Below are 55,258 nucleotides of genomic sequence, written 5' to 3' on the forward strand. Positions count from 1 at the left end.
CACCGGTAGCCATATCGCTGTTTTTGTTTTTTTCGTCACGCGCACGCACGGTGCCGGTGATCTGAATACAGAATTCATTACGCAGCTCGGAAGCCTGGCGGAACGCGTCCTGACGATCCGGGTCGAAGAACACCTGCACGATGCCTTCACGGTCACGCATATCAATAAAGATCAGGCTACCCAGATCGCGGCGGCGATTAACCCAACCGCACAGTGTCACCTGCTGCCCTACATGAGACAGGTTGATCTGTCCACAATACTTAGTACGCATAACGATATCCTTTTAACTTCACCGCTGCGGGCGCGGCATTTTAAAGAAAACCCGGCCCGGAGGGGGCTGCTGCCGCGAAAAATGGCGGCCATTATAATGGAAAACGGCGCACAGGATAAGTGCTGTCGAGAGGGCAAAGCGGCAGAAAATCGGCAAGATGCGTTCATCCCGGCTTTAGCGGTCAACAAAACAACGGTCACCGTGTTTAGACGAAGAATCTTCGTGCTGAAATATCGGCAGTCGCCTCAGTCGATGACATACACGTTAACAAATTCCCCCGCGCTCCCCACACAGTTATAGTCGCGTCACAGGGACATTGCTTTGTATTCTCTCTGGTTTCCCCCACTCTTCCGGAGAATTACGATGTTTAAACTTAACCCACAGACTACCGCGCTGGTACTTATCGATCTTCAGGAAGGCATTCTGCCCTTCGCCGGAGGCCCGCATACTGCCGGTAATGTGGTGAAAAAAGCCGCCGTGCTGGCTGAAAAGTTCCGCGTGCTGAACGCACCGGTCGTGCTGGTGCGCGTTGGCTGGTCGGCCGATTTTGCCGAAGCGCTGAAGCAGCCGGTGGATGCCGCTCACCCAGGCGGTGCGCTGCCGGAAAACTGGTGGACCTTCCCGTCTGAGCTGGGCGCACAGCCTGATGACATCCAGGTGACCAAACGCCAGTGGGGCGCATTCTACGGCACCGATCTTGAACTCCAGCTGCGTCGTCGCGGTATCGACACCATCGTGCTGGGCGGTATTTCCACCAATATCGGCGTGGAATCTACCGCGCGTAACGCCTGGGAGCTGGGCTTCAATCTGGTGATCGCTGAAGACATTTGTAGCGCAGGCAGCAGCGAGCAGCACCGCAGCAGCGTTGAGTGGATCTTCCCGCGCATCGCCCGTGTACGCCAGTCTGATGAAGTGATCGCCGCACTGTAAAAAAATCAAGACCGGAGGGACCCGGTCCTGCCAGATTTGCACTACGCCCGCCGCACCGCTACAGTCGCTCAATCAAAATGTAACAGGATTTATGATGACGCCGCTCTATCTTGGGCTGCCGCAGTGGCAGCATCCGCAGTGGAAAAAGCTGGGTATGTCTACGCTGGAAGATTACGCCCGCTATTTTAACTGCGTGGAGGGAAACACCACGCTGTACGCCCTGCCGCGCCCGGAGGTGGTTCAACGCTGGCGCGCAATGACCCATGATGATTTCCGCTTCTGTTTTAAGTTTCCCGCCACCATCAGCCATCAGGCGGCGCTCAGGCAGTGCGGTGACCTGACCGCGGAATTCTTTGCGCTGATGGAACCGCTGGCCGGCCGCCTGGGCCAGTACTGGCTACAGCTGCCCGCCGCCTTCTCGCCTGCCGATTTGCCCGCACTGTGGGCCTTCCTGGATTCGCTGCCTACGGAGTTTCATTACGGCGTTGAGGTGCGGCATGCGGAATTTTTTGCCAAAGGTGACGCTGAACGTGCGCTAAATCGGGGGCTGCATCAGCGCGGCGTCAACCGGGTGATTCTGGATACTCGTGCGGTGCATGCGGCGAAGCCTACAACCCCAGCTATCGTTGACGCACAGCGGAAAAAACCGAAGCTCCCGGTTCACGCGGTGATCACCGCCAGCGAGCCCATGATCCGCTTTATCGGCGGCGACAATCCGGAGGCGAATCTGCACGACTTCCGCGCCTGGCTTTCCCGCCTGCCCGAATGGTGCCAAACCACCCGTCCGTGGCTGTTTATTCACACTCCGGATATTGCCTTCGCCCCGGAACTGGTGCGCTATCTCTGGCCCGATCTACAAAAAGCGCTGCCGCAGCTGGGGGATGTCCCCGACTGGCCGCAGCAGGAAACGTTATTCTGAGCAATCGGATAGCGGACGAGAAGACAGTCTTAAGATTGCCCGCTATGATAGCCGCAAGATAATTCTTACATCATGGAGTGAGTCATGGTCAGCGCTCTCTACGTCGTTTTTGGCGCGTTGTTGATTATTAAATTTTCACTGGATGTGGTGCGATTGCGCAGGCAATACCGCATTTCGATTGGCGACGGCGGAGTCTCGGATTTACAGCTGGCTATTCGCATCCACGGTAATGCCGTTGAATATATTCCGCTGGCGACGCTGCTGCTGGTCGTGATGGAGATGAACGGCGCTGATATCTGGTTGATCCATCTGCTGGGGCTGTTTTTCTTCTTTGGCCGCCTGCTGCATGCCTGGGGACTACGCAGCCGTACGATGCTGTGGCGCCGCAACGGCATGATCCTGACCTTGCTGACTCTACTGGGGATGATTATCGTCAATCTGATCTTCCTGCCATGGGATCTGGTACTGACTCTGCATTAACGATTTAACACGCCGCTGGCAGAAAAGATGCAGCCCGCATCGCTTTCTGCCAGAATATGCGCTTTCCGTTAGCTTCCTCCGGACTTACCACTATGACTAACCGCGATACGCTGTTCTCAGCGCCCGTTGCCAAACTCGGCGACTGGACCTTTGACGAACGCGTTGCTGAAGTCTTTCCAGACATGATTCAGCGTTCCGTTCCCGGCTACTCCAACATTATTTCGATGATTGGCATGTTGGCCGAGCGATTTGTTCAGCCCGACTCCCACGTCTACGATCTGGGCTGCTCGCTGGGCGCTGCCACGCTGTCCGTACGGCGTAATATTCAGGTTCCCGGCTGCAAAATTATTGCCGTCGACAACTCCCCGGCGATGGTTGAGCGCTGCCGCCGCCATATCGATGCTTTCCGCGCCGATACGCCGGTTGAGGTGATTGAAGCCGATATCCGCCAGATCCCGTTAGAAAATGCCTCGCTGGTGGTGCTGAATTTCACCCTGCAGTTCCTGGCACCGGAAGAGCGCCAGCAGCTGTTAAACACTATTTATCAGGGGCTGAAACCCGGCGGCGCGCTGGTGCTGTCGGAGAAATTCAGCTTTGAAGATGCCGACGTCGGCGAACTGCTGTTCAACATGCATCACGACTTCAAACGCGCCAACGGCTACAGCGAACTGGAAATCAGCCAGAAGCGCAGCATGCTGGAAAACGTCATGCTGACCGACAGCGTGGAAACCCATAAGGCGCGCCTCCGTCAGGCCGGTTTCCAGCACGCCGAAGTCTGGTTCCAGTGCTTTAACTTTGGCTCGCTGGTCGCACTGAAGGCGGGTGATGCCTGATGGATTTCGGAAATTTTTATCAGCTTATCGCTAAAGGTCCGCTGGCACCGTGGCTGGAAACCCTGCCCGCGCAGATCGCCTCCTGGCAACGCGAGTCGCTGCACGGCCACTTTAAAAACTGGGATCGCTCGGTTGAGTATCTGCCATCGCTGACGCCGGAAACGCTGGATCTGTTGCACAGCGTCACCGCCGACAGCAGTCAGTTGACCGAGCGCCAGCGCGGTGGAATTGAAAAGCTGCTGCGCAATCTGATGCCGTGGCGCAAAGGCCCGTACTCGCTGTACGGCGTGAATATTGATACCGAATGGCGTTCGGACTGGAAGTGGGAGCGCGTATTGCCGCATATTTCCCCACTGGCCGGGCGCACGGTGCTCGATGTCGGCTGCGGCAGCGGCTACCACATGTGGCGCATGATTGGTGCTGGCGCGCATCTGGTGGTCGGCATCGACCCGATGCAGCTGTTCCTGTGCCAGTTCGAGGCGGTGCGCAAACTGCTTGGCGGCGATCAGCGCGCCCACCTGCTGCCGCTGGGGATTGAGCAGCTCCCCGAGCTTAAAGCGTTTGATACCGTGTTTTCGATGGGCGTGCTCTACCACCGCCGATCTCCACTCGATCATCTCTATCAGCTTAAAAACCAGCTGGTCAGCGGCGGCGAACTGGTGCTGGAAACACTGGTAATTGAAGGCGATGACCAGCAGGTTCTGGTTCCCGGTGAACGCTATGCTCAGATGCGTAACGTCTACTTCATTCCGACCACCGGCGCGTTGAAAAACTGGCTGGAAAAGTGCGGTTTTACTGACGTGCGGATTGCCGATTATTCGGTAACCAGCACTGACGAACAGCGCCGCACCAGCTGGATGACCAGCGAATCGCTGGCCGAGTTCCTCGACCCCAACGATCCCACCAAAACCGTTGAAGGCTATCCGGCTCCGCTGCGCGCGGTGCTGGTGGCGACTAAGCCCTGATTAGCGGTTAGCAGACAGGCCCTCGGGCCTGTCTCAGCACGCAGCATCGTTTCCGGCAATCCCTTCCCGCATTTACTCTGATCTGGCTCAATGCGAATGAGAACTTTCTCGGAAAGCACATTTTTCAATAACATTCTAATTGCCAAAACGTTACGGTAGTGGACAGAAACAATTTCATTCACCTGAACGGAGTATCTGGTATGAGTAAATTTGTTTTTTCTTCCCCGCGTAAATATATCCAGGGCGCAGGCATGATTACCCAGCTGGGTGAGAACCTCGCCGACCTCGGCAGCAGCGCGTTTATCGTCGCCGACAAGATTGTCTGGGGGCTGATTGGCAAGCAGGTTCGGGAATCCCTGACCGCCAGCCATGTGGAGTTTCACTATGAAGAGTTCAACGGTGAAGCCTCCAGCAACGAAATCACCCGTCTCGCCAAACTGGCGAAAAGCAGCGGCACCGCCGTGGTCGTCGGTCTTGGCGGTGGTAAAACCCTCGATACAGTGAAAGCCGTCGCTGATGAGTTGAAACAGCCCGTCGCCATTGTGCCCACCGTCGCCTCTACCGATGCCCCGTGCAGCGCGCTGTCGGTCATCTACTCCGACAGCGGCGTATTCGAAAGCTACCGTTTCTACAGTAAAAACCCGGATCTGGTGCTGATAGATACCCAGGTGTGCGCACGTGCGCCGGTACGCCTGTTCGCATCCGGTATTGCGGATGGTCTGGCCACCTGGGTTGAAGCTCAGGCAGTAAAACGCTCACACAGCAAATCCATGGTGAACGGCGACCCGACCATTGCCGGCCTGGCGATTGCGGAAGCCTGTGAGAAAACGCTGCTGACCTACGGCCTGAGCGCCTATGAAGCGGTAGCGAAACAGCTGGTGACGCCTGCCGTGGAAGCGGTGGTAGAAGCCAACACTCTGCTGTCCGGTCTGGGCTTTGAAAATGCGGGCCTGGCGGGGGCGCATGCCATTCACAACGGCTTCACCGCCGTTGACGGTGATATTCACCATCTGACGCACGGTGAAAAAGTCGCCTACGGCACGCTGACCCAGATGGTGCTGGAACAGCGCCCTGATGAAGAGATTGCGCGCTACGTGCGCTTCTATCGCGCCATTAAAATGCCGACGACGCTAAAAGAGCTGCATCTGGAAAATGCCAGCTGGGAAAGCCTGTTAAAAATCGGTGAACTGGCCAACAGCGACGGCGATACGCTGAAAAATCTTAACCCGAATCTGAGCGCCGAAGATATCGCCAACGCCATCCTGGCCGTTGATACGTTCAGCCAGTCGGTGAAATAATCCCGCCCGGGACCGGCCCTACGGCTGGTCCCAGTATTCATAACGGCTGGCGGCGGCAATATTGCGCCGGAACATGCCCACCGCCGACACTTCCATCTCCCGTGAATAGCTCAACGTGCAGTTTCCACGCTCGTCCCACAGCTGGCATTCGTCCTGCGTTGTCGTGGCGCTGAACGGGTTATATTCGCGGATATTGACCCCCAGCTCACGGCCCTGCTTATCATAATTCCACTGAATCGTGCTGCGCTCCGATCCTGAGGACAGCAGCTGGTTTTTATCATTCCAGCGATAGAAATATTCGCCGTTGCTGGTGTTGTCTGAGCCACGGGCAACGCTGCGGATCAGCCGATTGCGGCGGTCGTAATCGTTCACGGTCTCCGTGAAGCCCTCCTCCCCCTGCATAACAAACTGCTCGGATGCGCTGGTAATACTGCCGTTACGCCCGGCAAAATAGAGCGTGGTGCCCTGTTTATGGTGCAGTACCGCTTCGGCATCATCACGCAGTGCGAAAACGGTAATTTCGTAGCGCGCCTGCCAGCCAACGCTGACCCGTTCAATTTTCATGTCGAGCTTAAATCGGGTCTTGGCGTCCTGCTTGTCGTAGCTGATATCGGCCTGAGTCAGCACGCCGCAGCGATCAAACTTTCCCAGCATGCGCTTTTGCTGATCGACATCTTTACCGAACTCACCAACAATAAACTGCTTCATCGGCCCTTTTGCAGTACCGCCCAGCAGCAGCAGATTATTGTTATCGTTGATCTGCTGCTGATTAACCGCGCAGCGGGGAGGCTGAACTTTCGCTTTGTTTGTCGCCGCAGCGGCCGTTTGAATAACCAGTAAACCTGACATTAAGACCAGGACACAGCTCGTTTTCCTCGTTCTCATCACGACTCTCGCAACAGTCTGAAAATCCATAGGGATAAGTGTATAAGCAACCGCCTTATGTCGGCATTGCCATGATGCTTAAACGGCAAAAAAAACCCCAACAAATCATGCTGGGGTCTGGTACTTGCAAACATCACGTCAGGGTTCGGCGTGCTGCGCGGCAAAATCTTTTCTCATCAGGCGACTCGTATTGGTGAACCCAGAGTAATAACGCTTTTCATGGCTTCCACCACGTCCCCGTCAACCACGCTACGGCTAAACTCATCGTTTTCAGCCTCGGAACACATGGAGACTCCGGCCTTACGGTAGCGCATTGGAGATGAAATTCGCTGGCTTGCGGAGCTGTGCAATTCCGTAATACCCGCATCAATAAACTTCTGGAGATTGCTTAAGCGCACCCCCGCACCCGCCATAATTTTTGGACCGCGAGTAATACGAGTTAGTTCCCTTAATAACGGTAATCCACTTTCGGCACTCTGCTGCTGACCAGAAGTCAGTATCCTCGCCACACCCAAATCCGTTAGCTGTTCCAGCGCCATCAGCGGGCTGTGGCAGAGATCGAATGCCCTATGGAAGGTCACCTCCATGCCGGCGCATAAAGGCATTAATTGCAACATACGCGGCAGATCGATATGGCCATCCAGGTCTAAAAGGCCAACCACTACGCCGGGGAATCCCAGCTCACGAACAAAAGCGATATCCGACTTGATTTGCTCAAATTCGGTGACGCTGTAACAAAAATCCCCACTCCGCGGACGGACGATCGGATGAACCGGTATGGACACGTGCTCTCTGGCGGCCATCAGTGTTCCCGCAGACGGCGTTAATCCGCCTTCAGCAGGTGAGGCGCAAAGCTCAATTCGATCGGCACCGGCTTGCTCCGCCACCCGTGCGCAATCCACCCCATAGCAGCATACTTCCAGTTTTTGCATTCCATTCTCCTGTTAATTACTGCTGGCTGGTTGTTTATTCACAGACAGATCTCTAGTCTGATTAGTGATAAAAATGAGCACACCTTAACAACCCGTCAACCCGCTACAATAGCCAGCCTGCGAAATGTAAGCGCCACTCCTTCAACCATTTTATGACGTTTTGTGTCAGCCCTCTGGCACAAATTTGTCACACCTCGGCCCAACTCACACTTCATGTTAGTTAATGCTTATGAAACTCGAAGGTAGTCACATCGTTGAACGAAAAAGCTCACGACCTCTAAAACTTCTGCTGCCTTGTGTAGGTGCTCAAAGTGCTGAACCTTGGGGCCAGGCTTTGTATTGAACTTTGACACCAAGGACTGAAGTTGTTCATGCATACCTGCTAGCAGGTCATATAGTTTTGAAATGAACTGCAAGTATGCGCCATTTGCTGGCTCAAGCCGGCCATCATGAGCGTATCAACCATCATAAGAGATTGTCGGATCAAGCTCGGCACGATTTCCACGGTTGACACAGGGGTTTGGTAAATTGTAAAACATTAATACCAGTTATTTCTGGCACTTATCTACGCTTACAAAAAAAACAACAAAATCAGTATTTTCATGTAGTTAAGTAAAGCAAACAAATCAGCATCAGGGCTGATAAAACTGGAGCATTCACAACAGGGATGTTCAATTCATAAGCATAGTTGGTGAAAAAATGGATCTTTATGACTGGCTTTACGCGATAGGTGTGACTTTGTTAAGTATCTGTTGCATAGGAATTTATGCAAGATTTGATAGAGTTTTTTACAAGGGTAAATCGAAAAAGAGATAGCTATGAAAATTGGATACTTATTTCCTGCTGCTTGTGGGATTGCCGGGATAATTCTTCTTATTTGGTTTATAGCCAGCGGAGCCTGGATGCCTGGTGCTTAGTGAAAGACAGCCAAAGACTAAATTGAATTTCATTAAATATTTTTATAAATCCACTGTGCCATCAGGCTGATGTGGATGTATGATGCCATCTCAGCTTTTAGCTGATATGGACCCCTTATTTTTTTATTGTCAAATTTATGCCCGAGTAACGCGGGCTTTTTTGTAAAAAAATTGATTGAAATAATTGATGTTATCGATTTAATTTTTTCTTGCCAGATTATTACACATTTATTGATTTATACTATTCTTTAATTTGACGCCATGCGTCACTCTCCTCTAATTCCTTTGCTTTATTAGCCTTTTACTGCCCGTACTTATGCGGGCTTTTTTTTATGGAAATTAGTAGGCTCAGTTGAGAGTGAATCAAAGAACGCAGGGGGGGAGAATTCAAAGGGGAACTGAATGCTATCAAGGAGTTTATTGAAAATAATATGCATAAGCCCAGGTTCACGACAACTTATGCAAAAACATCTTAAGTTAATTCGCGACGTAGGAAAGTGGCCTGTACAACACGTCTCAGGCCAAGAAGATCAACGAGAAGTTGATGTGGTGGTAGTTGTGGAAGTACCGGTATTAGAACCATTACCACCGCTACCAGCAGCGCCAATAGCAATACCAGCCAGTGCAGCTACAGCACCAACACCGATCGCATCAGTAGCACCTTGTGAGAGTCCGAAAGCACCCTCACCAGCTGCCCCACCTTCTACCGGTGCAGCTTGCACACCAGCAGCAAGTGAAGACAGTACCAAAAATACTGCAATTTTTGCCTTCATGAATCTGCCTCTCAATTACTCAATACTTAAAGACCAAACATTCCATCCAGGAAAGTGCAAAGATAATTTAGCACATGAATTTTATATTTCAATGGTATTTTTTTGGATAGCACAACATTCGTATTTTTGGAGTTGGAATTGCGTTTTAATGTATCACGTCGCGACTAAACCACCTCTTCGTAAAAACCCATGATTTCATTAGTGTTATTGAAATGATTTTTTGCGGTTACTTCCAAACTTGCTTAACATTATCAACAGCCTTTGAAAACAAAAAACCAGAAACTCTTAATCAATAAAATTCTATAATTTCCAGTAAAGTCCAATTATCATCGAAACCTTTAGCTAAGAAAATGAATTATAAATTAATATTTTGCCAATAAACAATAGTTAATGCTCTACACAGTGACTTGATTTGGCTAGTTATGTTAGTAATTTATTTTCAGATATTTATGACCATTCGCGAGAAGGGTGAGTAATAAAGTTCGAACCAACATCACTAATCTTTCATTTAACCTTAAAAACTGGGCCCGACCTGCCCTATAAAATAGGTTAGTGCGAAAGTGGGCACCTGGCTCAGGAAGGATGATGTTTCTGAATGCGATGAGTATTCCGTAGTAGCGGCCCATGGTGCCCTCCCGTTAGATCTTGACTGTATATGAATACAGTGCTTATCAATCCGGGAGGGATCAACACTTACGACAAAGCGGAGAACTGGCTGACCATTTCCGTATCACTCAGCGCTTTGTCAAAAAACGCCAGTTTCGAAATAAAACCGCCCCAGTGCCCTGCAGGTGTGGGAGTCGAACCTGTCAGCCCCCGCCCAAGGAGTATGCGTTCAAAACCTTTTGTTGCAGATGAAATCAGGGTTTGTACCCGGTATTCATCACCGGTGCAGATAACTTTCACAACACCTGCTTTTACCGTAAGCATCAGCCCCCATGCCCTGTACTGGCCATAACCCGACCCTGTGATGCCAACAGCCCCACCACCACCAATATTATGTGTTGCCACAGGTGAGTACGGGTATCCGCCGTTACGCCAGCCCTGCCCCAGGCAGATATATTCGTTTGCCGTTTCGTTATACAGAGTGACAAGGTTGTTACCGCTCAGATCCCCGCGAGGAGACCCCGGCAAAATACCTGATATAAACAGTGAAAAGTCCTGCCTGCTGGCGATGGGAATATCAGGAAGCAGCGTATTACGGTCTGCTGAACGACTCTTCACAGCAACGGTAACCGGGCTTGTCGGCGCGACAAATGAACGCTCTGCCTGAGCAACAGCGGCCATCAGTGTGCGGCCTGTTCCCGGGTATGATGGTGTCATCGCATCACTATTGCTGCTGATAAATCCGATGCGGATATCACCGACAGCCGCTGATGGCGAATTGAGTGCCAGAGAGCAACGCCAGCTGCCGTCAAATCCGGGTTCAATATTAGCCGTTGCGACACCGCCCCCCATTTTCAGGAGTACGCCATTAGCTACATCAAAATTAGCATAGCAGTCAGCTCCACCTGCACTGACGGCGAGCTGAACGGTTGTTGCCGTCCCTGGTTTAATATAAACGCTGATGACATTAGCATCAGATGTCGTCAGCGTGGTTGTGGTATCCCGGATGAAGTGACCGGAAGACGCTGCGCTCTCTGTCAGGATGTACCAGTAACCGGCATTCAGGGCTGCATTAATCCCGGTTTTCGCCCATGCCGCCTGCGTGAAATCCAGAGGGGCTGTAAGATAGTTGATGCTGGCACGTTCTACCCGCATCCCCAGTTTTTTCAGCGTATGCGGGTGACGGTCAATAATGCCGACATTAGCAGAAGCCTCAGTCAGCACACCGCTTTCGTCAATAAAGTTAGCCGGTGTTGATCGCGCAGCATCCACGCGGGTCGTCAGGTCAGTGGTCCGGTTAACCTGCCCATTGAGAGTGTCGATGAAAAGACCATTAATGAAATCGGCATAAATAACCGCGTTTGCAGGCATTGGCGCGGAGGGTGTTGGCAGGGATGATATATCACCTTTAAAGGTCTGGTTCGAAATAAGTGTAATGGCCATAAATTAAAACCCCGGGTTGCGTCCGTAAGTAACGTTATTTTGAATGCCGGTCAGGTCCACCGGCTTAATGGATGTTCCGATATACTGATTTTCAGCTATATCAATTTTATTCAGCGCACCTGGCCCACTGATTGCCGGAGCGGCATTCTTTGAACGCAATTTATTTCCGCCGATCGAAGCGTCGGCAATGTCCCCGTCCACCCTGATATTTCCGCCATTTCTGAGCGCGCGGTTTCCGGTGATATCGAGGTCTGTCCATGCCCCCGATGCAACAGCAATCGCATGACCGGTATTTTCTTTCATCGTATTGTCGGCAATATTCATGTCAGGGATCGTATAGTCTGATTTCGCTTCCAGATTGACGCCGTTACCTGCATTTCCTGATATATGGTTACCAGTGAATGAGTATCCTCCTGCCGTCATGGTACGAAGCGCTGAATAGTTTATACCGTGACTTCCGTTTCGTAGTATCTGGCAGTTTGCAATAATCCCGTCGTTACCCGGCTGAGGTCGCCCGTCATTAACCGTCAGCGTTCCTGATGACATCAGTACGCCCTCATTGAGATTGTCGTTTATCTGGCAGCCTGTCAGCGTCAGCCCGCCAATTCCGCAATCTCCGAACCCCATGCCGTTCCCTGTCATGATGCTCTCAGAGACAATAATCTGGCGTGACTGATACTGCGCAGCGTCATCGTGCTGTTGTTCGAAGAAAATGCCGAAATTCTTGTTTCTCCTGTTGATTGTCCGGCTGATGATGAGTGGTTCGTTCTGAAGGACGCCGGTACCAATGCCGATACCCGATGAACCCGCACGGCCCAGCGTAGCCAGTCGCCCGCAGTTTTCGGTCACCAGGTCGAGGATGAATGAGCCGTCCGGGAAGTCGATGCCAACTCCTGTGGCGGAGGTGTCATGCACATAGCCACGCAGCCACAGGCAGTGCCTGAAATACTGGATGTAGTATCCTTTGATGGCATGGCTGTAAACACTGTGTTCTGAACCGTCTATCTCCACGTCTATGAAATGCGCATTCTCAATATAGCTTTTGTCTCCCCAGGGTTTTGTGAAGCCTCCCGCCTTATTTATGGGCAGAAAGCGCGCACCTGAATGCGGCATGATGATGGTGACATTGCTTTTCGGCACCAGGTCTTTGTGGAGGCGATACACTCCTCTGGGGAAATAAATGGACCCACCACCCGGAAGGGATGAGACAAAGTTAATTGCGGCCTGCGCTGCTGGCTGACAGTCAACAAGGCCATTATTATCAATGGCAAAATCTGTTACAGCGTTGTAGGCATGGCGTGATCGGTACATGCGGTCAACACGCTTACGCGTGTCCTGAACATATTTCTGCAGAGTCTCGTTACCCATACCTGGCAGATGGTAGCCACCAGCGTCGTCCATAAACCCCATGAGCCCGTTTTGAGCATCATTTAGCGAAAGTATTGCCGGTGCATCATTACCGTTAATCACTTTTTTTACGTTATCAACATCACCCTTCAGTGACTGCACTGGCTTATTATCAAAACCGGGAAGAAAGAACTGACCGGCTGAGTCCATAAACGCAACTAAATTTTCCTGCTCTTTGTCATACCACTCGTACAGATTACCGCTGCCGTTCTGAGAGAAGTATTTCTCGAAGATTTGATAATACGCGCTGACGATATCCAGACTTTCCTGCGAGGGCATCTTGCGCCCCGTTGGTTTTAACGTACCGCCATCGTTGATGTACTCAAGCGCCAGCGCTGTATCGTCCGGGCTTCTGACAAATGTGGTTGAACCTGCAGGGATACTGGCGATATCCGCCTGCGCAGCCGCCAGCGTCATATACTGACGGCTGAGAGGGATAAGATTCTGACGGGTATTTTCGACTATCCGATCATTCTCTTTCTGAATACCCGCCTGGGTTTTTCTCACTCGCCCTTTTCGATCTGCATACGTCTCGGCATCTGACGTATTAAATTCATCTAACTTTCCGGCATTGAACTTTAGATCAGCAGGTGATTCGCTTGGAACCGGGTTATTAGTCGGGATGGTCGCCATAATTATTCCAATAAAAAACCCGGCGCGGTGGCCGGGTTGTTGGTAGATGAAAGCTGTTAGGGATAAATCAGATCGCTGTACTCGGACAGCGTGAAAGCGGTCGTTCCGTCTCTGTTTGGCTTCTTCTCATCGACACGCCACAGAGTGGCGTCCATTTCCTCCTGAGTGGCGATGACATAGCGCGACGGCGACTGAACCTCGTATCCGTCCCAGATATTCAGTGCGATGGCCGGCAGAGCCGCGGTGAAGCCGAAACGCGTATCCGCCCGAGACGTTACCGGGTAGCGCGCTGAAGTCCTTCCCAGGCTGTCGGTGACCGTGACAAACATCGCGCCGGCGAAGTCGATAGCCTCGCTGGTATCGAAGTTATTGCCGGTGCGCTTCACGATGTATCCGGACTGCTGATTGACGTCGTACGTGTCCGGCACCTGCACAACATCACCGACAGAAACATACTGCCCGTCGGCCAGAGTGGTGCAGGTCATCTTCCCGCGGGAGTAGACGAGCCGGTTCACTTCCAGCAGCGCCCTGTCGCGCGCCTGGTACTCATTACGGCAGCCAAGCAGCTTAATCTTCAGCGGCGAATCAGCGGCCTGCTCAGTAATGCCGGTAGCGGTGATCCGGTAGCGGATATACGTCTTTTTGTTCGTTACCGGGCTGACATACTCAATTTCCACGCCGTCATAGCCGCCGGGCATGGTCATTTCGTACGTGATTTTGTACTCGTCTGAGGTCATGTTCGATCGGTTGAATGTCGTGGCCGGATAAAGCACGCGCTCATCGCGCACGAACGACAACACGCCATCTTCCCAGAACGCGATGATTCTGGCCGCATCACAGATGCTCTGCGCCCTGCTGCCCAGCGAAAGATCCTCGTCGTCAAAGGTGTAATCGAAATAACCCAGGCGCTGATCCGGAAGGCTGGCGGCTATTTCATAAAGTCCGTAAAGATCGATAGTGCCGGGTGACTCTTTGCCGATCACCAGCCACTCGTGCGCCAGCGCATCGGCAAACGAGCGGGACGGTCGCAGCGTGTAATCAACCTGCCGCGTGTCCATGTTGTAGCTGATGGTGTGACGTGTGATCAGCGCGTTGTATTTGCGTTCGCGAACGCCGGTAGCCTGCTCTGTCGCCCGGATAGTGACGCGCACCAGGGTATCGTCCGGATGAACCTCATTGGTTCTGATGCGTACAGAGTGGACCTCAGACAGCTGCAGCACGCTTGTGTCGTTGCTGTTGTTCGTGCGGACAATCTGCACCGCATAGCGGCCATAACCCGCTACCGGCGTTATTTTGTCGGTGCGGTACAACGTGTCGCTGCCGCCGCTGCTGTTCGACAGGCCGCCGCTGAAGGTCTGAACGGTGCCGGGTATCTGGTTATTGTCATCGTCAATTTTCCAGATGGTGCCGGTATAGTTCGCCCAGTTGTCATTGCCGAGCTGGGCCTGAAAATGCACCCACAACTGATCGCCCTCGAGCGGCGCGAAGAACGGGCCGATAACCAGCGGCTGGTTGTCGTTCAGAACAAATTTCGTGGTGTTGATCGTCGCATCAGCCGGGATATCCTGCGCATCTCCACCGCTGAGCGCGTCGAAATAGAAGGTGTAATAGCGCTCCGGATCCACAAACTCGCCGTCGTCGGTCAGCGTCGCGTTGAACAGGTTAGCATTCAGCGTCACATCCCTCGTCACGCTGCCGCTGGCCGTGTTGTAGGTCACGTTGAGGAAGAACGTCACCGCATGCGGGAATGCCAAGCTGTAGAAGTAATCGAATTCGTCCTGTTTGAGGATCCGCATCGCAATCTCACCACCAGCCAGCTCGCCGGAGATAACGGTCGTAGCGGTGGCGGTGTAAGCCGGAAAATCCTCGCTCTCATTCGGTCCGGGAAGCTCCTGCCCGTCCACGTCGTCGAACTCGAACCCCTCGTAAATAACCGGTATCACCTGGCCCGGCTGAAACACCTGGTAGCTGGCACCGGCCAGCGAACCGAGGTTCGACTCGGAGTAGCGCACGCTGTCCACGGTGTAACGCCCGATCCCGAAATTCATCCATTCGGTGACGTATTTCACGTTGTCGATAAACTCGAACATCGATTCCTGAATCAGGTCCGGGTACGAACGCACCTGGCCGTAAACGTCTGGCCGCGCCTGGTACGTGCGCGCCACGTTAGTCTGTCCGGTCAGCTTATTGTTCGGGCTTTCCTTCGCGTTGTTATCAGCGACCGAAAACGATGACTTCGGCGCGAGAAAGGAGAAGATTTTGGAGATGACCTTAAACACCGGGCTGAGCACTTTCCCGATCACGCCCTTTGGCTGATCGAACACCTGCACCCGATCGCTATCTACCAGCGCAAATCCCACCTCATCGTCCAGCTCCAGTTCGCGGCCATTCACCACGACCACCACATCCGCGTGAATGTCGGCACTCAGCAGCCAGTCGGCCAGCTCGGTACCGGCGGGAACGTCGATCCGCTCCTTCGGTGTGCCAGGTACCCGCTGCAGTTCAATTACCGGCATAAATCATGTACTCCAGTTTCGTGAAAACCTTCTCGACAGCGGAAAGACGATCGCTGCGCACTGCGCCATTTTCACCGCGGCTGTGCAGCGCCCTACCATCGATGATTAAACCGACGTGCGCCTGCTGATTGCCGTCGTAGCCGATGAATATGCCGCCCTCCTGCGGCGCCGGTACCGGCTGCCAGAACACCACCTCATCAGCGAAACAACTGATAAATTCGCTGGCCGCTTCGTAGCCCGGCGAGTGGTGAATCTCCACACCGGCCACATGCCGGTAGTACAGCACCACCAGCCCCCAGCAGTCGCACGCCTGCAATGAGCACGCCCGGTTAGCCCAGGGCACACCGATCATCGACCGGGCGAAGTCACTACCCGTTAACCAATCCGGGCCATTCAGCTGGGTCATAGAGAAGCCCTACGTTTTTGTTGAGAGGGTTGGTCATCGACAGAGACACGTTCACATCAGACTCATCAAGATTGCAGTCACTCACGTAAAGCACCCACGATTTCAGCAGCGTCACCTGATCCGCGTCGTACAGCGCAAACGTGGCGGTTATCGGCATGATGCGGGAATAGCCGCGCCACGCTTTGAGCTTCTGCTTAAAGTCGCTGGCCAGCCGACTAAATTTCAGGGTGCTGTCGATTACGGGGGTATTGCTCTGCTGGCTTTCCGTCAGCTCGAACCGACATGGCTCGAACGTGGTGCCGCCCAGTTGCTTGGCGAAAATCTGGTTATTGACCAGGCGCACATACCCGAACGTTGAGTGATGAAAGGTGATGGTTTCGTACTGAATGCGATTGGGCCTCTGCGCTCTGATTTCGCGCAGTGTTGGCATTATGCCTCCGGGATTATTTCGGTAATGACTTCGTCCAGAATGCTGCCCCACGGTGGCGGCAGCTCGATCATCAGGTCGCCGTAGTCGTCGTCGGCGTTCGGCAACTGCCGGCAGATAACGTCACCGGACCAGGTGTACACCGAGCCGCTCTGGCTCCACGCCGGATACGCGGTGAAATGCAGCTCCAGCACCTCAATCCCGGCGTCTCCCGTTCCGGTACCAACTCGCATCGTGAACCACTGGTTGCCGTTGTCGAGATAGTCCGGGCGGCGCAGCCACTGCATGAACACCCGGTGCTGGTACTCGGTGAAAATCCACGTCAGGGAGAACGAGGTTTTCAGATCGTCGGTCAGCTTCTGAAAGATTGGCGCGCCGACCTGCGGCTGATCGGTGCGAAATCCGGTGTCCGTCTTCGGGTTTTTGTTGGACTTCTGCGCCAGCGGCAGCCAGTCGGGGTATGGAATAGCCATATCATCCTCGAGCCCTGCGCGGGGCGTTGTGGTAATTAGAGATGGCCTGGCCTATCTGGCCGCCGTTTGCGATGTCGGTGACAATAGTCTGGATGGTTACGTTGCCGTTACCGTCGCTGCTGGCCTGAGTATCCACCATCGCGCCGCTGGAGTAGTTCTCAATCTGGTTGATGATGGTGATCCCCCCGCCACCGCTGATGTCCTTATTGCTGAGCACCTTCCCGTTATCGCCGGGGATCATGTACTGGCTGCCGTTGCTGGCCTGGTAGATTTCAGGCCTGCCGCCTTCGCCTACCTGATACAGACCACCAGCTGATACCGGACCGCCGTTTTTGCGCGCACCCAAAACGCTCATTGCCAGCCCGGCAGTCTGCGCCGTCTGATAAGCGGTCAAGCCTGTTGCTGATGCTGTACCTGCGGTTGCGATAGATGCTGCGATCGCTGCAGGAGTCCAGGCCGCAAGCGCGGCAGCCCCGCCAGCAACTGCAGCCGCAGCATTAGCTGCTTGCGTGGCCGCGCCGAGCGTTTGAGAAATGATGAAGTTTTTCAGCATTTCGACGCCGGTTTGCACGATAGAGTTGAGCACGCTGTTGAGAATGGTGTTGCCGAGAGAGCGCATAGCTTCCTGCGCAGACATGGTGCCGGTTAGCAGGCCCGTCAGTGCATTCGATGCGTTGCCGGCGAAAGAGTCCACCGCGCTCGTCAGCATGTTGTAGCCTAACCCCTGCTGACTGAGCAGCTCCCACTGCGCTGCGGTCATCTGCTGATTAAACTGGGCCTCCTGAGCTGTGCGCAGCGCCAGATACTGAGCATCGGTATCTGATTTTGCAGCAATGAACTGGTCGTAAGTAATTTTACCCTGCTGATAACTCTGCTGGAGCATCGCCTGCTCCTGCTGCTGATACTGCTGCATGAGGGCAAGTTTCTGGTTGTTCTGGTTCGCCAGCGCCTGAACCGGATCAATTTCTCCCCGCGCCTCTGCTATCGGGTTGGCACTCACCTGTTGAGCCCGGATTTTCGACAGGCGTACCTGGTGCTCCTGCTCCAGTTGTTCAGAAGCGGCGCTGTACTGCTCCTGACTGATGAGCAGTTTGCCGTTGGCATCCGTGGCACTCTTCAGCATCTCCAGCTGCGATTTCTGCGCGGTATAGTCGGCGTTTTCTTTAAGCTCAGGAATGGCATTGCGCGCCTTGATGGCAGCTGCTGTATCCCAGATGGCGGCAGCGTAGTCCTGCGCCTGCTTAACCTGCTCCGACGTTGCTGTTTTTCCCAGTGACTCGCCAGCGCGCTGGATGGCCTGTGCACGGGTAAGCTCCTGCGTTGAATCAGCGGTCAGAGCTGCTTGCTGCTGCAGGCTGGCCAGTTTCTGCGCCACCGACTCAGCTGACGATACGGATTTTTTGTCCTGCTGCTCACCTCTCTTCTGCTCTTTGCGCCTTTCTTCCTCTGCCTTTTTAAGGTCAAAGTTTTCTCCAGCAAGCCTTTGTGCATCTGCGATCTGATTTGAGTTGCTGGTTGTTTTTTCGGCTTCAAGCTTGGCTTGTGTCACTGCCCTTTGGCGCTCATCCTGAATCTTCAGAAGCTTGTTTTGCTCTTCCAGGTGCTCTATGTATTTGGCCCCTTCTTTTGTGGCCGGAGATATCTGCAAGGATGTCGGTTTGAAGTTCTGCCCAGCTTGATTGGCTCGGTTAATTTCGTCAGCGGTCAAGCCGAATGCCTTGGCTACAGCGCCTTGCACGCGCTCAAGGGTAGTTCCTTTTTCGATTAATCCATCATGCATACCCATGGAAGCCTGCATATTGTTGGTAAGCAATCGGTTAGCTTCTGCCTGTGTATTTTCTGTTCTGGCCAGCTTTTCACGTGCTTCAGCCAAATCGCGAGTTTTTTTATTCAGATTGTCAGTTACTTCAGCTGAAGTCCGTAGATAAGTTTCTAAATTTCCGAATCTTCTCGCTGCTTCTTCGGCCTCCGGCCCTATTTTTTCATAGCGTGACTGTAGATCAGCAATATCTTTTTCAAGGCTTCCGATCTCTTCTTTTTGAGCGCGAATAGACTCATTTGAATCGGCAATCGTCCCTCGTAGCTGAGTGTTACTCATGGATTTCATTGCGTCGTTTAGTCGATCTAAACCTTCAGCGAAATCTAATGCTTCTTGTTTTGCTTGCTGTGCTTTTTGATAAAAATAAAATGTTGCAGCAGCGGCTAAAGTTAGCGCACCTACCAACCCACCCAGTGGGGCTGTTAATAAGTTTAAGGCTTTCCAAGCATTAACCCAGGTTAGGCCCGTTGCCGCTACTCTCGCTTGGGATGCAGCAAGCGCATTGTTTGCCACCGCAGCCTCTGCTGCGGAGGCTACATAGATGCCTCGAAGACGAATAACGTTAGCCAAAGCTGTAGACTCTGCATTCGTTCCGCGAGCCACGACCAATTCGGCCTGTGCAAAGCGCAGGGCCGAATCTGCGGCATCTCTATCCAACTTTGCTTTCGTTGCTGTAATTTTTGCTGCCGCTGCTTCCTCCCTGGCAGAGGCACGTGTCGCCAACATAGCGGAAAAAGTGTCTCTTGCTTTCTTAGCTTGAGCAGTGCCTGCCATAGTTAATGCGGCTACGTAGCGACTTCCCATGATGGCAACCACCGCAGTTAAAACACCACCCAGAACTCCGATGTTTTCGCTGGCGGTAACGACTGCATCATTGAAAATACCCGCGCTGGTCTTTACGGTGGAATTTTCACCAAAGAATTTAGTGACATTGTTACCAGCGACTTGAAGCGCCTGGCTGATGGTAGTGGTGGTATTGGCGAACTCTTTGCCGATCACCGCCCCCTGCGAAAGGAGGCCATTCACCACCACATCTGTCGTCAGCTTGCCCTGCGCAGCCATATTACGCATTTCACCAATACTGACTCCCATGGAGTCTGCAAGCGCTACTATCAGGCGGTTACCCTGCTCATTTACTGAGTTAAATTCCTCACCGCGCAGAGCGCCGGACGCCAGGCCTTGAGACAGCTGAATTATTGCGTTTTCCGCCTCTTGCGCCGTTGCCCCTGAAACCACAAAGCCCTGATTGATGATCGTCGTCAGCTTGCTCAGGTCGCCGGCACTTGTTCCATACTGCCGGGTAGCCCTTTCCAGGCGTGCATACAGTGAAGCGGTGGCATCTAAACTACCGCGCGTCTGCTGTGTAATGTTAAATACGCGCTCAGTCACTTCCGCGAGCTGTTCATTCGGACGCAGCGAGTTGGCTAATTTGTTATTTACGGTAGCCCAAGCATCAGCGTATTCAGAAACCTGCCTAACAGAGAGCGCGGCGGACAATGCTACGGCAACGCCTGTCAGACTGGTCATTGACCGCTCTGTATCATTTACAGCTCGTGTGGTACTGTCGAAGCCGCGCTCCATCAGATCAAGCCGCTGATTGACACGTTGTTGTGCAGTCAGTAATCCGCGCACATCCATTTCGATGTCATAATATATTCCGCCTGCGTTCTCTGGCATTTACTTTTCTCCGGGCATAAAAAAACCCCGCAGGAGCGAGGTTGATTTTTAATATTGTGTAGTTATTTGCAAGCTTCTAAGCCTACATAATACGCTATCGAATTGGGCTGTATAGGCGACATTTTAGGGTCTGGATTGGATAATTTCAGCTCAGCGAGCGAATCTCCCGTACCTAAGTATCTAACCTCGGATGCTGAACAGTCGTACATTCTTTTCGAATAACTAACACCAGAGGTTCCCTCTCTTTTAGTCACAATTATTTTAAAGTGATTGTCCTCGTACTTATCCAGAATCAAATAAGTTGCCTTGCTATCTGATGGTACATCCATAAACTTTGGAGTAAATTTTTCTTGCGCCATTGCAGGAAACGCATGCAAGGCACCCGCAGCCAAAATTAAAAGTAAAGCCCTCTTCACATCCCTATCCCCATTAGTAACAAGTCACTAAATCGTAGCGGGGAACCGGCGCAATGGGAAGCATGCTCATTTCCGAGCACCTGAACAAATCATCAAATTGCTAGCGTACAACAGCTCGCGAACTAATCACTGTTTCACCAGAAATTTCTTCGATTCCACCATCCACAACACCATATATTTCTACAATACCACCTCTGTTAGTAATCCCATTCAAAGCTGAGCCATTAAGTAAAAGTCTTCCTCCAGACTCAACAAAGATTCTTCCGGCTACAATCCCACTAACAAGTGCTGTACAACCATAAGAGACTATAAGATCACCCGATAGTAGACCGGCCATCTCAAGATCGGTTGAGAGCATCAGGTTCCCGTAGTGTTTATTGGTGATTTTCAAAAAAAATCTCCGAAAATTATCAGAAAAACCAAAGAAAAAGCAACCAATTCCTTATAATTCTCAGTTAAATCATATCTAAATGTGATTTTTTTTTGGAACCCTTTAGGAATCATTGGAGATTAACTGACGTCATCACTATTCGCTAGCTGTATTTTTTTCACTTGTTTTCGCTCTCATTTTCGATTTGCGAGCAAAAATATCATCCGACGTCAGCCCTGTTCCTGCGCCATCATTGCCTGCCAGCGGCGATCGTCTTCATTCATGACCTCGTCGTACTCTTCCCGGGTAAAACCTTTCTGGTTCGGGTATTTGACGTTAATCATCATGGCAAACTCAGTCATCGTCAGGTTTTCCGCCTCTTCCCTGCTGATGCCAAAATGGTTACGGGCCGCCATGATGTAGTCGGCTGCGCGGAATTCAGACGTAGTCTCGTTCGATTCATGGCGCTGTAATTTGCGCACCTTCGCTTTGCCGACGACGCCGTGCATCATCAGGTTTTGCGCCACGATTACCATGTTCTCTGGTGGCATGCTGCCGGGGCGCCAGACAAAACCGCGTTTACGGGTTTTTCCCGGCTTCATCCATCCAATCAGCTCCCCGATATCATCGTCGCAGCATGCAGTAAGCACTGTATGCGCTGCCATGATGGCCTTACGGGTTAGTAACCCGCTCTGGATATAACGCAGCACGTAGTCAGGCAGGCGGCTGTAATCGTCGCGGATATAGGTCTGGGCGGCACGATGAAGTAATGGCGTGACCTCATCGTTGCACAGATCATAGAACACCTGAACGATTTCAGCAGGTTCACCGATACGCGCCATATTGAGGAATGATGGCCGGAAAAAGAATTCCCGATCATCGGTACCGATAACGCATTCACCTAATTCTTTAATGGGGGTCATAGTTGCTCCATAAACAGTATCAAGGGCGCCGGAACGCCCTTTGTACTGCTCACGCGGTATCGGGCCGTTAGCTGATGGTGACAGTGCACGCAGCTGAAGTGATTTTTACCGTTGAAGCTGAAGAGTCGGTGACTTCGCAGGTGTAAACGCCGGCATCGCCAGACACAGCACTGGCCTTGTTAAACGTGGCCGTCGTTTGTCCGCTGATAACCGCTCCGTCTTTCTTCCAGACGTAAGTATAAGGCGCCGTACCGCCCGCCACCGCCACTGGCATATTCAGAGCCGATCCGGCCGCAACGCTTTTGGTTGCCGTCAGGTTCGTGGTGAACGCCAGCGCCGGGCCTGCCACCTCAAACACGACGGTGTCCGCATCGGCAACTTTCCACTCACCGGAGAAGGTTGAAATGTCGGATGTTCCGAAGTCACCAGACCATGAGGTGGTGTTGAAATAACCCATGATGTAGGTGCCGGCTTCTTCACCAACAAAGTCGAAACGGACCCAGAGGGTCGGCTGTCGGCCAGCCTGCACTTCATCGAAAATGTATTTCGACATAGCGATGGCACCAACTTCGGTTCCTTTGTCCTTCTTGCGGAACTCACCTTCACCAGAAATAGTGAAGTCCATATTGTTGACCAGGTTCTCAACCAGACCTTTCGTATCGTCAGCCTCAGAGGTGACGGTATTCATGGAGTAGTCAAAACCTTTCGTGGTTAGCGCGCCCAGGCGCTTCCATTCGGAAAGAGCCGGAACAGTATCAGCACAGCCATAAGCCATGCGGAGTACCGCTGTTTTCCCGATCAGCTTACCGGTGTCATTCTGGCAGCCCTGCATGTGTACCTCTCAAATAAAAAAGGCCGCCAGATGGCAGCCTGATGGGTGATTCTGGCGATTATTCGCCGTATGTGCATGAGACGAGCAGCCGGGTAACTAACCGGCCCTCCTCAGTGGGTATTGCTGACGGGATACTGCCAACGAGACTGAGCGCACCGACACACTCGTCGGCTTCAGCCTGTGTGCTGATATAGGCGACAATGGCGTTAACCGCTGAATCTGCGGCGTCAGGATTCGATTTGGACGCGATAACATCAACCATCACATACCAGTCGCCGCCGAGGTCGTAGGCAATATCGGTACCGCCCGATGGCCGGAATACGATGAACTGATCGGCATCTTTGCCTGAGTCCCGCCATTGTCGCCATTGCACCTTAAAGCCGGCAGTGAGCCCTTCGGCGACAAACAGGTCTTTCAGGCGCATATACATCGCCGGTGTCATAGCTTCAGCTCCTTCTTAACCGCCGCGTCGATCAGGCTGCGGGTGTCTTCGAAGCCTTTCTTTAAGAACTCTTTCTGCGCGGTCGAGCGCCTGAAGTTCTGTTTCACTTCCGGATCGTGAACAAAGACTGCATAAGACGCCGTATAACCAACACGACCGGTCACTCTGAAGCCGTTAGCAGTGATTTCCCGGAACTGGCTGTTGATGAGCGTTGATGTGTCAATCGGCGTATAAAGCGCCGCCTGTGAGCTGCCAATGAGCATCGCTGACTGCAGCGCACGCACCACCTTGCGCCCCTGCACGTCCTTGATGATGCGGTCGAGGTTAGCTTTAGCCTCGCGAATGCCGCGAACTTTAGCGCCCATAATCAGACTCCGGTAATCAGTGCAAAATCGTCAGCCAGTCGCTCGAACGTATCAGCGAAGCGAATCACCTGCCGTATCTCGTCGGCCTCTTCAGGCGGTTCTGATGCTGATGATGCCCCGATCAGGATGTAATCACCCTGTCTGGCCTCTGAGTACTCCGTCCAAATCGTATTCTTGACCACAATTTCCCGGCCAATATCACCGATCTTCGCAGAGAGCCCGCCCTGGTAGTCACAGATAATAGCAATCGGCGTTTCCCATCCGTACGGCTGACCTCCGCCGTCGGTATCGCTACCGTCAGCATCGCGTATGCGCCGCCAGATTGTCGCGGTCGCGGTGTAGCTCCAGTTGGCTGCGCTGCTCACAATGGATACTCCAGATGCTGATCCGGGCAGCCGGGGCAGTCCGGACATTTCTCGCAGTCCGGCTTATCTTCAGGCTCGTCTTTTGATTCGGACATCTCACCCCCCCACCACATCGAAAAAGCCAACGCTGCTGCCAACGTCGATCGGCAGACCCGACGTGCAGCCGGTCTTATCGAGCGCGGCCAGCGTATTGCGCATGGTTTTGATGTCGCCGCTGTAGTCGAACGAACGCGACGCACCGGATGGTGCCGATTGAGACTTGATGCGCTGACCAAACGCGGTTAGCGCCATCAGGGTGACGGCGTACACACGGATCAGCATCAGGTCGCAATCGTCGTAACCAGCGGCCTCCAGGCACGCGTTGATACCCTCGAGCTTGCACAGGTAGGCATCAATCATGAAGTCCGGGACTGTATAACCCAGCGCAGATAACTGCTGTTTTACCTGCGCCGCCTTTATCTGCTCTGCCATGGTTATTTCGCCTTTTTGGTTGCTTCCGCCAGCGCCGCTTCAGCTGCGTCAGCGCGCTGCTTCTCGGCATCCAGAGCTTCAGCGTGGGCGGTGGCCGTGGTTTCAGCGGCATCCTTCAGCCCCTGCACTTCCGCCAGCGCCGCTTCGAGTTGCGTTTGCAGGGCTGATGAATCAGCGGAAACCAGCGCAGATGGCGTTGCGACCTCAAAGGCAAGTTTTTCGCCTTTCTTCTCGCTGGTCTTCTCAGCCTTGCCCTGCGCAATCCACTTTTCGGCGATCGCATCGTCAACGTCATACACCACGCCAGCCTCCAGTCTCTGGAAACTGGCACCCGCGAACAGATTCGCAGAGAGAATTTTCACAAGTGCCATGGTGACCTCTTAGCTGGATGCGTAAATGACAGAGAATTTGCCGTTGATGTCCTGCTTGACCATCAGACCGGCAGCACCCCAGGTGCGCCACACGTAATCGCTGTTGTAGAACTGACGCGGATCGGCCACGGTACCGAACGCCTGGCCGACGATTGGCGCGATGACGCCCGCCTGTAGCGGCACAATCAGGATCTGGTTGCCGGTAAGTTTGGAGTCTTCTTTGATCGCCGAGATACCCGACAGCTTCAGCAACTCTTCCAGCACGGTGCGGGTTTTGTTGGTGGTGTCGTAGTACTGCTCCAGGTTGGACATAATTTCCGCCGAGACATACCAGGTCTGCTGGCCGTACTGGAAGTTCTGCACCTTCAGCACGTCACGCAGTGCGATGGCGGCTTTGCGCATCGCTTCCGGATCGGTACTGGTGGCAAAGTTGATGGTCAGCGTCACGTGAGCAACGCGCTCATCGCCGCGCACCCCCTTCCAGGTGTAGTTGTCGAACTTAATGAAGTTGCCTTCACTGTCGCGGAAACCGTCCCAGATGTAGTCAACGTACTGGCGGCGCACGTCGTTCACAGAGCCGGACTGAGCGTCAGCCAAAGAGGAAAGCGCTGATCCCTTGTTAAACACCGGGTCGCGCCAGTTGAACTTAAAGCCGCTGTCGTGAATTGGCACCATGGTGCCGTCGAAGGTATAGCTCTTCGCGTCCAGCGCTGCGCCGATCTGGCCTGACATGGAGGTGTGCGCCCAGCCACGACCGCCGGTGCGGGCGTATTCGTACACCGACTCTTCCAGGCGAACTGATCGGGACAACGGCATCAGGTCGTTAAGAAGGGTGAATTCGGTGTTTGGCTCGAACTGCGCCAGCACCGTCTGATCGTAAGAGCGATACAGGCGGCGGATATCGTCGACTGCGTTGGTGGCATCCAGTGCAGGTGCGTTAGCTGCGTCACCACGCACTCGGGTGCGCGCAATGAAGTCGGCAACGGCCTGCGAGCTGGCGTTACGCGCTAACTGAAGTTCCTGGAACTGAGCCGTATTAACCTCAAGGTTATTGGTTTCAGTTGCCCGGCGAGTTGAGAATACAAACATTGTCGCTCCTTACTTGAACACGACTCGAACCAGATCGCCAGCTGCAGCGGTCAGGTCTTTATCTTCTTCGACGTAGGCGAACACGGTGTCTGGCGTGTCGCCGGTGGTGGTGGCCGGCTTGATGCGGCCGTTGGCGATGGCTACCGGGTCGCCTTTCCCGTAGGTGCCGGCAGCAGCACGCAGGTTGAGGAAAACGCCCGGGGTCGGATGGAAGCCGACCACCCAGTCATCAGCGGCGATCGCATCGTCGACTGTTTTGCAGCGCAGATAGTCATAGTTGGCGACGTAATGGATGGCTGAGGCCTTTCCATCGACTGCCGCGGTGAACTTACCGTTAACGAAGGTACCCACCGTGCCGGGCAGCATGCTGGCCGCCGCCGCACCTTCGCGGTGGAGTTGCGGGTTAGCGAAGATGCCACCCGCGTGAATTACGTGCTTACCGTCTTTAGCCATGACTTACTCCGGCATGTCGCTGAATGAGTTGGTGGCGGACTGCTGGCGGTGTGCACCATTCAGGCCGAACGAAGTCGGGCACTGCGCATACAGGCCATCGAGGGCAGCGCCGTCGAGTGCGTTAACGGCCAGATCGTCGAGGCCAAACTTAGCCTTAACGGCGGCGCGTTTTACGCCATTTTCTTTGTCGGCATTAACCGCCAGGCCACTTTCAATGGTGGTCAGTTTGTCGGCAAAGGGTTTAAACCAAGCAGGAGGTTCGGCGCTGTTATTCGCTCGATCGCGTTCTTCCTTCTCAGCCTTTTCACGGGCGGCCTTTTGTTCAGGGGTTTCGGATTTGTCAGCGGCCTTTTCGGCTTGCAGCTGGTTATATGCGTCCATCAGCTCAGCGTCGGATTTGCCTTCAGTCGGCTTACCAGCGGCTTGTAGCGCGTTTACGATCAGGTCTTTCATCGGATTCTCTTCTCCGTTGGTTTTAACTTCGTACTCAGTGGGTTTGCGCACGACTTCTACAGGCTCACCGACGAAAACAGCCTTGCCGTCATCGCCGATCAGATACTTTTGTTTGAAATAGCGGGCTGCATCGCGATAGATGAAGTTGTCTGGCCAGACGCTTTCAGGCCAAAGCCAGTTATCGTCTGAGCGGCCTTCGCGCAACTTGTCGCTGATGGCGCGCTGGATATCATCGAATGAAAAATTGGACGCGTTGGTGAAGAAGAATTTCGTTTTGTTCAGCAGGCCATCGCGGGTGCAGTTAGCAGAATCAGCCAGGCGAACAACCTCGATTTCCTGTTCCTCTCCATCGGCGTTCACAAAAATACCAACGCCCTCGTCCGGCGTGCCGGCACCAGGCTCATCCAGCAGCACGGCTACGTGGTCGAATACCATGTTTGTGGCGATTTCGTTGTACTTTTTGCCCTTCGATTCACCGTTCGCGGCGATGCCTGAATAGAGCAGGCCGGTGGAGATGTGGATCGGCTCCACGTTGGTACCGGCAGCCATCTCATCAAGACGGTTCACCAGGCGCTTACCCTTCTCGCTGCCCTCGGCGTACTGGCGATCGACGTACATGTCGCCCGACACCTTCCCGCCGTTGTGGGTCACGTTCTGGAACCATGCGCCGACGTGGTAGTTATTGACAGCCCGGACATCGCGCGCAGAAACGTGCTTACCGTCGACTTTCGGGTGACCGAACGGCATCGGGTTACGCTCGAGCGTGTTGTAGGCTTTTGCTATTTCGGCTGCCGGGTACAACTTCCGGTTCATCACGATATCGTCGACAACGGGCGTGATGCCGCGAACCACAATATGTGGCTTGCAGTCGATGGTTTCAGTGGTGATGTTTGAAGCGGAGTTAACGACCGACAGCACGTTAACGCGGTTGCGTTTCATGCTGTGTCCTCAATGGCGGATATAAGGCATTAAAAAAACCGGCTATTGCCGGTTTGGGGTTTAGTTTCGCTTTAATTCTATCAAGCTATTAAAATCTTCTGTACGTATCTCAGTAGCTATATCTCGAATGCTTCCAATATTTAATGTGAATGGCTTGTTAGCTAAGTTATCTCTTAATAGACATAACCTGAATTCTGATTGGTGGGAATACTTACTTTGCTTATAAAAAGGCGCTTCTATGTCATTCTTTAAGGTTAGGCTGGTTTTGTTTTCATCATAATAAATGACCTGTTTTGCTTGGTAAGCAAGCACCTCATTTCTTTCAATATGCCCCTGAACAGCCAATCGAACTCTTTCTAAAAAAGCTGCAGGATTTACAATAATCACAAGATATGCACCAAGATTTTTGCTTTCTTCGGGTAATGTGAAATATTGCTTTAGGCGCCGCAGTTCCTCCTCTCCTTTCACACGCGACATATCTATATCATGTGAGTGCAGTTGAGTCATGCAGTACACATTTGCATGGTCATGTTTTTTCATGCTTATCGTTGCTGGTCCAGCCATATCATTAGGATTTAGGGTAAACTTTTCGCCATTAGCTTCAATGGTTAGCATGATATCATGTGGTTGGAGCCATCCTGTAAGCGCCTCGAATTTGTCTGCAATATTTCCATCCAACTCTTCTTCGTATTTCCGGAAGTAATCAATCGTGTTCATATATAAATGACCATCAAGGAACCCTTCCTTGAAATCTTCTCTGGAAAATACCTTGAATAGAACTCCAATTTTCTTTGCCATTGCGATTTTCTCGATAAATGTTTCCATCTACTGATACCAGTTCGCTTTCTCTTTGGCTAACTTTTCAGATAATCCTTTGTTAAAAATGCTGCCATCGTCGTTGAGCAACACCGGAATCTGGCTGCAATAGCAGTTATACCGGTTCCCATTTTCGGCGTAAAAGTCACGCACCTCTTCGGTGGTGAAGACCTTTCCATGCCGGCTGGCGTGCCAGCTGCGGGTCGTAGCCTTCAACGCTGACAGCCACAAAAGCCGGGTGTTGAGCCCGAGGCGATCTCTGGCCCAGTCTGATTCGAGCCACTGAGCTTTACGCAGCGCGCCAACCTGTTCTGTCTGAGCGATGTTTTTAGCCTGCGACATCGACACATCAAGCCGCTTACTGATGATGCTGGCCGTTTCCCGCGGATTGATGCCCCATCCGATAGAATTTGAGATCACGTTTGCCAAGTCGGCACGCGCCGCATCGCTGATGCCTTTCCATTCGCTGTAAGTAGCAACGTATGCTGCAGCAATCTGGTTCTGATATGCAGGTGCAGAGAGCAGTTGTGCAAGTGTGGTTTGCTGGGCATAGACCTGAGACTGCACGGACAGATTAGTAAAGGCCTGGTGCGTGCCGCGCTCATACTCGGCGGCCACATATTCCAGCGACCACAGATTCTGGCTTCCTCCCTCCAGCAGCGCATCATCGAGAATGGTCTGCACAATCTGCAGCAAGTCGGCCAGCTGCGCCGCGCTCATATCGTAGATGAACGTTCCGGCGTTAACCTGGTAGAGCGTGTCCGGTCCATCGGCATTGTTGCAGACCATGAAGCCCTGCTGGATATTAACCGCACTTGCCACACCCGTCAGGCGCTCGTCAAACAGCGCCTTGAGCCTCCGCTTGATGGTCAGATACCGCTCATCGATATCACGGAACATTCGGCCAACCTGCCGTGCTGACTGCGTGGGGTCGGCTTTGTTACGCGGTACGATTGGCGTCCCGATCCGGGTTATCGCTGTCGTTGTCATCTGTCAGCGGGTCCTTATCGGGTTTGTCGTTGGGGTCAGGCGGTTCGGGTTCTTTCAGCGGCTCCAGCTCGCCCACGGCACGTACTTCGTTCGGCTCTATGGCAGCCGTGCCGTAAGCCTGCTGGGTTTTCTGTGCCACATCGGCCATTGCCTGCATGTTGGCGATTTTCTCTTTCTCGCTCGGGGCGAGTAAGTCGGACCAGGCCAGCGTGACTTCGCCGGAATCAGGTGGCTCAATGGCCCCCATAGTCCAGAAGCGCTCGATTACGGCTGTGATAACCGCGGACATAAATCCCCAGCGGCGACCATTACAGCGTTTCGCCCAGTCCGTCTTGTCCTCGTCGGATGCCAGGCGGCCGGTCTGCTGGCCGAACAGAATAGTGAACGGGCACTGAATAGAGGCCGCGAACTCGTTAGCGTTGACCGTCCATGTTGGGTCAGGATCCGCTGCAGCTACCGACAGAACCGAAGGTTCGCCAGCCTGCATGACCAGGGCAGCATCAGTGCCGCGGTTCATTCTGCCAACTTTATCGTTAAGAGCATCGCCGAGGTCTTTAAATCCGGCCTCTTTTGCCTGAGACGACAGTGTCGCTATATCGGTATCTTTATCGAACGCTATACCCAGCTGACGGCTAGCATTTTTCAGGAAGCCCTCCGCACTGCCTCCGGATACCTTCTCCAGATCGAGCAACTTGTTATAGCCGGCGCGCAGGAACGGCACGCCAGACAGCATATTCTCGTCTTCTGAGCCTTCGCTGAGAATTATGATGCGGTCTGGATGTACAGTTACGCCTCGCACCGGTCCGTAAGTACCATCGTCACCCACTGGCTGCTCGTTGAAGTTGTAGCTCACTGGTTGGCCATAGGTCTCCGACATCGTATCGGTGTCGAAGTTACCCGGTTTAACCTGCGATTCCCATGCAGGTATAAGCCTGACTATTGCAGCCTCTTTCAGGCGGCCTACCAGGACGCGGTCAACCGGCAAATGCCACTCGCGTCCATCTTTGAACTGGATCAGAAGCGCCGAGTACCGGCCAATCAGGTTTCGCCTATCGGCATCTTTAATTTTTGGCCAGTGCTTCTTCAGCAGTTTGGTTACCTGCTTCTCCCACTGTGTAGTTTTGGTCGCCTCTCTGGCCTCGTCACCGTCAATGATCGTCGGATTATCTGCCCAGCAATTGTCCAGCAACTTATGAACGCCAGCATGAGCAACAGGGTTACGCTCATAGGCCCGGTAATACTGCTCGAAGCCGACCTGATCCGGATAGCCGAACTCGTCCCACAGCTTCGTGCGCTTCGTGTTGCCATTTACCCCGGCATACATCGATCGCAGGCGGCCGACGGTAGCAGCCAGCGCATTAACGAGAAAATTTTCCCGAGGTTGTAGATTCACTGGTGCTCCTTAGAAGAAGATGGCGCCGACTTTCTTATGATTGTTCTTCGCTACGGCAAAGTAGCGGAACCCGTCGGCACCGTGAGATGTTGCGTCGTGAAGAGGCTTGTCTTTCCAGCAGCCGCGCTTGTCGTCCCACTCTTTGCGGTAACCCTCCAGGTGGATGATGCCCTCGCTGCATTTTTCTTCGTCAAAGACGCACTTCGGCAACAACTCGCGCACTGACTCAATGCCTGTGTCGATGCCAGTTTTCGGTACCACCTTGAAGGTCATGGAATACTTTTGACCGTCGATTTCGTACCCTTCCCGCGCCAGTTCCTTACGGGATTTGGCATCAGAGCCGAACTCGCGGTTTTCGATATCATGCGGCCCCCAGTGCTCGCCATACTCATAGCCGCGATCCTTTAGAACTTTCATGTAGTGCCGCAGGCCTTCGCCTGAGTTTTCGTAGTAGTCGATAACGTGAAACTCTTCGCCGACTTCACGCACGAACCAGATGGCCGTGGAGTCACCCACACCGATATCCCAAAAGGTGTGTACCGGCAGGTGTGAGTTATCGGGCAGCGCGCCGATCCGCTTATTGGTGTAGAGCCAGCGGAACTGTTTGGCATAGTATGCACCCTCGACAGACTGTTGGAACGCCTCCGCCGGAATGGTCGGATACTCACGCTTCATGTCGTCGCCGAGCGTCTTCTCTTTGGCGAAGTACCAGGCCTTCTGGCGCTCGTCCAGCACGACGCCGTGCTTTGCCTCCATTTCGGCAAAGTAATCAACCAGGCGCTGCGGGAGTGGCTCTACCGGGTCGATTGCGTACTGCGGATTCTTCCACCAGGAGAAGAAGAAAAACTTCCAGTCCAGTGGCGAAAGTTGCTTACCCTGCAGCTGGGCTTTTTCAGCGATCTGGCAATAGTCGAAGAAGTAGCCTGCCCGCCCCTCTGCCGTGCTTTCGATCGTGGCAAAGCAGCCGGTAGACACCGCCTCAAACGCACCAGTGACGATTTCCCGGGCTTTCTCCGGGTACTTGGCGCATATCTTGCCGAATTCGGAAACGTGCAGGTAACGCAGCGTACCGCCACGAAACGACGTGCTGACGTAAAGCGAGCCACCCTTTTTGAAAACCAGTTCTCCGGCGGAGTCATTGCTGGCCGGATTGGCCGCCTTAATCTCGTCCGGCAGGTTGTCGTAGGCGAATTTCACCTTCTCGCGGAACAGGCGTTTGGCGTCGTTCAGCGTGTGGGCGATCAGCGCGCACTTGGCGGATTCGAACAACGCGGCGTCCAGCTGGATGATGCACACCTCGGTGGTAAAACCGAGCTGCCGGGCCTTCAGAATGATGTTGCGAGTGTGGATGCCCTCGAAGTATTCCCGCTGCTCAGGCGTCATTCTGAACCGCGTTGGCTTGCCTTCTTTGTCGGTGATCCAGTAGAGATTGTTGAGCCGCCAGTCTTTATCGGCCAGCAGCTTCAGGTGCTCAGGTTTCATCACGCCCCCTGAGACAAGGTATCCATGAGGTCAGAAAGTTTTTTAACGGAGTTGTCGCCCTCTGGACCGTCGATGTCGTAGGCCTGGCGTTCGAGGCTAATCAGGTTCTTCAGCGCATCGCTGAGAGCCTTAATCGACTTCACGCGCTCCGGCATGCTGATGATCGACTGGTAGATTTCGTTCAGCCGGTCGCGGCCGTTGTCGTCGGGCTCAAACATCAGCTCACCGAGTTTACGCAACGCACCAACGTCTGCACACTCAGCGCCAAGCTCGTCGAACAGCGCGTTGGTTATCTCACGCGCCCGGCGGATATCGCCACGATGTTCCATGCGGACGGTGGCAATGACCTCGGCTGTAGCCTCGATCAGTACGCGCTCCGAGAGTGCGCTTTCGGTGCGTACCTGCTTGCGTACCTCCTGTTTGCGTACCAGATCATCAGCACGTTCTTTAATCTTCGCCGACAGGTCACGGGACCAGTCATCGCGCTTGGCGCGTTTGCGGATAGCCCCTTCACTGATGCCGTGCTGTGCTGCTATTTCGCGGAGTGACATCAAGCCAGCCCGGTAAGCCGATTCGATAGCCTCCCAGTCAGGTGATGCCATTTTTTTTACCTTTGGTCAGTAAGTCTCACGCGTGAGACTTCGGAAACTCCTGAATTAATTACAACCCAGTATAGAAAGAGAGTCGCGCTTAATACGACTCACTATAGGGAGTGCCCCATAAACTAACCGGAGGTAATTATCATGAGTTATGCATTTTTCCACGGGCTGGCTATTGCCTATGCACCCGCAGTGAACGAAGTTGTTTCTCTAGTCTGTGACTATTTAAGAATGCGGCTTCGTCTACCATCGCGCCGCTAAGCGACCATGAGTGAACGCTCCTGGTTGGCGTCAGGAGTAACACGGTATTGGCGTTTTTGATTCTCTCTGCGCGCTAACGGTCAGGAGTTACCGATCAACGCTGACGCGGGGAGACGGCGACGGCCTGCGCCCGGGCGGTGGGGTTATTCGGTAGCTGCAGTAATCTCGCTCAGCACGGTGATCGCTTCCACCGATTCCTGCACAGCTTTTGTTGCGCGCGCAACGATATCAGTTTCGCTATAGACACGACTGTACTGCTGGATAAACAGGCGATGCTTGAACGGGTCGTTCTGGATGAAAGCAACAGCCACCTTTGTTGCTGCGGTGTCATAACCCAGCGTGGCCAGTAGTTCCAGTTGGTTGCTCTGTTCAGTAGTGATTTCAGGCATGGTAATCCTCTTTTCAAGTTTGAAATTATGATTTTGATATGTTGGTAAGCACTGGGTCATAAAAAAATAAGTGTGATAAACATCAAGATTTCGAAAAAACGCTTAACTCATCGGACCTTTGAGACTATTCTTATTGATATCAAACACTGAAATCTAAGGAAATACCATGTCAATTATTAATTTATTTTGTAGATCTTGCGGACATGATAGATTCCATATTGTTGCCATCGCAGATAGAGGAGATCAAATTACTCAGATGCAATGTAAGCGTTGCAATTGCGCGGTAGATATAAATGATGTTGTATCTTATAAAGAAAACTATGTTATCGCTCGCTCCGATACAAAAGATGAGCAAGAAATAAACGCGCAACCCTTCATAATTCTTCCTGGGTCGTAAATTTTATTTAAGACTTTGCGGACCTCAACCATACACTTTAACTAATCAATTGATGCCTAATGTAAATTACAGTACATGGGCTTTAATTATTACCACCCCTGAAGTAGATTAAAAAACCAACAACATTATCTATCCATATTTTTCATAATGGCTTTTGAGGTGTCGTATGAAAGAGTGGCTGCTTCTCACTTTTGCAATTTTATTATTAGCAATTTCCATTTATTGCTTAATTTCTTATCTTCGGGAACGGAAATCGAGTAAATTTCCGTCTAACCGAAAAAATCGCTAACTCGTTAATCTCATAGTTTTGAATCAAAAATGAGCTCTTTTTAACGCATTCACATCAGACAACGATAAATCTTTTGGTTTAATGTGTGCCAGTTTCCCGGGTTCTCTCAATCTTTCGGATGCCATCAAGCTGGCTGTTAGCCTGGTCAATCGCTGTAAGCAGCGGGTCTATCCACAGAACAGCCTGGCAGTACGTCAGGGTGCCGGTGGCAGCGGCGTCAGTACCGGCGCTGTCAGCGATGTTGGAATCGGCGTGCATTGCCCGGGAACGTAAACTGTTCGCGTATTCGAGCAACCTGCCAGCAATAGAGACAGGCACAGTGAGAGCACACGTCGGCTCAGTTTTGAGGATCGTCCGGTATTCAATCTGTTTCTCCTGCGCTGACGCTGTGATTTGTGTGTCGTACTGCTGGACAGCAGCGGCTATTTGATTAAAGCGGTTGAACTGCAGCGACTGCGTGGCAATGACACTACTCTGCCGCTCGTTATCCGTTTGCAGCTGCTGGTTAGCTGTCTGCTGCTCGCTGTATTCACCGTGGTAGTAGACCGCAGCGCCGCCCAACCCAATCAGCATAAGCAGGAACAACGCGACCAGAACCAGAGTTATTTTGGTGTCTTTCATCGATCCAGCCCCCAGCACGCCAGAGCAGATTCCTGATCACGCCGCTCAACCTGACCGTAGCAGCCAGTTGCCTGCCCTTTCGTTAAACGGCAGTCACGACCTTTGTCATGCACCCACCAGCGTATCGCCTCACACGCACCTTTACGGTCACCAGCATTCAGTCGTTTGTAGAACGTAGAAGGGAGGCAATTACCGGGGCCGATGTTGTACGGGCAGAATGAGGCGATACCTGCTTTCTGCGGCTCAGTCAGTGGCACTTTGATGTTGTTCTTCACCCAGGCAAGCGCCTTGCGCTCCTCGATAGCGTTCACATCAGCGCATTTCTCAGCGGTCAGGCGCATGCCCTTCACCACCGCTTTACCATCAATTCGGGTCACACCTCGGCAGATAGTCCAGATTCCGGAGCTGTCGAGATAGGCCACCAGTCGATTACCTTCTTTCTCATTAAGGAAAGCATCCAGAATCGCAGAGGCGGACGCGCCAGCCAGAATCAGGCCAATCACTGCGGCGCTGAGCTTTGACTTCAGATTAGCCATCAATCACCCCGTGCTATTTTTCGGCGGTCCTCTTTCACCTTGAAATACAGGTTTGCCAGAAACGTCAGAAAGCCAAAGACCAGACTTCCGATAACACCGATAGCCGCCCACTGTGACGGGCTAACTTTGTCGAGTAATTGCAGGCCCCAGTAGCCGGCATTGCCGACTGAAGCGCCATAGGCAACGCCTGTTGTTAGTTTGTCCATGCGATACATACTCTCACCCCCGGCAATGCCGTGGCGCTGTTCAATTAGGAGGATGAAAAAGGAATGACATAAAGTGAAAAACTTTACGTTATAGCTATGCTGTTCTAAGGTTGATGTACTTGTTTGTGAATGGATTTTCAAATAACCCAAAGAGACAATGATACTTTTAATTAAAATTATTATTAATGATTCTTAGAAATCAATTAAGAGGAAATTTAAAAATGAACTTACAACAATACATCGACATTTATTTTTCTGGTAACCAGGCAGAATTCGCTCGATATGTGGGAGTACGCCCCCAACAAGTTACACAATGGATCAATGGAGGCTTCATAATGTTTGGTGGGAAATTATACAGCCCACGAAGAACTATTAAGCCTTTACCATAGGAAATTCAAACCGTTACTGCTTACGAAAGTCATTACTTCTTGCACTAATCATGCTTGCAAGATGCAAGAAAGGCCCACCGAAGTGAGCCTTGATTTAGTTGCTGAAAATTGTGACATCATGAAGTTTCGGTGCCGGGTGCCTCCCGGTAAATCAGAAAAGACAGAACCTGATTCGCTTCCTGGCAACAGGATATGTTGACCTGTCTTAGCCCCTCCGCTTAGGGGGATTCACCGTAACCTGCGCGATTCTAAACAAGATAAAATCAGAGTCAAAGCCGAGCTCTGTTCTGAGTATGAATCCCGTATAGATTCAGATTAATCAGAGATGAATCGCCATACCGGTAGGAGCGACTCAAAATTTAGGACTAAAAAAAGGCCCTGCATTAGCAGAGCCTAAGATTTGGTGCGCCTGTATATCATCACTGATTAAATGTCACTCCTTCGGATGGGAGGCGCATAGAGTTGTCATCAATTTGAAGATAGTAGATTGACAGAAAAAAGCTAATAAAAATGCCCCGCATTTGCGCAGCCTCTGAATTCGTTTAAGTACCTGCGGGCATTGAAATCCCACGATGAGAGATATAATTAGTCAAAGTTATGCAAAATGCAACCACTTTCAATGCATAAATTCGTATTATCGCGTCACTTTATTGAAAATCGAATCAGCCTGGCTTTCCTCAGCTTCGCATTTAACGATCAGCCCGTCATAGAATGGCTTCCAGTTACGCGACCATGACGATTGCGTCAGTTCAGGCACCAACGCCCGGATCGCTTTAAACGCTACCGTCGAAGGCTGCCGCCTGAAGCCCAGCCCATCACATCGATCGCAATCCTTCTCAACTGGCACGCCGAGCAGTTTCGACCGCTTCAGATCCCGGACCTTGCCGGAACCGCCGCAACGGCAGCGCGCTGACAACTTTCCCTTTCCGTGACATGTCACACACTGATTTTCCACCAGCTGCATCTGATACGTTGGAGCCGTTTTTTCTCCACAACCGGGATGCGTCATCACTCTGGCCAGCGTGTTAGTCACTCCCCTGCCTGCGCAGTCAGGACAATCATGCGTATCGGCAGCAGAACGCGCGTAATCGTCATAGGCGAATTTAGCCAGTACAAAAAGACACTGACTCAATTTTCCTGCTGCGGCCTTCCTGAGAAGCGCAGGCGCGGTTTTGCGGGCATACGCCAGCAGGTGCTGCACTGCCTTATCCCGATCCTGCTGACTGATACCTGCTTTTCCCAGATACGCACTCATGCCGAAAGCAGCTTTAGCCTGGCACATGCCGATCGCGGCCATGACGTGTGTGCCGTCGATATTCTCCGAGCTGGTAGCGCCGGGGCTGTCGGTGATCATCATCGTTTTCGGGCTGAAATGTTTAAGTGCGGCTTCGATTCTCACGTGTATCCCCTCTGGTCTGTTCTTGTCATCCGATACTGCAGTTGGCCAGCGGCCGGTTTCTAAACGTCCACCAGCACTTTCAGCGCACGCGAGCAGCGCGGCTTACTGTAGAGCGCGCCCTTTTTCACCAGCGCTTTAATGTGCGCTTCAGCGGCGTTAGCGGACTTCCAGCCAAAGTGAGTGGCTATCTCCACACGTGTTGGCGCGCAGCCATTCTCAGCAGCGTACTGCCGGATAAAGCGGCACATGTTTTTCTGGATCTCGGTCAGTCCTTTCACGTTTTATTCTCCTGACTGGTGCGCCGACGGCGCGATGCTGGCGATCCGGATACTGCCGGTTTCGCCCCATATTTTTGATACGCGGAAATCCCACACGCTGCTGTCATCGGCAAACAAGGCATCCATCAGCGCTTTCATCAGGTTGTCCACGTCCGGTTTTTGCTGATGCGGCTGACCAATACTGGCGCTGCGCTTTTTCTTGCTCCAGCTGGCTGGCATTGGCAGCACGAAAGTAACGTGGCAGCCGCTGACCGGCAGCTGCAGGCGCTTTAATCGCACCTCGTCGCAGTAAGCGCGGTACCGGAGAACCACCGGGCGTTTAGCCCAACGGTCTCTCTGCGTCATGCGGGGTTTCGGCAACGGACAGATGTCATAGACCAGCATCAAAACTCCCTCTGTCGCTGTCCGGCTGAAGCCTTCTCGGTGCAGATGCGCCGCGCCTCATCCTGGTTGGTGTCGTGGAAATGGCCGTTGCGGAACTCCTGGTACACGGTCCCCAGCTCGCCGAAACGGTTCTTCGTTACGATGATTTCGGCGAAGCGCGCCGCCAGGCTGTTCTCGTTGTAGACGGCATCGCGGTACAGCATGATGATGCTGTCTGCATCCTGCTCAATGCTGCCGCCGTCGCGCAGATCCGCATTTACCGGACGTTTGTTCGGGCGTTTCTCAACGTCGCGTGACAGCTGGCTGAGCGACAGAACCGGCGTTTTCAGTTCCTTAGCCATGTTCTTCAGGCCACCGGAGATAACAGCGATCGCCAGGTCGTTACGTTCTGCTCGAGGCTTTTTAATCAGGCCCAGATAATCGACAAGGATCAGCGACAGGCCGGGGAACTTGCGTTTATGCCGCTCAGCGATGGCGCGGATCTGCTCGATGGTCAGGTTTGCCGCGTCGACGAGCCAGACATCAAGGCCAGTCAGGCGCTGAATTCCCATTGAAACCCGGCCCCAGTCCTCATCGTGCATACGGGATGGCTTGCGCAGGCTGGATACCGGCATGTTCGACGCGCCGGCAATCTGGCGCTCAATCACCTGCTGATTGCTCATTTCCATGGTGAAAATCAGCACACCGCGGCGGACCTTGTGATCCCCCATCACCCGCTCACTCGAGGCAACACCCTCAGCAACCTTCAGTGCAAACTCGGTTTTACCCATACCCGGGCGGGCGGCCACAACAACGAAATCTTCATCGTTCATGCCGCCAGTAATTTCGTCCAGTTCGCAGATCCCGGTCTTCAGCGTGTCCGACTCCTCTCCATTGGTTACCCGCCGCTCCAGCACATCAACGTAAGCACCCATCAGCTCATCGATGTGAACCGGCACGACCTCATCAGAGGGGCGACCAACGGCCATGACCTGACTGATAAACGCCCGAATGTTCTCCAGTGCCTGATCGTGGTTGTTCGCCAGGGTTATGCTGTCGTAATAGGCCTCCATCAGCGCGACAAAACTGCGGATCATAAATTTCTCACCAAGGCTTTTGGCATAGCCTTTGAGGTTTGCCGAACTTGGCACGACTTTCGCCGTTTCCATCACGTCGGCGAATACGCCGGGATCGTCACCCATTGCATCCGCAACCAGCAGCGCGTCGATCATCTTGCGCTGAATGGCCTGGCGCTTAATTTCTCCGTATAGCTTGAAGTAAAACGGATTGGTGAACGCTGCAGGGTCCAGTGTGTTCAGCACATCGCTGGCGTAAGGTGTCAGACCGGCATTCAGCAGTGCGCCGATAACGCTGGCTTCGAGATACAGGTCGCTCATAGCGCACGCTCCCGCACTTTGCGAAGCGTGTCGGGCTTCATCAGGAAATCGAAGTTGGCACGCCAGCCAGACGGATTCTCGCCGAAGTAATGCGGCCTTGCTTCAGTCACAAACGCCTTGAAATATGCCCGAACCGCATCGATATTTTTGTGGGTCATGTGAGTGACCAGGTCACGGATCGCTTTCTCACGGTCATCGTCCAGCTCTGCCAGAGGCAGACGGTCACCGGCAATCTCGTTATAGGCATCAACCACGGCGCCGCAGTCGATCTCAACGTAGCTTGAAGCCCAGGCAGCAGCGTCAGCAAGGTAACCGTCGAAACGGCTTACCCGGCAGATGTTCGTCGGCTTAGCAACCGTGCCATTGCGGCGCTTCCAGGTCAGCACCACCCAGCGCACCACCAGCTGCAGGTCGTCCACGGTGTAGGCTGCACGAGCCGAACGTGGTGTGAGCAGAACGGCAAAGGCTTCTGCAGAGCGGCAGGTGGTTCCTGTGAGCTCGTTGTAATACTCCAGGACCTGTTTAGCCTGTGAAATTACCTCCTCCGGAAATTCCCCCTTGGGGGCTTTAGGGGGATCTGTTTTTATTGTCTTTGGAATAATGTCTTTGGTGTCCCCCTGTTTTGAGGGATAGCCATCCCCTAATTTGAGGGATAATTTCTCCCCTGATTTGAGGGATAATCCCTCGTTTTGAGGGATGCGCCATTCTGAGACATTTTTATTGGGGCCAAACTGACGTCCCTGCTGGATAAGAATATTCATTTCAACCAGTTGCAACTTCGCCTCATTGCAGCGCTTCACCGGCAGTCGAGCGATCTCCGAAATCTGTGAATCACTGATTCGGTCCATAGTTTTGTTCCAGCCGTAAGTGAGCCGCAACACGGTAAGCAGCACCTTGAATTGGCGCTTCGTCAGATCCGCGCCTGCATATTCCTCCAGCAACATGTTAGCCAGCCGGGTATACCCATCATCGGTATCGGCCACGCGCTGCTCCTCACGCTCTGTACGAGCGCGGAAATTGATGATCTCGGCGGTGTTACTCATCCCCTTCCCTCGCACGCTTATTCTGCTCGAGTAACTGGCGCAACTTGTGCGCCGCGTCAGGGGTAAACTCCCGGGCTAACTGCTCCCGTGACATGTCTTTATGTACAGTGTTTTCTGGTTGCATCTTCCGGCGTTTCTGTCGCATAATTGACCTCGCTTGACCAAAGCAATGCGGTACCCGGCTGTTCAGGTGCAACTGTTCAGCCTTCGCTTTACCCTTCAAACTTCCTGAAATACTTCTCGAAATACCATTTCGGCACGCAGCATGGATGCGGGTAATCTGGCCGCATAAAAATGATTCTTCGCTCCTGCCGGTCATACCGGGTAACCCGCACGACAACGCCGCGCCGATCGTGGTATTGCTGATCGGTATCAACGAAACGCTCGTCATCCACCTGTTCCCCCTGCCGGTTTCCGTATGTGCTCCAGCAGCGAAAGCAACTTCCGCGCCTCTTCACCGGTCAGCACTACGTTCTGCTCGCATCCCGGCGCCGCGATACAGCCAGCAGGCAATCCCAGTTGCAAAATCAGCTTGCAGGCCAGGCCAACCAGCCCAACCTTTTTTCGGCTTAGTCCCGAAGGATGAATCCCCATATCCAGCGCCAGAGGTTTATTACCGCGAGCGATAGCTTCCCTGTGAAAATAACTCTCCAGCGCTTCTGCTTTGCAGGTGATATTTACTGAATTGCTGGTTGTTGCTACTGATTCCATTGATAATTTCCGTTTTCAAAATAGTGTTTAGGCAGCATTACCTTGCTTGACTCCATGCTGGAGCCAGGCTGGGTCACACTGCAGTGCATGGGCAATCTCAATCAAAAACCGCGGGCGCTTCGTCAAACCAGCTTCGATCTGTTGGATGGACTGCTGTTTAACTCCAGCCTTACTGGCTAATTCAGCCTGCGTCAGGTTGAGCTCCGCCCGTTTTTGTTTGAGGCGGTCCGAGATAGTTTGCATAAAGCCTCCTTTGACAAACTTTCTTGTATATTAATTACAATATAGTTTGTTTGTCAATTACAGCTTTTCTTGTAAACATCTCTTGATTGGATTGAGAGGTGACTTAATGACGATCGCGGCGCGTGTCCTTGCGAAAAGAAATGAGCTTGGATTAACGCAAACAGAACTGGCAGAAAGAGCCGGCACAACTCAACAAGCGATTGTTCAGTTGGAGAGTGGTAAAACTAAACGTCCCCGCTACCTCCCTGAGCTGGCGAAAGCTCTCGGCTGCGAGATCGAATGGCTTCTTGATGGTAAAGACGTTGTGACGGGCGATAATGTTACTGGTTTCCGCCCATACTCTCCCGGCCGAAAATATCCTGTCCTGAGCAAGGTCCAGGCAGGTGCCTGGGGAGAGGCCATCGAGGCCTATACGGTAAAGGATATCGATCTCTGGCTAGAGTCAGACGCACATGTGCAGGGTGAGTCATTCTGGTTGGAAGTGGACGGAGATTCGATGACAGCGCCGATGGGCCTGAGTATTCCAGAAGGTACTTTCGTGCTTTTCGATACTGGGCGTGAGGCGGTGAATGGCAGCCTGGTAGTTGCAAAGCTGATCGACGATAACGAAGCCACGTTCAAAAAGCTGGTGATCGACGGTAGCCAAAAGTACCTGAAAGGGCTTAACCCTCAGTGGCCAATGGTGCCGATCAACGGTAACTGCCGGATTATCGGTGTAGCGATTGAAACTAAGCTTCGGCTGGTATAATCCCCCTCAGACGGAAGAGACGTTTATCTAAGGAAGTACATGTCAGTTTACATAAAGATAGCAGTACCTATGTTTTGCGTAGCGTTCGCCATGTTCTACCTGGCTCGCAAGAAGCGCGACAAAAACTTCCTGATACCGGGACTGGCATTGCTTTTGGCTGGCTTCGTTAACTTATTGCTAGGTCTGACTCTGGGTTAGTGGTCGGAAGAGGCCTTCAGTTAAAAGGGATAACCATGAAAAAAATACTGATTACCGCACTACCAGTGCTTATCGCCTCGTGTGCAGCGCACAACGAGCAGCCGAAGATGATTGGCATGGCTAACCCGGCATCGGTGTACTGCCAGAAAATCGGCGGCAAGCTAGACATCGTTAAGGAACCCGCTGGAGAGGTAGGCTACTGCACCCTCCCAGGCGGCGAACGGATTGAAGAGTGGACTCTTTACAGGCGCGATAACAAATAAAACGGCGCTGTTACGTATTGCAATTTTTAAACACAGATCAGCATCAGGGCTGGTTAGGGCTGGAGAAGACAGGCAGGGATGCCCTCATAATAAAAACTCAGGCGGTAAAAATGAAGATCGGCTATCTGTTCCCAGCTGCCTGCGGCATAGCAGGCGTAGTGCTTCTGGTTTGGTTTATCGCGAGTGGTGCTTGGATGCCTGGCGGTTAATGCACGGTTAGAGGTCAAAGAAATCTACCTCTTGCTCTTCACCCTTTTTTTGAAAAAACAACAAGAGCCCGCTTAACGCGGGCTTTTTGTGGACAGTCAATCCCTCTTATCTAATCAAAATTGCCTCCCTTAAAGTGCCCTTCCCGTCCACAACTAATTTGATAAACCTTCAACCAAGATACTTTTGACTCTCATCGTTTAATTTATGTTCGAAAGCCATGTTGCCAATCACTTCAGCCATGATTGCTGTTCACTATCCACACCCCGATTCCGGCAAAACTCAAACTTCGCTCAAAAGACCTGAGCGATTTGTTTTAAACGGTCAATTCAAGAAAATAAATCACTTTAAAAAACAAGTAAATGAGTAAAAAACCAATGAAATTACAATATTTATTGTTTACCTATTACAAACTTTATTGTAATTTTCTCTCATCAGCACAACGCAGCCCACCGCAAAGCGCTGACCCGCTCTTTAACAATCTGGCAGTCGCGCACCGGGTACTCAATCGCATCCCTGGCAAACTGAAATAGCGGCCACCCCTAACTGACCTGGGCTGAGCCAAAGAGGAACAATGCGAGCGACGGACCGGTGCACGGGCCAGCGACATATGTCGGCCCCATTAAACAGAGGAGATAAATCATGTAACAGCTAAACGGATAGACCGCTTATGCACACCCTGCTGGGTGACGCATCGCGAAGACGGCGTGTACGGTCTGGCTCCCACGGCGACGTAGTGAGGGAGAGGAGGCGAAAGCATCACTGAGTTACGACTGGCGACCGATTTAACGCACTAAGCAGCCTCAAATGATGACCGGGAAACCGGCGCTGGCCACTGCGGGGTGTGGCAAAGCTTCAAAGATTTAAAGTGCCTCACCAGGGCAAGCCCGGAGAACCGCAGCATCACGTTGGGCTTAAAAATAAAGGCGGCACGACGCCGGGCATCACCCCGGCAACCACAACGGAAAGAGCATTGTCGGTGAGAAAGCTGGCGCAGCTATCACAGTCCGACAGTCCCGGCAGTGCTCTCTCCGTTGTGCGAAAGCCTACAGCGTTGAAGGCGATTTTCTCGGTTTGCGCGCTAAACAATAGCGGGGGTGAAACCGGGGCGGAGAAGCAGAATCCGCGATGACGGTACTTGATACTGCCGTCCAGACCAACAAGCCGAGTGGCCGCGTAACTGCCCTTTGCACCTAATCCGGCGATGTAGCGCTGCAGGACCGGATCAGGTGAATCGTACTCAACACAACACGCGAGAACACTTTTCTGTGGCAAAGGAAACTCCAGAAGACCTTTCTGAACCGATTAGTGTTCTCTCGGTTGTGGTGAATGCGCAGGCTGATGCGCAATGAAAGTGTAGGCGTGGGCCTAATGCTACGGCGCAGGTAACACAATCCACGCAATGCCGGAATATCTCAGCTCCGGCCACCACAACCCCATCATCGCTGTGTGTAGTCGTTTGCCCCCTTCTCCGGGGGCTTTTTTTCGCCCTCAAAACGGAGGTAAGCATGCACCCAATCCCCAAATTAACCGCCCAGCGTCTGGCCGAGTTGCCGCCGGGAACGCCGATCCGCATCGGCGCTCAGCTGGTCACATTCAACGGCTGCAGCATACGCCCGAACTTTAAGGGCGAAGAGCAAACGTTCGTTGATTACACGCTGCCAGACGGAACTCCCGGTTCGCATTTCGAGTACACGGTGCTGGATGCCGGTACCGAGCACCTGGAATCAGTGCGATGCCGCTACTGCGGCCGGTTCCGCCATCCTGAAGATGTGGTGAAGAGCACCGTTAAACACTGGGATCGTAGCGAGCGGGATGACTTCTGCGCTGACAGAGAGTGCGCGCTGCGTTACCAGCAAAGCATCCGGGTCCCGTCTCACAAACGCGCTGCAGGATTGCGCATTCGAGGTAATCGCTGATGAGCCAGCTCTACAAATCACAGTTTCTGCACCGGCTGACCGGTGCTGATTTTCGACCACGGCGCCGCAGCTGGTTATTGCCGGTTATCGGCGCGGCGCTGATTGCTGCGGGGATGTATATCGGATGGATGTAACGCCGATCCCCACGCCGCTGGCAATAAACGAATGGATGCGCCAGGCCACTGTCGACGCAATCCTGCAGCTCTGCCAACAGAATCAGTTCGGCCCGGCTGACCTGATTCAAATCGCCCACAAGCTGGCGCAGCGCGAAGCCGCTGCTGATGCCCTTACGGAACAACCTGATGACCATTTTGCGTGTAATTGATATGGAGACCACCAGCCTCGAGGGTGGTGTGTGTGAAATCGCCAGCGTCGACATTGTCGATGGCGTTATCTGCAACCCGATGAGCGACTATGTGAAGCCGCCGGAGCCAATCAGCATTGCTGCGATGGCGCTTCACCATATAACCGAAGCGGACGTGGCTGACTCACCGCCGATTGATGCTGTAATTGATCGCTATCTCGGCGCTGACGTTTACGTTGCGCACAACGCCAAATTCGACCGCATCAAGCTGCCGCACATCACCGCGCCGTGGATCTGCACGATGAAGTTGTCCCGCAAGCTATGGCCGGAACTGGAGAGCCACGGCAACCAGTTCATGCGCTACCACCTTGGTGTTAATGCCAACGTGCCGGAAGGCCTGCACGCCCACCGCGCCCTGTATGACTGCTACGTGACGGCGGCGGTGCTGATCGAGATTAACCGGCACGCCCGCTTCACCATTGCGCAGATGCGCGAAATCACTTCGCTGCCTTCCCTGCTGCACACCATGCGTTTCGGCAAGCACAAGGGCAGGACGTTCGAGGAAATCGGCGCTACTGACCGCGGCTATCTGAAGTGGTGCCTGGCAAATATGGACCTCGACGAGGACCAGAAATTCACGATGCAGCATTACCTGCAGGGAGGTTGATATGGGTACTCCCGTGTTAATCCTCGGTGACTCTGGCGCGGGAAAATCTTACAGCCTGCGCAACTTCGATCCGGATGACTGCCTGCTGATTCAGTGCATACCCAAAATGCTCCCGTTCCGCCACAAAGGCACATGGAAGGTTTACGGCAAGCCTGATGCGGACGGCGCGCCGCAGCGTGGCAACGTTTTCCGTACCGATGACTGGGTAGATATCGAAGACAAAATCCAGAGAATGGTGCTGTCAAAAAAACGAAAGATACTGATTATCGACGATTTTCAGGTGGTTATGCAGCACGAAAACATGATGCGTGCATATCAGACCGGGTACAGCAAATTCACGGAAATGTGTGACCACGTCTGGCAGATCATTAAAGCTGCCACTGAACTACCTGATGAGATACGGGTTTATTTCCTCGCCCACACTGAAGAGTCAGAGGGAAAAGTGCGCATGAAGACGATTGGCAAAATGCTCAACGAAAAGCTGACGCCGGAGGGCTATTTCTCCATCGTGCTGCGCGCCATCAAAAAAGACGGTAAGCACGTATTTCTGATCAAAGGCGATGACAACGACACCGCCAAAGCGCCACCCGACCTATTTCCCGATCAAACCGAAATGGACAATGACCTGTTCGCTGTAGACCAGGCCATCTGTAACTTCATGTCTGAAGGAGACATCTGATGCAGCAACCACAACAGCCAATGGGCTTTGTTTTCAACCCGGAATCAGCGAAAAAAGCCGGAACCTCAGCAATGCTCAATGAAACCGGGGCTTATGAGGGTGTGATCCTGCACGCTCACTACAACTTCGGGACCGACAGCCATTCGCAAACGCTGGAGCTGGGTTTCGAATCAAATGGCCTCAAGGCAAATTACCTGCGTATCAACTTTATCAACCGCGAAGGTGAGCAGACTTTCGGCATGGATACAGTATCCGCGCTGCTGTGGGCGGCCGGAGTTCGTGATGCACAACCTCAGCAGCGGCAAACCCCAGATGGCATGGTGTGGGCACTGCCTGCCATCGAAGGTAAATCTGTTGGACTGGTACTGCAGAAGGAGCTGCGCACGAAGAGCACCGACGGATCGGATACCTACCAGATGAACATACGCCATGTTTTCCAGGTAAAAACACGTCTGACGTATGCCGAGCTGGCTGACAAAGTGCCGGCAGAGGCGATTGATAAGTTATTGCTGTCGTTAAAAGACGTGGACAAGCGTCAACCAGTTGCGCCTAACGGTGCCGCACCGGGCGCGCGTGGCGGTCCGACTGCAAACCGTTATGCCAATCAGGCGACAGGCAATCAGCAGCAATCACGCCTGCAGCAAAACGCAGGCTCGCGAAACGTTGGTCAGCAACCGTCACCGGAGCCTGATTTCGACGACGACATTCCCTTTTGACGCCACCCAATCAGCCCCGCACGGGGCTTTCTGGAGTATCTATGCCACTGCCAAATAGCTCAGCACAATCAGCAGCGCAGAAAGAGCGCGACGGCCTTTTCGCTGATGCCGCTCATCACTGGTTGCAAGCCTCACGCCATGCAACTGGCAACAATATCACCTGGTACCAGCTGCGCGCAGAGTTCTGCGCTGGCATGGCCCGCCGCGCAGCAATTAAGGCTCAGCAGCAATGACCACAATTACCTTCGTATTCCTGATCCTCGCATCCCCGGTACGCGACGGCAGCGCATGGAGCATCACCCCGATGCCATCCCTGGAGGTATGCGAGCAGGTGCTGGCTGATGTTCGTTCCCATGGTGGCTGGGGCGACGATTTCCCCGCCGTGCCAGACGGCGCTCACTGTAAAGAGGTCAAACAGTGAAGAAACTAATTGAGATGTTCACTCGCGAGAGACTAATGCAAATGGCCGACGAAAATACTATTTGCAAATTATCTCTGGAGGAAAGAGTTGCATTAGCTAGGTTAGCTCTCATGGTTAATGAACCATCAGGGGTGATTTACCAAATCCGACAGAACAACGGGAGCCCTGAGTGGGAACAATGGTCGGAGGTCAGCGCTGAAGAATTTTATGCCGACGTCGAAAGTAAAGGCTGGGAATTTCGAACATTGTATGTTCTTAGTTGAACTTTCGTGACTCAACTGCAGGGTTTCGCAAAAAAACATCATAATCCTTTAACTTCATGAGTTTTTATGAAATTTTTTCGGACTAATTATCAACCACATTAAAACCCTTCAAAGAGCAATAATTGCACAGCAAAAGTTTATCTTTCTGACATCTGGTTACTACCAGACCAGATTCAAAAACTACCGACCTAAAAACTTTAAGCTTTTTCCTAATTTTTCTTTTCGCTATTGCACCAAAATTCACTTTGAGGTTTTGATAATACTAAGCTTTAAATCTTTTATTGAGAAAGCAATGAATGTACAGTTTTTTTTATGAATTGATGGCCAGGAGGTGATCGTGAAAGTCGATTACATCAATGATAAGAAAAAATTCACCTATAGGACAATGGGCTACTGGGTTTTAATTCTAAAAGTTAATGAGTATATTATTTTTGAAAAAGCCTTGCTTGGTATACCTTTAAAAAAAGCGCAGGCGTATATTCATAATTTCACGTATCTAGGAGAGCACAGATACAGGTCTCGGATCATTGATGGCAATAAGTTGCTGGTTCGCAGAATCCCGGACAACGATGCCACCATATGAATACCATGTTAATTAAATTGTTTAATAGACATCGATTAACCAATATATTATCCCACTCTCTGTCTTAAATAGTTTATAGCCACTCCCTTTAAGATATCGAGACAATAACCGCCACCCGGCGGTTTTTTTACGCCCTGTTACCATGAAAAACACAATCCGGCGTCACCTCGCGCGCCACCATATTTTCTATGCCAGCATCCGCACGGCGGCTGTGCTGATCCTGCTGCTTATCGCGGCGTTAACTGCAGAGCTATATCTGAGGTGAGTCTATGCAAGCTCAACTACCTGAGGGAAAGCCTACTGGGACGGCAGGCAGGTCACATGCCGCTGTTCCGCGTATGAGTTCCCGCACCGGTTCAGCGGCGGCCAGTGCAACGGCTACGCGATGGCGAAAAACTGCTGGGAAAACCGACTCAGCTGTCAGCACTGCAACTGCCTGCATGCCGGTGGTTGCGACGTCATAAACGGCACCGAAAGCCCCTTCGAATGCCCGTACGTTCTCGATTTCTGCACCTACTACCAAATCAAACTCTCCTGACCGGCCGGAACCACCTGGCTGCCGAGGCACACAATTATGACAACCGATCACCTAAAGAGCTCAGTGAGTTCGGACTCCCCGCGCGCAAGTGAAGATCAATGTATTGATGTGGTCAGCTTCTCAGGTGGAAGAACATCCGGGCGGCTCGTTTTTGAGATGGAAAAGCGCCGGGCTGCTGGTCGGGAGGTTGAATACATTTTCTTGGATACGGGCGCTGAGCATCCTAAAACCTACGAATTCATCCGGAACGTGGCCAACCGTTGGGGGATCAAAATCACCTGCTTACGCGTGGTTGTTAATCCAGAGTTTGGAAAGGCCAATGGCTACAAAGTCATAAGCATAGATGACATAGGCCCAGATTTAGAGCCATGGAAAGAGGTGTGCGACAAATATGGGACACCCTATATTCATGGGCCATTCTGCACCAGAACCATGAAGCTTGAGCCCTTCGAACGCTACTGCAAAGACAATTTCTCTAAATTCCAGACATGGCTTGGCATTCGTGTTGATGAACCCAAAAGACTCAAGAAAAAAGATGGGGTGAGTTATTTGGCGGATATCTGCGATATGGAAAAGCCAGACATCATCAACTGGTGGAAGGAGCAGGATTTCGATCTGGGAATTCCTGAGCATCTGGGCAACTGCGTTTTCTGTATTAAAAAAGGAATTAATAAAGTCGCCCTCGCAGCACGTGATGAGCCTGGAATGGCCGAGCAGTTTCTGGAAGTGATTAACAGCGACAGCGTTCGAACTGTCGATCGCCGTCAGCAAGAAAACAAAATCATGTACCGGAGCAATACCTCACTGGAGGGGATAATAGCTATGTATTCCGATTTAAGCAGGGAGAATATTGCCTCCACAATTCGCGGAGGCGGCGGTTACGACGCTGGTTCGTGCTCAGAAAGCTGCGAGGTGTTTGTGGCTGAGGATGTAGAACCACCTGAACTGCCGAAACTCAACCCATACTGCGCGGCGCTGGATGCCCTGCGCGCTCAGCCCACACACAAGCTCAAAGAAATCGGTGACCAGTGGCGCAGCCCCGACAATCTCTGGTGGGGCATTAACGCCATGTTCGGCCCGTTCGTGCTGGACCTGTTCGCCGACCCCGGCAATGCGAAATGCGAGGCGTTCTACAGCGCCGAGGATAACGCGCTCACGCAAGACTGGAGCGCCCGCCTGGCTGAGCTGCGCGGCGCTGCGTACGCAAACCCACCCTATTCCCGCGCCAGCCAGCACGACGGCCATTACATCACTGGCATGCGCCACATCATGGCCCACACGCTGGCGATGCGCGAGCTGGGCGGCCGTTACGTGTTCCTGATAAAAGCGGCGACCGGCGAGGTGTGGTGGCCGGAAGATGCGGATCACGTTTCGTTTATCCGCGGCCGCATCAGCTTTGACCTGCCGGAGTGGTATCGGCCAGCGCCCGGACAGCCGTCAGGATCTTCAGCCGGGTTCGGCGCTGCTATCGCGGTGTTCGATAAAACGTGGCGCGGTGAAAGGTTCGGTTATGTCAGCCGTGACGATCTGGATGCTCGCGGCGCCGCATTCCTGCGTCAGATAGAGCGGGCGGCGTTACGTTTGCAGCCAGCAGCGCCAGCAGCGCCAGCAGCGCCAGCAGCGCCAGCAGCGCCAGCAGCGGAGAATGACGTGTGGCCCAATGAAGTCAAGCTCATTGCTGAGCAGATCGAGCGCATTTACGAACTTCCGCCGGTCCACTACCGGAAAGTAATGCAGCACATCGACACCATGCTGCTGGAGCGCCAACCCAGCAATTCAATCCTCATCGCCGCCCAGGCATTAACAGAAACCTTCGGAGAGCACGCATGATGCGAGAAATCATCGTCGACAATTTTGCCGGTGGCGGCGGCGCTAGCACCGGCATCGAAATGGCTACCGGCCGCAGCGTGGACATCGCTATCAATCACGACCCGAACGCAATCGCTATGCACACGACAAACCACCCGGACACCCTGCACTACTGCGAATCGGTGTTCGATATCGATCCTGTCGCCGCGACCGCCGGCGCGCCTGTTGGCCTGGCCTGGTTCTCACCGGACTGCCGTCACTTCAGTAAAGCCAAAGGCAGCACGCCCGTAAAAAAAGAGATCCGCGGACTTGCGTGGATTGTTCTGCGCTGGGCGCTAGCCACCCGCCCGCGCGTAATGATGCTGGAAAACGTGGAGGAATTTAGGACATGGGGGCCGCTGCTTATTGGTGAGGAGCGTCCAGACCCGGCACGTACCGGAGAAACCTTCGAGGCGTTCGTTGGCATGCTCAGCACTGGCGTGGCAGCCGACCACCCGGCGCTGGATGAGGTCTGCGAATCGCTGCAGATTGACCGGCACGGACCGGAGGCGCTGAGGCTGACTGCAGGGCTCGGCTATACGGTCGAGCATCGTGAGCTCCGCGCGTGCGATTACGGCGCACCGACGATCCGCAAACGCTTCTTCATGGTGATGCGCTGCGACGGGCAGCCGGTCGTCTGGCCGGAATCCTCCCACGGCGATCCGAAAAGCCTGCCGGTGCAAAGCGGCCAGCTAAAACCCTGGCGCACCGCTGCGGAGTGCATTGACTGGAACATCCCATGTCCGTCGATTTTCGGTCGCAAGAAGTCGCTGGCAGAGAATACGTTGCGGCGTATCGCCCGCGGCATTCAGCGGTTCGTGATCGACAACCCGACGCCGTTCATCGTGAAGTGCAACCACACCAGCACCCGTACAAAATACGACTGTTTCCGGGGACAGGAGCTGGAGTCGCCTCTGCACACGATAACCAAGACCCACGGTTTTGCGGTCGTTACGCCTCACATCACTAAATTCCGCACCGGGGCCACCGGGCAGGAAGTTACTGAGCCACTGCCGACGGTCACCGCCGGTACTTCAGCGCGCCCCGGTGGCAACGGCCACGCGTTGGGAATGGTGGAGGCTCAACTTTCGCCGTTCCTGGCAGGTGCAGGCGGATCAGAATACCAGGGCAAACCGCGTTCCTGCGAGAAGCCCATACACACCATTCTGAAGGAGTCGCGCAGCTGCGTTATCGCACCGGTGATCGCCCGACAGTTCGGCAGCAGCATCGGTCACTCTGTTGATCAACCGAGCGGAACGGTTACGGCCGGTGGCGGCGGAAAAAGCCAACTGGTGTGCCCGACGTTAATCCAGATGGGTTACGGTGAACGACAGGGCCAGGCACCGCGGGTGCTGGATATGCAGAAGCCTGTCGGCACTGTTACAGCCGGTGGCAATAAGTTTGCGATCACCAGCGCGTTTCTGGCCAAACACTTCGGTGGCAATTATACCGGCCCCGGCGCCCCAGTCGACGGCCCTGCACACACGGTCACCACCACGGATCATCACGCGCTGGTAACTGCGCAGCTGCTGGTGAATAACACCGGCCACCCGGGCGGCGCTGCTGACCAGCCAGTGCATACCGTTACCACCGGAAACCACCACGCTATTGTTACGTCAAACTTGGTGAAACTGCGCGGAACCTGTCGCGATGGTCAACGTACCGACCAACCGATGCCGACCATAACGGCTGGCGGTCAACACGTTGGGGAAGTACGTACCTGTCTGGCCGTTAATGATTATGACGAAGCGCGCGCTGTACAGGTGGCTGAATTCCTCCATCAGCACGGCCTGAGCGAGTTTGTTCTGGTTGAGGGAGTGACTTACCGGATTGTCGATATCGGCATGCGAATGCTGCAGCCGCGGGAACTGTATAACGCCCAGGGCTTCCCGGCGTGGTACGTCATCGACCGTGACTATCGTGGCAACAAGTACGCGAAAGACAAGCAGGTAGCACGCTGTGGCAACGCCGTGCCGCCACCGTTCGCTGAAGCGCTTGTACGCGCCAACCTGCCAGAACTCTGCATCAACCGCGATCAGCAAGTGGCTTAAAAATTTACTCGAGAGGTGAGTATGCCCACTAAGGAAATACTTATGACCGTAAAAGAACTGGCCGCTACTTTGCAGGTTTCGGCCACCACCATTTATCGCAATCCTCGCAAATATCACATGTTTCGCGTTGGTAATAACTGGCGCGCCAACTCCGAAAGTTTGAAAAAGTTTGCCGAAGCGCCTGGTACGGATAACAATGTTTTCCGGCTGGGTGTTGTAGGCGGTAAGGAGAGAAAAAAATGCCGATCTACAAAAGGGGTCACACGTACTGGATTGATATCTCAGCGCCAGATGGCACGCGAGTTAGACGCTCTGCTGGCACCGAGGAAAAAGCAAAAGCCCAACAGCTTCACGATAAGTTGAAACATGAATTATGGGCTGTTGCAAATCTTGATAAAAGACCTGAACGAAGTTTTGAAGAACTGATAGTTCTGGCATTACAGGATGCTGAAGGTCAGGCCTGTTTTAGTGACAAACAAACACAGGCACGCTATTGGTTGGGATGCTTTCAGGGTAGGTTAATATCATCGATTACAAGTGAAGACATTACTAACAACCTCCCAACTCATGGTTTGCTTTCCAGAAAACGGCTGGCGAATGCTACAAAAAACCGTTATCGGGCTCTGATAATGCGAGGATTCTCTCTAGCATATAGAAATGGCTGGATTGATAAAATTCCTTATTCTCGATCATTGCGTGAGCCCAAGGTCCGGGTAAGGTGGATATACAAAAACGAAGCCAGATCTCTTATCGATAATCTTGAACACGAATGGATGAAGCAACTGTGCTCTTTCGCTCTACTTACAGGTGCCAGATTAAGAGAAATGCTTTCGTTGACATGGAAGAATGTAGATCTGAGCAGGCGAGTAGCTGTTGTAACTGCAGATAGAGCTAAATCAGGAAGAGCGAGACCACTCCCCCTCAATGATGAGGCTGTAGCATTGATCAGAAAGATATCTCGTAAAAAGGAATTCTTGTTTTCTTCGGATGGCACGATGCAAGGCGATTTCAACCGTACAGATTTTAAGAGATCCTTGTCATTAAGCGGTATCGTTGATTTTAGATTCCATGATCTGAGGCATACCTGGGCAAGTTGGCACGCCCAGAACGGTACCCCACTAATGGTGCTAAAAGAAATGGGTGGATGGGAGACTCTTGAGATGGTCAATAAGTACGCGCACCTGAGTGGCGAACATTTAAGCAAATACAGCAACACTGTCACATTTATGGCACAGGACGATATCTCACGAAGTTCTAATGAGGCAATATCACTTGTAAGCTAATGAATTTAATGTACAAAAAACATTAACGCATTACGAAATAATTCCAGCTCATCAGATCTCTAGTCTGGCGTGAAGCATTACTGATTTATATTTTAACGGGAATCATTAGCATGGCATTCGATTTTGACCAACGGATAGACCGCCGTCACAGCGATAGTCTTAAATGGCGAAAATATGGTGATCGGGATATCCTTCCGCTATGGGTGGCCGATACCGATTTTCGTTCGGCAGACTGCATTACGGCAGCACTTCAGCAGCGTGTTGCCCATGGCGTGTTCGGTTACGGTTTTCCGTCGGAAGCGCTGATCGAAGTCGTTGTTGAGCGTATGGCTCAACGCTATGGCTGGCAGATCCAGCCTGAATGGCTGGTATTTTTACCCGGCGTGGTTTGCGGCCTTAATCTGTGCGTGCGGGCCTTTACCTCACCGCAGGAAAGTACCCTCGCCCCGACGCCAATCTATCCCCCATTCCGCCAGGCGGCAAAACTCGCCGATCGCGCGCAGCTGAATGTTCCTCTGCGGTTGCAGGCGCAGCGCTGGGTGCTGGATCTGGACGCGCATGAATCGCAGCTGGACGGCAGCGAAAAACTGCTAATGCTCTGCAACCCTCAAAACCCCGGCGGTACGGTTTATCGCCGTGAAGAACTGGAAGCCCAGCTGCGTTTCGCCC

At 52.8% G+C, this 55,258-nt stretch carries 67 protein-coding genes and 1 pseudogene (2 of these 68 cut by a window edge); 27 read left to right on the plus strand and 41 right to left on the minus strand.

Annotated elements, in window-relative coordinates; all coding sequences use genetic code 11:
- On the minus strand, positions 1-271 hold the 5' portion of the coding sequence (aspS, locus tag IBT47_RS05255) for an aspartate--tRNA ligase (RefSeq protein ID WP_200559668.1). The gene continues 1,511 nt to the left of window position 1, outside the view; only the first 271 of its 1,782 coding nucleotides appear in the window; the start codon lies at positions 269-271; its stop codon lies beyond the left edge, outside the window.
- 363 nt (positions 272-634) lie between these two features.
- Between aspS and IBT47_RS05260 the strand changes: the two genes are divergently transcribed.
- The 6 genes from IBT47_RS05260 to IBT47_RS05285 all read left to right on the plus strand — a co-directional run bounded on the left by IBT47_RS05260 (position 635) and on the right by IBT47_RS05285 (position 5,696).
- Complete coding sequence (locus IBT47_RS05260) at positions 635-1,201, plus strand: hydrolase (RefSeq protein WP_200559669.1); 567 nt, start codon at positions 635-637, stop codon at positions 1,199-1,201.
- Positions 1,202-1,295: 94 nt separating this feature from the next.
- On the plus strand, positions 1,296-2,120 hold the full coding sequence (locus IBT47_RS05265; protein WP_105594268.1) for a DUF72 domain-containing protein: 825 nt from the start codon (positions 1,296-1,298) through the stop codon (positions 2,118-2,120).
- Between the two features lie 84 nt (positions 2,121-2,204).
- The gene (locus tag IBT47_RS05270; RefSeq protein WP_200559670.1) at positions 2,205-2,600 is read left to right on the plus strand and encodes an MAPEG family protein; all 396 of its coding nucleotides are present in this window, start codon (positions 2,205-2,207) and stop codon (positions 2,598-2,600) included.
- 92 nt (positions 2,601-2,692) lie between these two features.
- A complete protein-coding gene (cmoA, locus tag IBT47_RS05275; RefSeq protein ID WP_200544037.1) occupies positions 2,693-3,433 on the plus strand; it encodes a carboxy-S-adenosyl-L-methionine synthase CmoA in 741 nt (246 codons plus the stop codon).
- A complete protein-coding gene (cmoB, locus tag IBT47_RS05280; RefSeq protein WP_200559671.1) occupies positions 3,433-4,398 on the plus strand; it encodes a tRNA 5-methoxyuridine(34)/uridine 5-oxyacetic acid(34) synthase CmoB in 966 nt (321 codons plus the stop codon). Before cmoA ends, cmoB begins: the two co-directional genes overlap by 1 nt.
- Positions 4,399-4,598: 200 nt before the next feature.
- Positions 4,599-5,696: a glycerol dehydrogenase gene (locus tag IBT47_RS05285; protein WP_200544041.1), complete on the plus strand. Its 1,098-nt coding sequence runs from the start codon at positions 4,599-4,601 to the stop codon at positions 5,694-5,696.
- Between the two features lie 18 nt (positions 5,697-5,714).
- On the opposite strand, the gene IBT47_RS05290 is transcribed toward IBT47_RS05285, so the two are convergent.
- Together IBT47_RS05290 and cutC are read right to left on the minus strand one after the other, a co-directional pair.
- Positions 5,715-6,545 (minus strand): hypothetical protein, encoded by an 831-nt coding sequence (locus tag IBT47_RS05290; RefSeq protein WP_200559672.1) that lies wholly within the window; start codon positions 6,543-6,545, stop codon positions 5,715-5,717.
- Between the two features lie 212 nt (positions 6,546-6,757).
- Complete coding sequence (gene cutC, locus IBT47_RS05295; RefSeq protein ID WP_200559673.1) at positions 6,758-7,513, minus strand: copper homeostasis protein CutC; 756 nt, start codon at positions 7,511-7,513, stop codon at positions 6,758-6,760.
- 818 nt (positions 7,514-8,331) lie between these two features.
- On the opposite strand from cutC, the gene IBT47_RS05300 reads away from it, so the two are divergent.
- The gene (locus IBT47_RS05300) at positions 8,332-8,430 is read left to right on the plus strand and encodes a YoaK family small membrane protein (RefSeq protein WP_146114171.1); all 99 of its coding nucleotides are present in this window, start codon (positions 8,332-8,334) and stop codon (positions 8,428-8,430) included.
- 530 nt (positions 8,431-8,960) lie between these two features.
- On the opposite strand, the gene yjbE is transcribed toward IBT47_RS05300, so the two are convergent.
- From yjbE to IBT47_RS05430, 26 genes are all read right to left on the minus strand, one after another.
- Positions 8,961-9,203, minus strand: coding sequence for an exopolysaccharide production protein YjbE (gene yjbE, locus IBT47_RS05305; protein WP_105594275.1), 243 nt, complete (start codon positions 9,201-9,203; stop codon positions 8,961-8,963).
- A 693-nt stretch (positions 9,204-9,896) separates the two neighbouring features.
- On the minus strand, positions 9,897-11,252 hold the full coding sequence (locus IBT47_RS05310; RefSeq protein ID WP_200559674.1) for a hypothetical protein: 1,356 nt from the start codon (positions 11,250-11,252) through the stop codon (positions 9,897-9,899).
- Positions 11,253-11,255: 3 nt separating this feature from the next.
- The gene (locus IBT47_RS05315; RefSeq protein ID WP_200559675.1) at positions 11,256-13,292 is read right to left on the minus strand and encodes a right-handed parallel beta-helix repeat-containing protein; all 2,037 of its coding nucleotides are present in this window, start codon (positions 13,290-13,292) and stop codon (positions 11,256-11,258) included.
- A gap of 56 nt (positions 13,293-13,348) precedes the next feature.
- Positions 13,349-15,808 (minus strand): host specificity factor TipJ family phage tail protein, encoded by a 2,460-nt coding sequence (locus tag IBT47_RS05320; protein ID WP_200559676.1) that lies wholly within the window; start codon positions 15,806-15,808, stop codon positions 13,349-13,351.
- The gene (locus IBT47_RS05325; RefSeq protein WP_234471710.1) at positions 15,795-16,214 is read right to left on the minus strand and encodes an NlpC/P60 family protein; all 420 of its coding nucleotides are present in this window, start codon (positions 16,212-16,214) and stop codon (positions 15,795-15,797) included. Before IBT47_RS05325 ends, IBT47_RS05320 begins: the two co-directional genes overlap by 14 nt.
- The gene (locus IBT47_RS05330) at positions 16,177-16,644 is read right to left on the minus strand and encodes a hypothetical protein (protein ID WP_200559677.1); all 468 of its coding nucleotides are present in this window, start codon (positions 16,642-16,644) and stop codon (positions 16,177-16,179) included. The genes IBT47_RS05325 and IBT47_RS05330 overlap by 38 nt, the downstream gene beginning before the upstream one ends.
- Positions 16,644-17,114, minus strand: coding sequence for a hypothetical protein (locus IBT47_RS05335; protein ID WP_200559678.1), 471 nt, complete (start codon positions 17,112-17,114; stop codon positions 16,644-16,646). Before IBT47_RS05335 ends, IBT47_RS05330 begins: the two co-directional genes overlap by 1 nt.
- Before the next feature lies 1 nt (position 17,115).
- Positions 17,116-20,610, minus strand: coding sequence for a tape measure protein (locus IBT47_RS05340; RefSeq protein ID WP_200559679.1), 3,495 nt, complete (start codon positions 20,608-20,610; stop codon positions 17,116-17,118).
- A gap of 62 nt (positions 20,611-20,672) precedes the next feature.
- Complete coding sequence (locus IBT47_RS05345; protein ID WP_370569858.1) at positions 20,673-21,026, minus strand: hypothetical protein; 354 nt, start codon at positions 21,024-21,026, stop codon at positions 20,673-20,675.
- Positions 21,027-21,126: 100 nt separating this feature from the next.
- The gene (locus tag IBT47_RS05350) at positions 21,127-21,417 is read right to left on the minus strand and encodes a hypothetical protein (protein WP_200559680.1); all 291 of its coding nucleotides are present in this window, start codon (positions 21,415-21,417) and stop codon (positions 21,127-21,129) included.
- Positions 21,418-21,626: 209 nt separating this feature from the next.
- Complete coding sequence (locus IBT47_RS05355) at positions 21,627-22,319, minus strand: DUF6246 family protein (protein WP_200559681.1); 693 nt, start codon at positions 22,317-22,319, stop codon at positions 21,627-21,629.
- A 67-nt stretch (positions 22,320-22,386) separates the two neighbouring features.
- Positions 22,387-23,151 (minus strand): immunoglobulin domain-containing protein, encoded by a 765-nt coding sequence (locus IBT47_RS05360; RefSeq protein ID WP_200559682.1) that lies wholly within the window; start codon positions 23,149-23,151, stop codon positions 22,387-22,389.
- A 58-nt stretch (positions 23,152-23,209) separates the two neighbouring features.
- Entirely contained in the window at positions 23,210-23,593 is a 384-nt protein-coding gene (locus IBT47_RS05365) for a hypothetical protein (RefSeq protein ID WP_200559683.1), read from the minus strand.
- Positions 23,590-23,958, minus strand: a complete 369-nt coding sequence (locus IBT47_RS05370) for an HK97 gp10 family phage protein (RefSeq protein ID WP_200559684.1) — start codon at positions 23,956-23,958, stop codon at positions 23,590-23,592. Before IBT47_RS05370 ends, IBT47_RS05365 begins: the two co-directional genes overlap by 4 nt.
- A 2-nt stretch (positions 23,959-23,960) precedes the next feature.
- Positions 23,961-24,323 (minus strand): hypothetical protein, encoded by a 363-nt coding sequence (locus IBT47_RS05375; RefSeq protein WP_200559685.1) that lies wholly within the window; start codon positions 24,321-24,323, stop codon positions 23,961-23,963.
- A gap of 96 nt (positions 24,324-24,419) precedes the next feature.
- A complete protein-coding gene (locus IBT47_RS05380) occupies positions 24,420-24,794 on the minus strand; it encodes a hypothetical protein (RefSeq protein ID WP_200559686.1) in 375 nt (124 codons plus the stop codon).
- Positions 24,795-24,796: 2 nt separating this feature from the next.
- Complete coding sequence (locus tag IBT47_RS05385) at positions 24,797-25,165, minus strand: hypothetical protein (RefSeq protein WP_200559687.1); 369 nt, start codon at positions 25,163-25,165, stop codon at positions 24,797-24,799.
- Positions 25,166-25,174: 9 nt separating this feature from the next.
- Complete coding sequence (locus IBT47_RS05390) at positions 25,175-26,254, minus strand: major capsid protein (RefSeq protein WP_200559688.1); 1,080 nt, start codon at positions 26,252-26,254, stop codon at positions 25,175-25,177.
- Between the two features lie 9 nt (positions 26,255-26,263).
- Complete coding sequence (locus tag IBT47_RS05395) at positions 26,264-26,707, minus strand: hypothetical protein (RefSeq protein ID WP_200559689.1); 444 nt, start codon at positions 26,705-26,707, stop codon at positions 26,264-26,266.
- A gap of 3 nt (positions 26,708-26,710) precedes the next feature.
- Positions 26,711-28,099, minus strand: a complete 1,389-nt coding sequence (locus tag IBT47_RS05400) for a DUF2213 domain-containing protein (protein WP_200559690.1) — start codon at positions 28,097-28,099, stop codon at positions 26,711-26,713.
- 60 nt (positions 28,100-28,159) lie between these two features.
- Entirely contained in the window at positions 28,160-28,924 is a 765-nt protein-coding gene (locus IBT47_RS05405; RefSeq protein ID WP_200559691.1) for a hypothetical protein, read from the minus strand.
- Entirely contained in the window at positions 28,925-29,905 is a 981-nt protein-coding gene (locus tag IBT47_RS05410) for a phage minor head protein (protein ID WP_234471711.1), read from the minus strand.
- On the minus strand, positions 29,856-31,298 hold the full coding sequence (locus tag IBT47_RS05415; protein WP_370569859.1) for a DUF1073 domain-containing protein: 1,443 nt from the start codon (positions 31,296-31,298) through the stop codon (positions 29,856-29,858). The genes IBT47_RS05410 and IBT47_RS05415 overlap by 50 nt, the downstream gene beginning before the upstream one ends.
- Before the next feature lie 9 nt (positions 31,299-31,307).
- Positions 31,308-32,780: a terminase gene (locus IBT47_RS05420; RefSeq protein WP_200559693.1), complete on the minus strand. Its 1,473-nt coding sequence runs from the start codon at positions 32,778-32,780 to the stop codon at positions 31,308-31,310.
- Positions 32,780-33,382 (minus strand): hypothetical protein, encoded by a 603-nt coding sequence (locus IBT47_RS05425; RefSeq protein WP_200559694.1) that lies wholly within the window; start codon positions 33,380-33,382, stop codon positions 32,780-32,782. The genes IBT47_RS05420 and IBT47_RS05425 overlap by 1 nt, the downstream gene beginning before the upstream one ends.
- Before the next feature lie 401 nt (positions 33,383-33,783).
- The gene (locus tag IBT47_RS05430; RefSeq protein WP_105595034.1) at positions 33,784-34,029 is read right to left on the minus strand and encodes a DUF2560 family protein; all 246 of its coding nucleotides are present in this window, start codon (positions 34,027-34,029) and stop codon (positions 33,784-33,786) included.
- Positions 34,030-34,195: 166 nt separating this feature from the next.
- On the opposite strand from IBT47_RS05430, the gene IBT47_RS05435 reads away from it, so the two are divergent.
- Positions 34,196-34,426, plus strand: coding sequence for a hypothetical protein (locus IBT47_RS05435; RefSeq protein ID WP_146114192.1), 231 nt, complete (start codon positions 34,196-34,198; stop codon positions 34,424-34,426).
- A 166-nt stretch (positions 34,427-34,592) separates the two neighbouring features.
- The gene (locus IBT47_RS05440) at positions 34,593-34,715 is read left to right on the plus strand and encodes a small membrane protein (RefSeq protein ID WP_146114193.1); all 123 of its coding nucleotides are present in this window, start codon (positions 34,593-34,595) and stop codon (positions 34,713-34,715) included.
- 78 nt (positions 34,716-34,793) lie between these two features.
- Here the strand turns inward: IBT47_RS05440 and IBT47_RS05445 are convergent, their stop codons facing one another.
- The 11 genes from IBT47_RS05445 to IBT47_RS05495 all read right to left on the minus strand — a co-directional run bounded on the left by IBT47_RS05445 (position 34,794) and on the right by IBT47_RS05495 (position 41,901).
- Entirely contained in the window at positions 34,794-35,336 is a 543-nt protein-coding gene (locus IBT47_RS05445; protein WP_200559695.1) for a hypothetical protein, read from the minus strand.
- The gene (locus IBT47_RS05450) at positions 35,333-35,872 is read right to left on the minus strand and encodes a lysozyme (RefSeq protein WP_200559696.1); all 540 of its coding nucleotides are present in this window, start codon (positions 35,870-35,872) and stop codon (positions 35,333-35,335) included. The genes IBT47_RS05445 and IBT47_RS05450 overlap by 4 nt, the downstream gene beginning before the upstream one ends.
- Positions 35,872-36,087: a class II holin family protein gene (locus IBT47_RS05455; protein ID WP_105595037.1), complete on the minus strand. Its 216-nt coding sequence runs from the start codon at positions 36,085-36,087 to the stop codon at positions 35,872-35,874. The genes IBT47_RS05450 and IBT47_RS05455 overlap by 1 nt, the downstream gene beginning before the upstream one ends.
- 1,014 nt (positions 36,088-37,101) lie before the next feature.
- Positions 37,102-37,866: an antitermination protein gene (locus IBT47_RS05460; protein ID WP_200559697.1), complete on the minus strand. Its 765-nt coding sequence runs from the start codon at positions 37,864-37,866 to the stop codon at positions 37,102-37,104.
- Positions 37,867-37,925: 59 nt separating this feature from the next.
- Positions 37,926-38,144, minus strand: coding sequence for a hypothetical protein (locus IBT47_RS05465; RefSeq protein ID WP_105595039.1), 219 nt, complete (start codon positions 38,142-38,144; stop codon positions 37,926-37,928).
- A 3-nt stretch (positions 38,145-38,147) separates the two neighbouring features.
- The gene (locus tag IBT47_RS05470; RefSeq protein ID WP_200559698.1) at positions 38,148-38,528 is read right to left on the minus strand and encodes a RusA family crossover junction endodeoxyribonuclease; all 381 of its coding nucleotides are present in this window, start codon (positions 38,526-38,528) and stop codon (positions 38,148-38,150) included.
- Positions 38,528-39,904 carry a replicative DNA helicase gene (locus tag IBT47_RS05475; protein WP_200559699.1) on the minus strand — a complete coding sequence of 459 codons (1,377 nt, stop codon included), beginning with the start codon at positions 39,902-39,904 and terminating at the stop codon, positions 38,528-38,530. The genes IBT47_RS05470 and IBT47_RS05475 overlap by 1 nt, the downstream gene beginning before the upstream one ends.
- Positions 39,901-40,947, minus strand: coding sequence for a replication protein (locus IBT47_RS27320; protein ID WP_200559700.1), 1,047 nt, complete (start codon positions 40,945-40,947; stop codon positions 39,901-39,903). Before IBT47_RS27320 ends, IBT47_RS05475 begins: the two co-directional genes overlap by 4 nt.
- A gap of 212 nt (positions 40,948-41,159) precedes the next feature.
- Positions 41,160-41,405 carry a DUF4222 domain-containing protein gene (locus IBT47_RS27325; RefSeq protein ID WP_370569860.1) on the minus strand — a complete coding sequence of 82 codons (246 nt, stop codon included), beginning with the start codon at positions 41,403-41,405 and terminating at the stop codon, positions 41,160-41,162.
- The gene (locus IBT47_RS05490) at positions 41,335-41,658 is read right to left on the minus strand and encodes a hypothetical protein (RefSeq protein WP_200559701.1); all 324 of its coding nucleotides are present in this window, start codon (positions 41,656-41,658) and stop codon (positions 41,335-41,337) included. The genes IBT47_RS27325 and IBT47_RS05490 overlap by 71 nt, the downstream gene beginning before the upstream one ends.
- A gap of 27 nt (positions 41,659-41,685) precedes the next feature.
- The gene (locus tag IBT47_RS05495; protein WP_105595046.1) at positions 41,686-41,901 is read right to left on the minus strand and encodes a helix-turn-helix domain-containing protein; all 216 of its coding nucleotides are present in this window, start codon (positions 41,899-41,901) and stop codon (positions 41,686-41,688) included.
- A gap of 106 nt (positions 41,902-42,007) precedes the next feature.
- On the opposite strand from IBT47_RS05495, the gene IBT47_RS05500 reads away from it, so the two are divergent.
- The 3 genes from IBT47_RS05500 to IBT47_RS05510 all read left to right on the plus strand — a co-directional run bounded on the left by IBT47_RS05500 (position 42,008) and on the right by IBT47_RS05510 (position 43,319).
- Positions 42,008-42,649, plus strand: coding sequence for a LexA family transcriptional regulator (locus tag IBT47_RS05500; RefSeq protein WP_200559702.1), 642 nt, complete (start codon positions 42,008-42,010; stop codon positions 42,647-42,649).
- Between the two features lie 233 nt (positions 42,650-42,882).
- Positions 42,883-43,110, plus strand: coding sequence for a DUF333 domain-containing protein (locus tag IBT47_RS05505; protein ID WP_200559703.1), 228 nt, complete (start codon positions 42,883-42,885; stop codon positions 43,108-43,110).
- A 110-nt stretch (positions 43,111-43,220) separates the two neighbouring features.
- On the plus strand, positions 43,221-43,319 hold the full coding sequence (locus tag IBT47_RS05510) for a YoaK family small membrane protein (RefSeq protein ID WP_146114196.1): 99 nt from the start codon (positions 43,221-43,223) through the stop codon (positions 43,317-43,319).
- A gap of 901 nt (positions 43,320-44,220) precedes the next feature.
- Here the strand turns inward: IBT47_RS05510 and IBT47_RS05515 are convergent.
- Positions 44,221-44,592, minus strand: coding sequence for a hypothetical protein (locus IBT47_RS05515; protein ID WP_200559704.1), 372 nt, complete (start codon positions 44,590-44,592; stop codon positions 44,221-44,223).
- A gap of 233 nt (positions 44,593-44,825) precedes the next feature.
- Between IBT47_RS05515 and IBT47_RS05520 the strand changes: the two genes are divergently transcribed.
- The 15 genes and pseudogenes from IBT47_RS05520 to IBT47_RS05575 form a co-directional block, all read left to right on the plus strand.
- Positions 44,826-45,236, plus strand: coding sequence for a hypothetical protein (locus IBT47_RS05520; RefSeq protein ID WP_200544120.1), 411 nt, complete (start codon positions 44,826-44,828; stop codon positions 45,234-45,236).
- Entirely contained in the window at positions 45,236-45,370 is a 135-nt protein-coding gene (locus tag IBT47_RS27215; protein ID WP_255569886.1) for a hypothetical protein, read from the plus strand. The genes IBT47_RS05520 and IBT47_RS27215 overlap by 1 nt, the downstream gene beginning before the upstream one ends.
- Positions 45,361-45,561 carry a hypothetical protein gene (locus IBT47_RS05525; RefSeq protein WP_105595052.1) on the plus strand — a complete coding sequence of 67 codons (201 nt, stop codon included), beginning with the start codon at positions 45,361-45,363 and terminating at the stop codon, positions 45,559-45,561. Before IBT47_RS27215 ends, IBT47_RS05525 begins: the two co-directional genes overlap by 10 nt.
- Positions 45,539-46,207, plus strand: a complete 669-nt coding sequence (exoX, locus tag IBT47_RS05530) for an exodeoxyribonuclease X (RefSeq protein WP_200559705.1) — start codon at positions 45,539-45,541, stop codon at positions 46,205-46,207. Before IBT47_RS05525 ends, exoX begins: the two co-directional genes overlap by 23 nt.
- Before the next feature lies 1 nt (position 46,208).
- Complete coding sequence (locus IBT47_RS05535) at positions 46,209-46,886, plus strand: AAA family ATPase (RefSeq protein ID WP_200559706.1); 678 nt, start codon at positions 46,209-46,211, stop codon at positions 46,884-46,886.
- Complete coding sequence (locus tag IBT47_RS05540; protein ID WP_234471712.1) at positions 46,886-47,602, plus strand: hypothetical protein; 717 nt, start codon at positions 46,886-46,888, stop codon at positions 47,600-47,602. The genes IBT47_RS05535 and IBT47_RS05540 overlap by 1 nt, the downstream gene beginning before the upstream one ends.
- Before the next feature lie 41 nt (positions 47,603-47,643).
- Positions 47,644-47,835, plus strand: a complete 192-nt coding sequence (locus IBT47_RS05545; protein WP_200559707.1) for an ANR family transcriptional regulator — start codon at positions 47,644-47,646, stop codon at positions 47,833-47,835.
- Positions 47,832-48,023 (plus strand): hypothetical protein, encoded by a 192-nt coding sequence (locus IBT47_RS05550; protein ID WP_200559708.1) that lies wholly within the window; start codon positions 47,832-47,834, stop codon positions 48,021-48,023. The genes IBT47_RS05545 and IBT47_RS05550 overlap by 4 nt, the downstream gene beginning before the upstream one ends.
- Positions 48,024-48,623: 600 nt before the next feature.
- Complete coding sequence (locus IBT47_RS05555) at positions 48,624-48,869, plus strand: hypothetical protein (RefSeq protein ID WP_146114195.1); 246 nt, start codon at positions 48,624-48,626, stop codon at positions 48,867-48,869.
- A gap of 574 nt (positions 48,870-49,443) precedes the next feature.
- A pseudogene (locus tag IBT47_RS26985) lies at positions 49,444-49,941 on the plus strand (phosphoadenosine phosphosulfate reductase family protein); the annotation flags it as partial.
- A 411-nt stretch (positions 49,942-50,352) separates the two neighbouring features.
- Positions 50,353-51,237 (plus strand): phage N-6-adenine-methyltransferase, encoded by an 885-nt coding sequence (locus IBT47_RS26990; protein ID WP_234471745.1) that lies wholly within the window; start codon positions 50,353-50,355, stop codon positions 51,235-51,237.
- Complete coding sequence (locus IBT47_RS05565; protein ID WP_200559807.1) at positions 51,237-53,306, plus strand: DNA cytosine methyltransferase; 2,070 nt, start codon at positions 51,237-51,239, stop codon at positions 53,304-53,306. The genes IBT47_RS26990 and IBT47_RS05565 overlap by 1 nt, the downstream gene beginning before the upstream one ends.
- Before the next feature lie 42 nt (positions 53,307-53,348).
- Complete coding sequence (locus IBT47_RS26995) at positions 53,349-53,669, plus strand: helix-turn-helix domain-containing protein (RefSeq protein ID WP_234471713.1); 321 nt, start codon at positions 53,349-53,351, stop codon at positions 53,667-53,669.
- The gene (locus IBT47_RS05570) at positions 53,666-54,589 is read left to right on the plus strand and encodes a site-specific integrase (RefSeq protein ID WP_234471714.1); all 924 of its coding nucleotides are present in this window, start codon (positions 53,666-53,668) and stop codon (positions 54,587-54,589) included. Before IBT47_RS26995 ends, IBT47_RS05570 begins: the two co-directional genes overlap by 4 nt.
- 110 nt (positions 54,590-54,699) lie before the next feature.
- On the plus strand, positions 54,700-55,258 hold the beginning of the coding sequence (locus IBT47_RS05575; RefSeq protein WP_200559711.1) for a MalY/PatB family protein. Its footprint extends 599 nt past the window's final position; the window shows 559 of its 1,158 coding nt (coding positions 1-559); its start codon is at positions 54,700-54,702; the stop codon falls past the right edge of the window.

The organism is Erwinia sp. S43 (assembly GCF_016624745.1).
Classification (GTDB): Bacteria; Pseudomonadota; Gammaproteobacteria; order Enterobacterales; family Enterobacteriaceae; genus Erwinia; species Erwinia coffeiphila.

Coding starts and splice junctions, on each gene's coding strand:
- IBT47_RS05410 (WP_234471711.1), bottom strand. CDS start 29,905: ATGACAACGACAGCGATAACCCGGATCGGGACGCCAATCGTACCGCGT.
- IBT47_RS05395 (WP_200559689.1), bottom strand. CDS start 26,707: ATGGCTAAAGACGGTAAGCACGTAATTCACGCGGGTGGCATCTTCGCT.
- IBT47_RS05475 (WP_200559699.1), bottom strand. CDS start 39,904: ATGAGCGACCTGTATCTCGAAGCCAGCGTTATCGGCGCACTGCTGAAT.
- cmoA (WP_200544037.1), top strand. CDS start 2,693: ATGACTAACCGCGATACGCTGTTCTCAGCGCCCGTTGCCAAACTCGGC.
- IBT47_RS05420 (WP_200559693.1), bottom strand. CDS start 32,780: ATGAAACCTGAGCACCTGAAGCTGCTGGCCGATAAAGACTGGCGGCTC.
- IBT47_RS05270 (WP_200559670.1), top strand. CDS start 2,205: ATGGTCAGCGCTCTCTACGTCGTTTTTGGCGCGTTGTTGATTATTAAA.
- IBT47_RS05470 (WP_200559698.1), bottom strand. CDS start 38,528: ATGCTGGTCTATGACATCTGTCCGTTGCCGAAACCCCGCATGACGCAG.
- IBT47_RS05445 (WP_200559695.1), bottom strand. CDS start 35,336: ATGAAAGACACCAAAATAACTCTGGTTCTGGTCGCGTTGTTCCTGCTT.
- IBT47_RS05520 (WP_200544120.1), top strand. CDS start 44,826: ATGCACCCAATCCCCAAATTAACCGCCCAGCGTCTGGCCGAGTTGCCG.
- IBT47_RS05435 (WP_146114192.1), top strand. CDS start 34,196: ATGTCAATTATTAATTTATTTTGTAGATCTTGCGGACATGATAGATTC.
- IBT47_RS27320 (WP_200559700.1), bottom strand. CDS start 40,947: ATGAGTAACACCGCCGAGATCATCAATTTCCGCGCTCGTACAGAGCGT.
- IBT47_RS05455 (WP_105595037.1), bottom strand. CDS start 36,087: ATGTATCGCATGGACAAACTAACAACAGGCGTTGCCTATGGCGCTTCA.
- IBT47_RS05330 (WP_200559677.1), bottom strand. CDS start 16,644: ATGCCAACACTGCGCGAAATCAGAGCGCAGAGGCCCAATCGCATTCAG.
- yjbE (WP_105594275.1), bottom strand. CDS start 9,203: ATGAAGGCAAAAATTGCAGTATTTTTGGTACTGTCTTCACTTGCTGCT.
- IBT47_RS05355 (WP_200559681.1), bottom strand. CDS start 22,319: ATGACCCCCATTAAAGAATTAGGTGAATGCGTTATCGGTACCGATGAT.
- IBT47_RS05495 (WP_105595046.1), bottom strand. CDS start 41,901: ATGCAAACTATCTCGGACCGCCTCAAACAAAAACGGGCGGAGCTCAAC.
- IBT47_RS05505 (WP_200559703.1), top strand. CDS start 42,883: ATGAAAAAAATACTGATTACCGCACTACCAGTGCTTATCGCCTCGTGT.
- IBT47_RS05370 (WP_200559684.1), bottom strand. CDS start 23,958: ATGGGCGCTAAAGTTCGCGGCATTCGCGAGGCTAAAGCTAACCTCGAC.
- IBT47_RS05385 (WP_200559687.1), bottom strand. CDS start 25,165: ATGGCACTTGTGAAAATTCTCTCTGCGAATCTGTTCGCGGGTGCCAGT.
- cmoB (WP_200559671.1), top strand. CDS start 3,433: ATGGATTTCGGAAATTTTTATCAGCTTATCGCTAAAGGTCCGCTGGCA.
- IBT47_RS05365 (WP_200559683.1), bottom strand. CDS start 23,593: ATGACACCGGCGATGTATATGCGCCTGAAAGACCTGTTTGTCGCCGAA.
- IBT47_RS05315 (WP_200559675.1), bottom strand. CDS start 13,292: ATGGCGACCATCCCGACTAATAACCCGGTTCCAAGCGAATCACCTGCT.
- IBT47_RS05290 (WP_200559672.1), bottom strand. CDS start 6,545: ATGTCAGGTTTACTGGTTATTCAAACGGCCGCTGCGGCGACAAACAAA.
- IBT47_RS26995 (WP_234471713.1), top strand. CDS start 53,349: ATGACCGTAAAAGAACTGGCCGCTACTTTGCAGGTTTCGGCCACCACC.
- IBT47_RS05525 (WP_105595052.1), top strand. CDS start 45,361: ATGGATGTAACGCCGATCCCCACGCCGCTGGCAATAAACGAATGGATG.
- IBT47_RS05310 (WP_200559674.1), bottom strand. CDS start 11,252: ATGGCCATTACACTTATTTCGAACCAGACCTTTAAAGGTGATATATCA.
- IBT47_RS05440 (WP_146114193.1), top strand. CDS start 34,593: ATGAAAGAGTGGCTGCTTCTCACTTTTGCAATTTTATTATTAGCAATT.
- IBT47_RS05565 (WP_200559807.1), top strand. CDS start 51,237: ATGCGAGAAATCATCGTCGACAATTTTGCCGGTGGCGGCGGCGCTAGC.
- IBT47_RS05340 (WP_200559679.1), bottom strand. CDS start 20,610: ATGCCAGAGAACGCAGGCGGAATATATTATGACATCGAAATGGATGTG.
- IBT47_RS05260 (WP_200559669.1), top strand. CDS start 635: ATGTTTAAACTTAACCCACAGACTACCGCGCTGGTACTTATCGATCTT.
- IBT47_RS05335 (WP_200559678.1), bottom strand. CDS start 17,114: ATGGCTATTCCATACCCCGACTGGCTGCCGCTGGCGCAGAAGTCCAAC.
- cutC (WP_200559673.1), bottom strand. CDS start 7,513: ATGCAAAAACTGGAAGTATGCTGCTATGGGGTGGATTGCGCACGGGTG.
- IBT47_RS05265 (WP_105594268.1), top strand. CDS start 1,296: ATGACGCCGCTCTATCTTGGGCTGCCGCAGTGGCAGCATCCGCAGTGG.
- IBT47_RS05285 (WP_200544041.1), top strand. CDS start 4,599: ATGAGTAAATTTGTTTTTTCTTCCCCGCGTAAATATATCCAGGGCGCA.
- IBT47_RS05550 (WP_200559708.1), top strand. CDS start 47,832: ATGACCACAATTACCTTCGTATTCCTGATCCTCGCATCCCCGGTACGC.
- IBT47_RS05320 (WP_200559676.1), bottom strand. CDS start 15,808: ATGCCGGTAATTGAACTGCAGCGGGTACCTGGCACACCGAAGGAGCGG.
- exoX (WP_200559705.1), top strand. CDS start 45,539: ATGACCATTTTGCGTGTAATTGATATGGAGACCACCAGCCTCGAGGGT.
- IBT47_RS05540 (WP_234471712.1), top strand. CDS start 46,886: ATGCAGCAACCACAACAGCCAATGGGCTTTGTTTTCAACCCGGAATCA.
- IBT47_RS05500 (WP_200559702.1), top strand. CDS start 42,008: ATGACGATCGCGGCGCGTGTCCTTGCGAAAAGAAATGAGCTTGGATTA.
- IBT47_RS05490 (WP_200559701.1), bottom strand. CDS start 41,658: ATGGAATCAGTAGCAACAACCAGCAATTCAGTAAATATCACCTGCAAA.
- IBT47_RS27215 (WP_255569886.1), top strand. CDS start 45,236: ATGAGCCAGCTCTACAAATCACAGTTTCTGCACCGGCTGACCGGTGCT.
- IBT47_RS05405 (WP_200559691.1), bottom strand. CDS start 28,924: ATGGAAACATTTATCGAGAAAATCGCAATGGCAAAGAAAATTGGAGTT.
- IBT47_RS05325 (WP_234471710.1), bottom strand. CDS start 16,214: ATGACCCAGCTGAATGGCCCGGATTGGTTAACGGGTAGTGACTTCGCC.
- IBT47_RS05535 (WP_200559706.1), top strand. CDS start 46,209: ATGGGTACTCCCGTGTTAATCCTCGGTGACTCTGGCGCGGGAAAATCT.
- IBT47_RS05510 (WP_146114196.1), top strand. CDS start 43,221: ATGAAGATCGGCTATCTGTTCCCAGCTGCCTGCGGCATAGCAGGCGTA.
- IBT47_RS05430 (WP_105595034.1), bottom strand. CDS start 34,029: ATGCCTGAAATCACTACTGAACAGAGCAACCAACTGGAACTACTGGCC.
- IBT47_RS05380 (WP_200559686.1), bottom strand. CDS start 24,794: ATGGCAGAGCAGATAAAGGCGGCGCAGGTAAAACAGCAGTTATCTGCG.
- IBT47_RS05360 (WP_200559682.1), bottom strand. CDS start 23,151: ATGCAGGGCTGCCAGAATGACACCGGTAAGCTGATCGGGAAAACAGCG.
- IBT47_RS05545 (WP_200559707.1), top strand. CDS start 47,644: ATGCCACTGCCAAATAGCTCAGCACAATCAGCAGCGCAGAAAGAGCGC.
- IBT47_RS05400 (WP_200559690.1), bottom strand. CDS start 28,099: ATGAAACGCAACCGCGTTAACGTGCTGTCGGTCGTTAACTCCGCTTCA.
- IBT47_RS05390 (WP_200559688.1), bottom strand. CDS start 26,254: ATGTTTGTATTCTCAACTCGCCGGGCAACTGAAACCAATAACCTTGAG.
- IBT47_RS05300 (WP_146114171.1), top strand. CDS start 8,332: ATGAAAATTGGATACTTATTTCCTGCTGCTTGTGGGATTGCCGGGATA.
- IBT47_RS05425 (WP_200559694.1), bottom strand. CDS start 33,382: ATGGCATCACCTGACTGGGAGGCTATCGAATCGGCTTACCGGGCTGGC.
- IBT47_RS05450 (WP_200559696.1), bottom strand. CDS start 35,872: ATGGCTAATCTGAAGTCAAAGCTCAGCGCCGCAGTGATTGGCCTGATT.